Below are 51886 nucleotides of genomic sequence, written 5' to 3'. Positions count from 1 at the left end.
GTCGTCACCGCGCCCGGCCGCGTCGTCGCCGGCCCGGTCGACGGCCGCACCTCGCTCGTCCGTGGCGGCGGCCCGGGGTTCGGCGGCGGCTCGCTCGTCGGCAGCCGCGGGCCCGTCGTAGGTCGTGTCGGTGAGGGCCAGGCAGCCGCCGAGACCGGCGGCGGTGAGCAGGTACGCCGGGACGAGCAGCCCGGTCACGAACAGCACCGACCCGGTGAGCAGCGCCAGCGGCCACAGCACCCGCGCCACGCCCGCCGGTGCCCGGAACAACGCCGCCGCGAGGAACAGCAGCACCGCGAGCGCACCCGGAAGGGCACCGTTGCCGGGGCGGGCGAGGCCGGGGAAATCAGGCGATCCGGTGCCGGCGGCGGCGCTCCAGAGCGCCGGGGCGAGCGCCACCTGCCCGGCCAGCAGCAGCGCCGGCCCACACAGCAACCAGGCTCTCCGGCCCGAGGTCGGCATGCGCCGCCCGGCGTCGCCGTCCGCCACATCCGCCGCCGGGACGGCCGTCCGCGCCGCGTCGCCGCGTACCGGAGCGGCTGTCCGCTCCCGCCGTACCGCCACCGAGGCGGCCAGGAACGCCGGCACCAGCAGGGCACTCAAGCTCCAGGCGAGCACACCGCCGCGCCACACCAGATCCTCGGTGCCGAGCAGGGCGTGCCCGACCGCGTTCCCGGCCAGGCCGAGCGCCAGCCCGGCGACCGGCCGGGGCACGGAAGCGGCGACGGCGGCGAGCCAGACCAGGCCGGCGAGCAGCCCGGCGCAGGCCAGCCAGAGCTGGGCCGGGCCGCCGGGTTGCGCGGTGAGCGCCAGCCGGGCCACCGCCAGCACACCCGCGGCGACGAGTCCGACCGGGCCGGCACCGATGCGGCGTACGAGCGTGGGCGCGGCGAGGGCGAGCAGGAACCAGCCGAGCGCGAACGCGCCGAGCAGTTCGGCCGGCGTCTCGGCGGCCTGGCCGAACAGGGTGATGATCGACGGCAGCCAGACCCGCAGCACGTCCAGCAGAATCGCGATACCCAGCGCGAGCGCCAGGGTGGAGAGGTGACGGTGCCGCACGGGCGCCTCTTCTCGTGACCGACGGGGTTTTCGGCACGGCGATTCTGCGGGGCGCGGCGGTGGGCGGTCAACGCGTACCCATGCGAAAGGGCGCCCACCGCGAACGGTGGGCGCCCTTTCGTGGGCCGTCCGGTCAGCGCCGGGTGGCGGCCTTCTTGGCCGGCGCCTTCTTCGCGGGCGCCTTCTTCGCCGCCGTGGTCTTCTTGGCCGTGGCGGACTTCGCCGCGGTCGTCTTCTTGGCGGTGGTGGTCTTCTTCGCCGCGGTGGACTTCGCCGCGGTCGTCTTCTTCGCCGCCGTGGTCTTGGTCGCGGCGGCCTTCTTCGCCGGCGCGGCCTTCTTGGTCGCGGTGGTCTTGGTGGCCTTCGCCGCCGTGGTCTTCTTCGCGGCGCCGGTGGTCTTCGCCGCGGTGGTCTTCTTCGCGGCGCCGGTGGTCTTCTTCGCGGCGGCGGTGTCCTTCGGCACCTTGCCGCTGGCCACCATCTCCTTGAAGCCCGCGCCCGCCCGGAACGTCGGGACGGAGGTCTTCTTGACCTTCACCGCCTCGCCGGTACGCGGATTGCGCGCTGTTCGGGCTCCCCGGACGCGCTTCTCGAACGCTCCGAAACCGGTGATCGCCACCTTCTCGCCCTTGGTGACCGCCGCCTGGACCTCAGCGAGAACCGCGTCGAGCGCGGCCGTCGCCGTCTTCCGGTCCCCCAGGCGAACGGCGAGCGCCTCGATGAGCTCGGCCTTGTTCACGACTTCCTCCCGATTGTGCAACTGACTCGACGCGAGCCATTCTGCGCGCACGGTATGCCCTGTGCTGCCTGGACACAAACATTCGGTGGAAAAAAGCCCTTGTGTCGCAACGGATTCGCCCCCACCGGGTGCACCGGTGGGGGCGAATAGCGCTGGAAGTCAGGCGATCGAGGGCAGGAACGCCGGCCGGGCGGCCTCGTACGCGCTGATCTCAGGCTCGTGCCGGAGGGTGAGTCCAATGTCGTCCAAGCCCTCCATCAGCCGCCAACGGCTGTGGTCGTCCAGCGGGAACGCCCAGGTGGCGTCACCGGCGTGGACCTGACGGGAGGCGAGGTCGACAGTGATCGGCGTGGTCGGCTCGGATTCCACGAGATCCCACAGTTCTTCCACGGCTTTCAATTCCAGCTCGACCGGAAGGAGACCTTCCTTGAGCGCGTTGCCACGGAAGATGTCGCCGAAGCGAGGCGAGATGACAGCCCGGAAGCCCCAGTCCCGCAGCGCCCAGACGGCGTGCTCCCGGGAGGATCCGGTGCCGAACTCGGGGCCGGCGATCAGAATCGACGCACCCGAATGGACGGGATCGTTGAGGACGAATGACGGGTCCTCCCGCCACGCGTTGAACAGACCATCTGCGAATCCGGTCCGGGTCACCCGCTTGAGGTACACGGCGGGGATGATCTGGTCGGTGTCCACGTTGGATCGGCGCAGCGGCACGGCCGTGCCGGTGTGGGTGGTGAACTTGTCCATCTGTCGGCTGCCCTTCTACAGGTCGGCGGGGGCGGCCAGCCGGCCGACCACGGCGGTGGCGGCGGCGACCGGCGGGGACACCAGGTGGGTACGCCCGCCCCGGCCCTGGCGGCCCTCGAAGTTGCGGTTGGAGGTCGAGGCGGAGCGCTCGCCCGGCTTCAGCGTGTCCGGGTTCATGCCCAGACACATGGAGCAGCCGGCGAAGCGCCACTCGGCGCCGGCGTCGGAGAACACCTTGTCCAGCCCCTCGATCTCGGCCGCCTCGCGGACCGCGGCGGAGCCGGGCACCACGAGCATGCGTACGCCGTCGGCGACCCGCCGCCCGCGCAGCACCTCGGCGGCGGCCCGCAGGTCCTCCAGGCGGCCGTTGGTGCAGGAGCCGACGAAGACCACGTCCACGGCGAGGTCGCGCATCGGGGTGCCCGGGGTGAGGTCCATGTACTCCAGCGCGCGACGGGCCGCGACCCGCTCCGGCTCGGTGACGAACTCCTCCGGGTCCGGCACGGTGGCGCCCAGCGGCACGCCCTGCCCGGGGTTGGTGCCCCAGGTCACGAACGGCGTGATCCGGCTCGCGTCCAGCGTGACCTCGGTGTCGAAGGTCGCGCCCTCGTCGGTCGGCAGCGTCCGCCAGTACTCCAGCGCCGCGTCCCAGTCGTCGCCCTGGGGCGCGTTGGGCCGCCCCTTCAGGTACGCGAACGTGGTCTCGTCCGGCGCGATCATGCCGGCCTTGGCGCCCCACTCGATGGACATGTTGGCGATCGTCATCCGCCCCTCCATCGAGAGGTCGCGGATCGCCTCGCCCCGGTACTCGACGATGTGACCGCGCCCGCCGCCGGTGCCGACCTGCGCGATCAGCGCGAGCACCAGGTCCTTGGCGGTGACGCCGGGCGCCAGCTCGCCGACGACGTTCACGGCCATGGTCTTCGGGCGGGCCTGCGGCAGCGTCTGCGTGGCCAGCACGTGCTCGACCTCACTGGTGCCGATGCCGAACGCCAGCGCCCCGAACGCGCCGTGGGTGGCGGTGTGCGAGTCGCCGCACACGATCGTCATGCCGGGCTGGGTGAGGCCGAGCTGCGGGCCGATGACGTGCACGATGCCCTGGTTCTCGTCGCCCAGCGGGTGCAGGCGGACGCCGAACTCGGCGCAGTTGCGGCGCAGCGTCTCGATCTGGGTGCGGGAGGTGGGGTCCGCGATCGTGAGCAGGTCGCCGCGCCGGGAGCGGAAGGCCGGGTCGTCGTACCCGGTCGGGGTGTTGTGGTCCTCGGTCGCAATCGTCAGGTCGGTACGGCGGACCCCGCGCCCGGCCAGACGCAGCCCGTCGAACGCCTGCGGGCTGGTCACCTCGTGCAGCAGGTGCAGGTCGATGAAGAGCAGGTCCGGCTCGCCGTCGGCGGAGCGGACCACGTGTGCGTCCCAGACCTTCTCGGCCAGGGTCCTCGGTTGAGTGACTCCCACCATCTGGACATCCTAAATTCTGGGAGGTAAATTTCGGCTTGTGGGACTCAGTATGAGCGGTGTCGGCGTTCTCGACAAGGCGGTGGTCATCCTGGCCGCCTGTGTCGACGGCGCCAGCCTGGCCGAACTCGTTGAACGCACCAAGCTGCCCCGGGCCACTGCGCACCGGCTGGCACAGGCGCTGGAGATCCACCGGATGCTCGTCCGGGACACCCAGGGGCGCTGGCGCCCGGGTCCACGCCTGGGCGAGCTGGCCAACGCGGCCCCGGACGTGCTCCTGACCGCCGCCGAGCCGCTGCTCGCCGCGCTACGGGACGCCACCGGCGAAAGCGCCCAGCTCTACCTGCGCCGCGCCGACGAGCGGATCTGTGTGGCCGCCGCCGAGCGTGCCAGCGGCCTTCGGGACACCGTCCCGGTCGGCTCGGTGCTGCCGATGACCGCCGGTTCGGCGGCGCAGATCCTGCTCGCCTGGGAGCCGCCGGAGGCGGTCATGCCGCTGCTCCCCCGCTCCAAGTTCACCGGCCGCACGCTGGCCGAGGTGCGGCGGCGCGGATGGGCGCAGAGCGTCGCGGAGCGGGAGGCGGGTGTGGCGAGCGTCTCGGCGCCGATCCGCGACCGCACCGGGCGGGTGATCGCCGCGATCAGCATCTCCGGCCCGATCGAGCGCCTCGGCCGCCGCCCCGGGGAACGCCACGCCATGGCCGTGGTCCGAGCCGGCCAGCGCCTCTCCGGCCTCTGACCCACCCTCCTATCGCGTTGATCATGAAGTTAGCGGCATTTTTGATCTCCCCAACTACCGCTAACTTCATGATCAACGGGGTGAGGGGGGTGAGGGTGGGGGATGCGGAACGGCCCGCCTCGCTTGGCGAGACGGGCCGTTCCTGGGTGTAGCCCCGACCGGATTCGAACCGGCGCTACCGCCTTGAGAGGGCGGCGTCCTGGGCCGCTAGACGACGGGGCCAGGCACTTTTCGTGCTTCACCACCCTGCCGGGCGGTGTGGCAGTAGTCTAGCGGCATCCCGTCCGGCAGCACCGAGGGGGGCCACCCCCTGCGCACGTGGCCAGGACAGCAGAAAGCCCGCCCCGGAAAACGGGACGGGCTGTCGGTGCTGTAGCCCCGACCGGATTCGAACCGGCGCTACCGCCTTGAGAGGGCGGCGTCCTGGGCCGCTAGACGACGGGGCCAGAACCTTCATTGCACTCCGTCAGCGTGAGCTGCCGGAATCCAGCGTCCGAGGGTTCTCGCGAACCCGCGGCTGCGCTGGGGTACCAGGACTCGAACCTAGACTAACTGAACCAGAATCAGTCGGGCTGCCAATTACCCCATACCCCATTGGCCCCTTGCGGCGCCGGGAATGAACTTTACCCTCCCGGTGCCGACAGGCCAAATCCAACCCCTCGAAACCCACCTGACCAGCGGAAACGAGGCATCGGAGCGAATCAGGCGACGGGGACCACCGGGTTGCTCAGCTCCCCGATCCCCTGGATCCGCACGGTGACCGTATCCCCCTCGGTGAGCGGGCTAACCCCCGCCGGCGTGCCGGTCAGGACCACGTCGCCGGGCAGCAACGTCATCACGTGCGAGATGTACGACACCAGGCCGGGAACGTCGAACACCATGTCCTTGGTCCGGCCGAGCTGGCGTACCTCCATCTCCTCCGGGTTGCGGCCCACCTCACACCGGATCTCCAGGTCGCTGACGTCGAGACCGGTGGTGATCCAGGGACCGATCGGGCAGAACGAGTCGAAGCCCTTGGCGCGGGTCCACTGCCCGTCGGAGCGCTGAAGGTCCCGCGCGGTGACGTCGTTGGCGCAGGTGTAGCCGAAGATGGCCCGCTCGGCGGCGGCCCGGTCGGCCCGGCGGGCGCCCGGTGCGCCGATCACCACGGCGAGTTCTGCCTCGTGCTCGACCTGCTTGGAGAAGATCGGCAGCCGGATGGCGTCGCGCGGGCCGATCACCGAGGTGGACGGCTTGAGGAAGAGCAGCGGCTCCTTGGGCACCTCGCTGCCGTGCTCGGCGGCGTGCTCGGCGTAGTTACGGCCGACACAGACCACCTTGCTGGGCAGGATCGGCGACAGCAGCCGGACGTCGGAGAGCGCCCAACGGGCACCGGAGAACTGGATCTGCCCGAACGGGTGGCCCTCGATCTCGGCGATGGTCAGGCCCTGCGGCCCGGCCTCCGGCTCGCCCTCGACGACCCCGAACGACATTCCCTTGGCATGAGCAAAACGAGCGATACGCACCCGGCCAATCTATCCCCGCCCGCGTGCCGCCCGGCGGACACCGGCAGGCGGCACGCCCGGCCGCCGCGCCACGCCCTCGCCGACCGCCGCCGGGCCCCGGACCGGCCAAGTGCCGAGCAGGGTACGCGCGATCGCGCCGGACGGGGCGGGAATGGCGGCTTCGTACCCGCCCGGCGGCCCCCGGCCCATAGCTTCGGGTCCGGAGGTTCGTTGGTATGCCTGCATCGAGACGACACCACAGGGCCCTGGCAGTGTTCGTGAACTGCCTCGGCGTCATCGCCGCCGTACCGGCGCTGTCCCCGGCGACGCCAGGCGCGGCCGCCGCCCCCGCCCGTCCGGCCCCACCACCGGCGGTCATCCCCGGTGCCGCGGCCACCCCGATCCCGACCGGCGTGCCGGCGGTGCCCCCGGCGGTGCCGACCACCGGCCCGGCCCCGGTCCGGCCGTCGATGCCCCCGGTCAGCGTGGCGGTGGGCGCGTCGGGCACCCCGGCGCCGGGCTACCGGATCGAGGTCCGCAACGCCGGCTCGGCGCCCGTCGACACGATGGTCCGGCAGGAGCTGCCGAACGGCTCGCGGGCCACCACGGTGACCGGCGGTGGCCGGGCCAGCCGACCCGCCGGGATGAGCGCCGGTGAGGTGACCTGGCGGCTGCGGCTGCCGGCGAAGAGCACCACAACCCTGCACACCGCGCTGTCGGTCCCCGGTCCGGGCCGCTCGGTGACCGCACCCACCTGCGTCTACGGCACGGACGGCACCCGTCCCTTCGACTGCGCCACGGCGACCTGGGTGGGCGCCGCGACGGCCCCGGCGGCACAGGTCACCGCCGCCCCGGCCTGGCGGCGGCCCCCGGTGCTGCTTGCCGCGTTCACCGCGCTGCTGGTGGTCACCGCAGGTGTGCTGTGGTGGGCGGTGTGGCGCCGCCGCCGACGCACCGCGGCGGGAAGCGCCGCGCCGGGCAGCACGGCCCGCGGCGGGACGGGCGCCCCCGGAGGCGGCGCGACGCCCACCGGTACGCCCGTGGGCGGCGCCATGCACACCGGCACCCCCGGAAGCGGTGTGCCCGGCGCAGGCATGCCGGGCGGAGCCGGACCGGGCCAGGGACCACCCGAACGCGGCACCGTCTATCCGCGTACGGCAGTGCCGTCGCCCGCGAGCCGCCGTCGCCGGCCGCCGGTCTGGCTCGTGGTCGGCGTGGCGGCCGCGGTGCTCGCCGGTGTGGTCGGCGCGGCCGCCTGGTCGGCCACGCAGCGGGTGGCCGCGATGGACACCACCAAGCAGCCGACGAGCGGCGCGTGGGTGGGCAGCAGCGTCACCGGCGCGCTGGGCCAGCCGCTGCGCGAGACCGCGTTCGAGTTCACCGTCTACCGGGTGAGCTGCGGCGCCGGCGTCCTGCCGGCGGCGCCGGGCGGCGGACGCCCCTGCCTGGCCACGGTCGGGGTGCGCAACCTCACCAACGAGGACCAGACCTGGCACGGGCAGTTGCAGCGGGCGTACCTGCCGAGCGGCAACTGGGTGGCAGCCGACGAGGACGCGACCCGCGTGGCGAACCTGGGCCGGGACGTCTTCTCCCAGCCGGTGGCCGCCGGGCGGCGGGTGCTGCTACCCCTGGTGTTCACCATGCGCGGCGACGAGCCGCCGAAGCGGTTGGAGCTGCGCAGCGGCGTCTTCTCCGCGGGCGTGCGGGTGGACGTGGCGTGATCCGGGCACGGGCGGCGGTCGTACCCTGGGGTGTGTGACCGCCGCCCTCGCCCCCGCGCTCGACCTGGCCGACTGGCGGGCGCGCCGGCACGCCCACGAGGCGCGGGTGGACGCCTGGCTGACGCCGCACCTGGCCCGCCGCCGTTCCGGGGTGAAGCACCCGGTGGAGGACTTCCTGTTCACCTACTACTCGCACCGCCCGGCGCAGTTGCGCCGCTGGCACCCGGGTGCGGGCGTGGTGCTGCGCGACGCCGACCCGGCCGGTTTCGGCCCGGACTACACCGCGAGCGCCGCCGGGCTCACGCTCGACACCGATCGGGTACGCGCGCGGCGCGCCGAGTCGATCGCCTGGATCCGTACGCTGCTCGCGGCGACCGCCGGGCGCCCGGCGCAGTTCGGCTGTTTCGGCATGCACGAGTGGGCGATGGTCTACCGGCAGACCCAGGAGCAGGTACGGCACAACGCCTGGCCGTTACGGCTGAGCCCGGCGGCGACGGCGGAGGTGGTCGAGGAGCGCGGCGTGCGGTGCAGCCACTTCGACGCGTTCCGGTTCTTCACCGCGCCGGCCCGGCCGCTCAACGTGCTCCAGCCGACCCGGGAGGGTCAGCACGCGCTGGAGCAGCCGGGCTGCCTGCACGCCAACATGGATCTCTACAAGTGGGCGTACAAGCTGTCGCCGCTGGTGCCGTCGGAGCTGGTGGCGGACTGCTTCGCGCTGGCCCGGGAGATCCGGGAGCTGGACATGCGGGCCAGCCCGTACGACCTGGCCGACCTGGGTTACCCGCCGGTGCGGGTGGAGACGCCGGAGGGCCGGGCCGAGTACGCCGCCGCCCAGCGCGGGTTCGCCGAGCGGGCCGCCGGGTTGCGTACCCGGCTGCTGGCCGCGCTGGACCGGGCCGCGCCGGCCGGCCGACGCTGAGCGCGGGGCCGGCCGGCGCGGGGATCAGTTCGCGGCGCAGGTCAGCGCCGGCGCCGGGTTCGGGACGGCACCGTCGGCCAGGAACCCGAACGTGGTCTGGGCGGCCGGGGCCAGGGCGCCGTTCCAGCTCGCGTTCCGGGCGGTCACCGTGGTTCCGCTCTGCGTCACGTCCGCGCTCCACGCCTGGCTGATCCGCTGGCCGGCGGTGAGCGGGAAGCGCACGGTCCAGCCGGCGATCGACGCGGCGCCGCCGTTGCGGACCGTCACCTCCCCCTGGAAGCCGCCGGGCCACTGACCGGCGAGGCGCCAGGTGGCGGTGCAGCCGCCGGCCGTGGGCGTCGGGCTGGCGGTGGGTGACGGGCTGGTCGTCGGTGACGGGCTGGTCGTGGGCGTCGGGCTGACGGTCGGCGACGGTGTGGGGCTGCCGGTCGGGGACGCGGTCGGGCCGGGCGTGGTCCGGTCCAGCGCGGCGACCAGCGCCGGGTACCACCTGTCGGACATCTTCTGGTCGCCGGCGGCGTTCGGGTGCACGCCGTCGTACGTGTCGGTGGCGGTGCTGAACCCGGTCCACTGGTCGACCACCACGATCGGCGACGCGGCTGTCGTCTTCCCGGCCGCCCAGCCGTCGACGAGCGAGTTGAGCGCCACCGTCCGCTGGCCGCACTCGGGGCAGCTCGCCGGGTTCATCGGGATGATCTTCGCGACCAGCACGGTCATGGCCGGGTTGGCGGCCCGCATCTGGTCCACCAGCTTCGAGTAGGCGGCCAGGATCGTGGCGGGCGCGATGTTGCTCCACACGTCGTTGGTGCCGAAGTGCATGAGCACGACGTCCGGCCGGGTGGCGGCCAGCCAGCCCGGCAGCAGGTTCTGGTTCGCCACGTTCGTCGCGAGGTAGCCGCCGTGCCCTTCGTTGTCGCCGTCGTACGGCACACCGCAGCCCTGCGGCCCGAGCGTACCGACGAAGTCGACGTCGGTGTGGCCGGTGGACTGGAGGCGGTTCCAGAGCACTGCCCGCCAGCAGCCCGGCGACCCGGTGATGGAGTCGCCGAGCGGCATGACGCGGACCGGGGTGGCCGCCGCGGCGGCCGGGGGTGTGGTGGCGGTGAGGGCGAGGCCGAGGGCGAGGGCCGGCAGCAGCGCGGCGAGCGCGGTCAGCGCGGCGCGCAGGGGGTTTCGGGACATGCGGAAGGGACTCCTGTCACGGTGACGTGGTGGTCGGTGACGGCCCTGAAGCTCCCGTACGCATTGAAGCGCTTCGACGCCTCCGGCTCAACCCTCCGGGTGCCCCCGATGGCGGTTCCACTCCGGGGCGAGGATCGACATGACGGTGGCGTCCACCCAGTCGTCGCCGTCGCGCAGCACCTGGCGCAGCGTCCCCTCGGCGACGAAGCCCACCTTCTCGTAGGCGCGCCGGGCACGGGGGTTGAACGCGAACACCTCCAGCCCGATGCGGTGCAGGCCGAGCTGCTCGAAGCCGTACCCGACGATGAGCCGGACCGCCTCGGTGCCGAGGCCGCGGTCGCGGCCGCCGGGGCCGATGAGCGTGCGGAAGTTACAGCTCGCGTTGGCCCGGTCCCACTCGTTGAGGACCACCTCGCCGACGCAGGCGCCACCGGCCCGGTCCACCACCGCGAGGTCGAGCCGGTCGTCCTGCCTGTTGCGGGTGCCGTACCAGGCGCGCAGCCGGGACGGCTCGAACGTCTCGCCGGCCGGGCTGCCGGTCAGCCGGACCGCCTCCGGGTCGGCCAGGATCGTGGCGAGCGCCGGCAGGTCGTCGTCGTGGAACGGGCGCAGCACCACGCGCTCGCCGGTGAGCGTGGGCTTGACGGAGAAGTCGATCACGTGGCGAAATTCTCCGGGCGGCGCGCGTGGCGGCTCAACATATTTTCGGTCAGTCGCCGTCCACCCGGCGGTCGCGTTTGCGCTGGGACTGGCGCTTCTTCTCGGCCAGGCGGCGTTCCTTGGCGCCGCGCGACGGGCGGGTCGGGCGACGTGGCTTCGGCGGCGGCGCGACCGCCTCGCGCAGCAGCGCGGCCATCCGTGCCCGGGCGGCCTCCCGGTTGGCCAGTTGCGCGCGGTGCTCACTGGCGGTCACGGTCAGCACGCCGTCGACCAGGCGGCCGGCGAGCCGGGCCAGCGCCCGTTCCCGCAGCGTCTCCGGCACGCTCGGCGAGCCGCCCAGGTCGAAGCTCAGCTCCACCCGGGAGTCGGTGGTGTTCACTCCCTGCCCGCCCGGGCCGGACGAGCGGGAGAACCGCTCCCGCAGCTCGGCGGCGGGAACCACGAGCCGATCGGTGACCCGCAGTCCGTCGTCCACTCCCCGAGGCTAGCGCCCGGCGCGGTGACTCGGGGTGGGGGTGGCGCTCGGCGTGGGACCGGCCCGTTCCTCGCCGCCGCCGGACGCCGCGTACGCGGCCGCACCGACGAGCAGCAGGGCGATCACCGCGAGCTTGAGGACCACGCCCCGGATCGCGAGCCAGGCGTTGCGCCGCGCGCCGGGGACGCTGGTCCGGATCGTCTGGTAGTCCGTCCAGCCGCGTTTCGCCCGCGCGTAGGAGGCGCCGACACCGGCGCCGATGATCAGGCCCACCACGAGGAGGGCCGCAATGACAGCTTGCTCCACCTCCGCCAGTATCCATACTCAGCGTAATATTTCTATGCCCCAATGATCCCACGCCGGATATCCGACACTTCGCACCGATCTTGCGACGCCTGTGCAGGTCAGCGCCGCGCGGGGCGCCGAAGCAACCCCGCGCGGGTGGCCGCGCCGGCGGCTCAGCCGCCCCGGCCGATGATGGTGTCGGCGGTCTGCTGGACCTGGTCGATCGGGATGGCGAAGCCGATGCCGATGGAGCCGTTGCCGTCGATGGTGGCGATCGCGGTGTTCACGCCGACCACCTCGCCGCGCGCGTTCACCAGCGGCCCGCCGGAGTTGCCCGGGTTGATGGAGGCGTCGGTCTGCACCGCCGTGTGCCGGCCGTTGCCGATCCGTACCTGCCGGTTGAGCGCGCTGACGATGCCCGCGGTGACCGTCCCGGCGAGCCCGAGCGGCGACCCGACCGCGAGCACCGGCTCCCCCACCCTCGTCGAGTTCGCCTTGGCCAGCGGCAACGGCGGCAACCCGGCCGACACGGGCACCTTCAGAACCGCCAGGTCGCTGGCCGGTTCCCGGCCCACCACCTCGGCCGGGAAACGCCGTCCGTCCGAGGTCTCCACAGTGACCGCGCCGGAACCGCCCCGGGCCAGGATGTGGTCGTTGGTGACGATGTGCTGCTCGTTGTCAATGGCGAACCCGGAGCCTGACGCGGACGCGCCGGAGCGGCCCCCGACCATCACCGAGACCACCCCGGGCACCGTCTTGCCTGCGGCGGTGACCAGCTCGGCCGGCACCGGCGCGGCGGACGCCGCTGTCGGTCCCGGCGCGCCCCGGTCGGCCGCCCAGGTGCCGGCCGCCGCGCCGGAGACGGTGGACAGCGCCACCACCGCCGCCACGCTCAGCAGCCGGTGCCGCAGGCTGCGCCGCCCGGCCTCCGGCCCACCCCCGGGTACGTCCCGGTAGCCGCGCCCGTCCGGGTCCAGCTCCGGCGAGACGAACCACGGTCCGCGCGGCTCGCCGAGTCCGGTCTGCACTGCCATGCCTGGCTCCTCACGTGTCGTGCGGTCGTGCGGTCGTGGTGTGCGGGGTCAGGGCAGCCGGGAGAACCACCGCAGCGAGCCGGCGGCGGCGCCCATCGCCAGGACCAGCCCGAGGCCGATGAAGCGGGCCGAGATGTCCTGCCGTTCGGTGCGGTAGCCGACCGAGGTGCCGATGTCCTCGTAGACGTCCTTCAGCTCCGCGGTGGTGGACGCCTCGTGGAAGCCGCCGCCGGTCTGCTCGGCGACCGCCCGCAGCGTCTGGCCGTCCACCGGCACCTGGATCGCCCGGCCGCCCCGGTCCACCGAGCCGCCGGGCGTGCCGAAGGAGATGGTGTGCACCGGCACCTTCGCGGCGACCGCCTGGTCGGCGGCCTCCATCGGGTCCATGCCGGAGGTGTTCGCGCCGTCGGAGAGGATGATGATCCGGGCCGGCGGCGGATCCTTGGCGGCGGTGGCGTCCAGGCTCTTGACCGCGCCGAGCGACGTGCTGATCGCCTCGCCGATGGCGGTGCCCTGCACACCGGTGATGCCCTCGGCGAGCCGCCCGATGCCGTCGTGCAGCGCCTCCCGGTCGGTGCTCGGCGGCACCAGCACCGCCGCGCTGCCGGCGAACGCGACGAGGCCGACGTTGAACTCGTCCGGCAGCCCGTCGACGAACCGCCGGCCCGCCTCCTTGGCCGCGCTCAACCGGTCCGGGTCCACGTCACCGGCGAGCATCGAGGTGGAGACGTCCACCGCGACCATCACGGTGGCCCGTTCCCGGGGCACCCGCACCTCCGCCTCGGGCCGGGCGAACCCGACCACCAGCAGCGCCAGCATGGCGAGGAACAGGCCCGCCGGGACGTGCCGCCGCCAGGCCGGGCGGCGCGGGGCGACCCGGTCCAGCAGGCGCAGGTTGGTGAAGCGCACCGCGTACCTGCTCTGCCGCCGTTGCAGCACCAGGTAGCCGGCGACCAGGGCGACGACGGCGAGCAGCAGCCAGAGGCGGGCGGGTGACTGCCAGGTCATGCGACACCTCCGCGGGCGGCGGCCGGCACCGTGGCCAGCCGGCGCTGCTCGTGCACGTACCGGACGACGTCCGCGCACCAGTCCCGATCGGTGCACAGCGCCAGATGGGTCGCGCCGGCCCGGCGCAGCGTGCGGCGCACCTGGTCGCGCTGCTCGGCGGCGGCGCGCGCGTACCGCTCGCGCAGGCCCGGGTCGCCGGTCCACACCTCGCGGTGCCGGCCGCTCTCCGGGTCGACGAGCGTGACCAGGCCGACGTCGGGCAGTTCCAGCTCGCGCGGGTCGGTCACCTCGACCGCGAGCACCTGGTGCCGCACCGCGAGGCGGCGCAGCGCCGCGGCCCACGGGGGCGGCGCGGCGTCCGGGTCGTCGGGCAGCTCGTCGAGGAAGTCGGAGACGATCACCACGAGCCCGCGCCGGGTGGCGACGCGCTGGAGACCGTCCAGCCCTTCGGCAAGGCCGGGCGTCGCGTCCCGCGGTCCCGCGCCGTCGGAGTCCGGCCCGTCTCCGGTACGCGGGGCGCCGAGCAGCGCGCGGAGCAGCCCGAGCAGATGGGTACGCCCGCTGCGGGCCGGGAACCGGCGCAGCCCGTCCGGCGTGAGCACCTGGGCGCCGAGCCGGTTGCCGACCCCGGCGGTGAGGAAGCCGATCGCGGCCACGGCGGCCACCGCCAGTTCCCGTTTGTCCAGCGTGGACGTCCCGTACTCCATGCTGGGACTGGCGTCGACGAGCAGCCAGGTGGTCAGTTCGCGGTCCGCGTCGACCTCGCGTACGTGCGGAACTGTGGTCCGGGCGGTGACCGCCCAGTCCATCCGGCGTACCTCGTCCTCGCCGGGGCGGTACTCGCGGCCGCCGGCCGCCTCGCTGCCGGGTCCGGGCAGCAGGCCGCGGTACCGGCCGTGCAGCAGGCCGTCGAGCCGTCGGGTCACTGTCAGCTCCAGCCGGCGCAGCCGCTGGTCCGGGGCGAGATCGGCGAGCCCGGGTTCGGCCGCGCCGGTCATGCCGCCGCCAGGTCGTTCATCGTCTCCGTGGGCCCGTTCACCAGCCGGGGTGGCGGTACCGCCTCGATCACGCGGCGCACCACGTCCTCGCCGGAGATCCCGTCGGCGATCGCGTCGAAGGAGAGCACGAGCCGGTGCGCCAGCACGTCCACCGCCAGTTCCCGGATGTCCTCGGGGAGCACGTAGTCCCGGCCGTGGACGAGCGCCTGGGCGCGGGCGGCGGCCACCAGGCCGAGCGTGGCCCGGGGGCTGGCACCGTACGCCAGCAGGGGCGCGACGTCGGGCAGGCCGAAGCGTTCCGGGTCGCGGGTGGCGAGGATGAGGCGGACCACGTACTCGGCGAGCGCGTGGTGGACGAACACGTCGGTGGCGCGGCGCTGGAGTTCGCGCAGCCGGGCCGGGTCGAGCACGGTACACGCGGTGGGGCGTTCGGCGCTCATCCGGTAGAGGATGGCCAGTTCGTCGGCGTCGCTCGGGTAGTCGACCACGACCTTCATCAGGAAGCGGTCGCGCTGCGCCTCGGGGAGCTGGTAGACGCCCTCGGACTCGATCGGGTTCTGGGTGGCCAGGACCAGGAACGGGTCCGGCACCGGCCAGCTCCGGCCGGCGATGGAGACCTGCCGCTCGGCCATCGCCTCGAGCAGCGCCGACTGCACCTTGGCCGGGGCCCGGTTGATCTCGTCGGCGAGCACCAGGTTCGCCATGATCGGCCCCAGCTCCACGTCGAACTGCTCGGTCGAGGCGCGGTAGATGCGGGTGCCGACGATGTCGGAGGGGACCAGGTCGGGGGTGAACTGGATCCGGGAGAACGTGCCGCCGACCACTGTGGCGAGCGTCTGCGCCGCCAGCGTCTTGGCCACTCCCGGTACGCCCTCCAGCAGGCAGTGCCCGTCGGCGATCAGAGCGGTGAGCAGGCGGTCGACGAGCCGATCCTGCCCGACGATCACGCGTCTGACCTCGGCGAGGGTCTGTTCCAGCTCGACGCCGCTCGCGTCGGCGTCGACCGGGCTGAGCACGCTGGCCGGGGTGTCCGAGATGTCCGTCACGGTGCTTGCTTCCCGTGCCGGACCGCCGACAAACGTCGGATTATCGGCCCCTGGGCGGCCGTTCCCTCAACGGACGGGCACCATCTCCCCGATCGGGCGGGAACGGCACGAACCGGCGCGGCACCGGCCGGACCGGCACGGAACACGACACCGGTCCCCGCCGGAGCGGGGACCGGTGCGGGGCCGGACGGGTCAGTTGGCGATGACCAGGTGGAACGGCCGGTCGGCGGCGCCACCGGTGGAGTTGCGGGTCTGCACGAAGACCGCGTTCGGGGTCAGCGTGCGAGGCGCGACCGACACCTCACCGGCGGGCGGCACGTTCGCCGTGTCGTTCGTGCCGATGGTCGCCACGTACGCCTTGGCGGACACGTTGTAGTCCAGCAGCACCTGGTACTGCCCGGCGGACACGCCGGTGCCCGGGGTGAACCGGAACGAGGACACCACGTTGCCGGAGTGCTGCAACAGCGTCCCGTTGGCCGCCACGACGGCCCAGGCGACCTGGCCGGCGGCCGGTGGGGCCAGGGTGGCCCGCATCGCGGTCCGGGCGGCCTGCCGCTCGACGGCGGTCACCGGCGGCTGCGCCGTGGAGTGCCGGACGCCGGGCTGTGGCTTCGCCTCCGGCTGGGCGGCCGCGGCGATCCCGCCACCGGCCAGGCTGAGCGACAGCGCGGCGAGCGCCACCACCGTCGCCTTTCGCTTGAAGAATGTGGCCATGAGTTCTCCCTTTGTGGGCCGTGGTGATACGGCGACTGCGCGCGTCAAATTGCGGATCATCGGGTATCCGCCGGGAGCGCATCGCTCGTGAGCTGGCCTTACTACAGAGAGTCGCGACGTCTCAACCAGGTGGAACCTAGCACCGTAAAATGCAGGTGGTCAATAGTGTTATTGCGTGTCCGACCGATCCTCGAAGTTGCCCCAAAATTGCGAGGAACAATTCGCGAAATTGTTTCGGAGGACGTCGCGTCCGCCCGGCTCCGGGTAGCCTCACCATCATGATCACCCTGCCGCCACTGCCCCGGGCCGGCACCCGGGGCGGCCGCCCGGCCACCGTCGCGTGCTGGCTCGCGGTCGCGCCGGTCGCCGCGTGGGCGCTGGTACGCCTGACCGGACTGGAACGCGGTCCGCTGGTGCTGGCGTTCGCGTTCACGCCGTACGTCGCCGCCGTGGCCCCGGTCGTGGCGGTGGCGGCGCTCGCCCTGCGGCGCCGCGCCCCGGCGGTGGTCGCGGCCCTCGCCGCGGTGGCGCTGATCGTCGCGGTGGCGCCCCGCGCGATTCCCGGCGACCGGCCCGCCGCCGCCGCCGGGCCGACGCTGCGGCTGCTCACCGCCAACCTGCGCCTCGGCTCGGCCGACCCGGCGGCGCTGGTCGGCCTGGTCCGCGATCAGCGGGTGGACGTGCTCACGGTGCAGGAACTCACCCCGGCGCTCGCGGCCGAGCTGGACCGGCTCGGCCTGGCCACGCTGCTGCCGCACCGGTCGCTGAGCCCCGAGGTCGGCTCGACCGGCTCCGGCGTGTACGCCCGGCACCCGCTGCGCGATGCCGGTCACCGGCGCAACCAGGGCTTCTTCTTCACCCAGGCGTACGCGACGGTGACGGTGCCGGGGGCGCCGTCGCTGCGGGTGGAGTCGGCGCACCCGGCCGCGCCGTACGCCCCGGACGTGGTGCCGGACTGGTGGACCGACCAGCGCGCCCAGCCACCGGCCACCCCGGACGGCGGGCTGAGCGTGCTGGCCGGTGACTTCAACGCCACGCTCGACCACGCGGCGCTGCGCCGCCTGATCGCCACCGGCTACACCGACGCGGCGGATGCGGCCGGGGCCGGGTTCGGCGGCACCTGGGGCCCGTACGACGGCGACCCGATCCCGCCGGTCGCCATCGACCACGTGCTCGTGGACCGGCGCATCGCGGTGCACGCCGCCGGCACCCACCCGGTGCCGGGCAGCGACCACCGCGCGCTGCTGGCCGAGCTGCGCCTGCCCGCCGGCTGAGTCAGGCCGCCGTCCCGCCCGGCACCCGGGCCCGGTCCAGGCCGTAGGTGAGCGCGTCGACCAGGGCGTGCCAGCTCGCCTCGACCACGTTCGGGTGCACGCCCACAGTGGTCCAGTCGCGGCCGACGCCGGCCGTCTCCACGAGCACGCGCGTGACCGCGCCGGTGCCGTGGCTGCCCTCCAGGATGCGCACCTTGTAGTCGGCCAGCTCGAACTCGCGCAGCTCCGGGTAGTGGCGGGCCAGACCCACCCGCAGAGCCTCGTCCAGCGCGTTGACCGGGCCGTTGCCCTCGGCGGTGGCGATCACCCGCTCGCCTCGTACGCGAATCTTCACTGTGGCCTCGGAGACCACGGCGCCGTCCTCGCGGTGCTCGACGATCACCCGGTACGACTCCAGCGCGAACGGCCGGACCGGCGCGGCGCCCGGCAGCTCGGAGCGGACCAGCAGCTCGAACGAGGCGTCGGCGGCCTCGAACGACCAGCCGTCGGCCTCCAGTTCCTTCACGCGCCCGGTGACCCGGGACAGGGTGTCCGGATGGCCGGCCAGGTCCAGACCGAGCTCACGGCTCTTGAGCTCGATGCTGGCCCGGCCGGCCATCTCGGTCACCAGGATCCGCATGTCGTTGCCCACCACAGTGGGTTCCACGTGGTTGTAGAGCAACGGGTCGACCTTGATCGCGCTCGCGTGCAGCCCGGCCTTGTGAGCGAAGGCGGCGGCCCCGACGTAGGCCTGGTGGGTGTCGGGGGCGATGTTGGCGATCTCGGCGATGGCGTGCGAGACCCGCACCATCTGTTCCAGGCAGCCCTCCGGTAGGACGGGCATGCCCAGCTTGAGCTGGAGGTTGGCGACGATCGCGAAGATGTCGGCGTTGCCGGGGCGCTCGCCGTACCCGTTGGCGGTGCCCTGCACGTGCCGGACGCCCGCCTCGACCGCGGCGATCGTGTTCGCGACCGCGCAGGCGGTGTCGTTCTGCGCGTGCATGCCGAGCCGTTCCGGCGCGATCCCGGTCCGCGCCACCAGTCCCTCGATCACGGCGGTGACCTGGGAGGGCAGCATGCCGCCGTTGGTGTCGCAGAGCACGAACCGCTCGGCGCCGGCGGCCAGTGCGGTCTCCGCCACGGCGGAGGTGTAGCCCGGGTCGAAGCGGAACCCGTCGTAGCAGTGCTCCCCGTCGACGAAGACGCGCCGGCCCTGCGCCACCAGGTACGAGACGGTGTCGCGGATCATCGCGAGGTTCTCCTCGGCGGTGGTGCGCAGCGCCCGCTCCACGTGCCGCAGGTCCGCCTTGGCGACCAGGGCCACGGCCGGGGTCTGCGCGTCGAGCAGGCCGCGCACCTGCGGGTCGTCCTCGACCGCGAGGCCGGCCTTGCGGGTGGCGCCGAAGGCGACCAGGATCGCGTGCCGCAGCTCCAACTCGGTACGGGCGCGGCGGAAGAACTCGGTGTCCTTGGGCACCGCGCCCGGCCAGCCGCCCTCGATGAAGCCGACTCCGAGGTCGTCCAGCAGGCGGGCCACCGCCAGCTTGTCGACCACCGAGTACGTGAGCCCTTCGCGCTGCGCGCCGTCGCGCAGCGTCGTGTCGTATACCTGGAACGTCATCGGAGTCCTCTTCTCGTGCCCTGGGGAGCAAACAAAAAGACCCCCCGCGGATGCGGGAGGTCTGCGCGCTCGGCGAGGGAAGGGCCGGCGCGCTAGCTGCTAATGATCAGGACGAAGCTGGTCACGACCCGTACTCTGCCACCCCGCCCCCGGTTTTGGGAGGCGTAACCCATATTCCGGGACGACGACCCGCCCGGTGATCGTCTTCACACCCGGGCACGCCCGCCACGAGCGCAAACGGGGCTACGGAAGAATCTTGAACAGATCCAGTTACTGGCCCGGCGGTGCTGCCGGGCCACGCTCAAGGAGGACCCGTGCTCACTGTCGGTGACCACTTCCCCGAGTACGAACTCACCGCCTGCGTGTCGCTCGACGCCGACAAGGCGTTCGAGACGATCAACCACAAGTCCCACGAGGGCCAGTGGCGCGTCGTGTTCTTCTGGCCGAAGGACTTCACCTTCATCTGCCCGACCGAGATCGCCGAGTTCGGCCGCCTCAACGGCGAGTTCGCCGACCGGGACGCCCAGGTGCTCGGCGTCTCCGTCGACAACGAGTTCGTCCACTACGCCTGGCGCAAGGACCACCCGGACCTGCGCGAGCTGCCCTTCCCGATGCTCAGCGACATCAAGCGTGAGCTGACCTCCGCCTGCGGCGTGCTCGGCTCCGACGGTGTCGCGCAGCGGGCCACCTTCATCGTGGACCCGAACAACGAGATCCAGTTCGCCATGGTGACCGCCGGTTCGGTCGGCCGCAACGTCTCCGAGGTGCTGCGGGTGCTCGACGCGCTCCAGACCGACGAGCTGTGCCCGTGCAACTGGAACTCCGGCGGCGCGACGCTCGACGCCAACGCGCTCCTCGCCGGCGCCGGGGCCTGACATGGGCCTGGACGTGATCAAGGCAGGTCTGCCCGAGTACGCCAAGGACATCCGGCTCAACCTCGGCTCCACCATCACCACCTCGACGCTGAAGCCGGAGCAGGCGTGGGGCACCGCCCTGGCCTGCGCGGTGGCGGCCCGCAACCCGGTGGTGCTGCGGGAGATCGCCGCCGAGGCGGCCGGTCACCTCACGCCCGAGGCGGTCCAGGCGGCCAAGGGCGCGGCGGCGGTCATGGCGATGAACAACGTCTACTACCGGGCCAAGCACCTGATCGGCGACGAGCAGTACGCGTCGCTGCCGGCCCGCCTGCGGATGCAGATCATCGCCCGCCCCGGCGTGGAGAAGACCGACTTCGAGCTGTGGTGCCTCGCCGTCTCGGCGATCACCGGCTGCGGCGTCTGCCTGGAGTCGCACGAGAAGACGCTGCGCGCCGCCGGGTTCAGTCGTGAGCAGGTGCACGAGGGGCTGCGGATCGCCGCCGTCGTACACGCCGCCGCGGTGACCCTGGACGCGGAGGCCGCACTGGCCTGATCCACCCTCCGCGCGCCCGACCGGCGCCGCGCGGGCCGACGACCCGAGGGGCCGGCGTCACCAGCGTGGCGCCGGCCTCGGCGTCTGCGGGCCGTCCGCCGGCCCTTCGGCGGTTGGCCCCCGGACAGCGTGGGTAACCCTCCCGACTGATGACGGCGCCGCGACAGCCGCGGCCCTCGGGACGGGAGGCGGCACATGGACGGACTGGACCCGCGCGCCACGCACGGCGGCACCGAGCCGATCCTCGACGACGGCCGGGGCACGGTCGCCGGCGGCGCTCCGGCGGGCGCCTTCGACCCGTGGCGCTACCGCGACGAGGCGGGCGTGGCGAGCGCCGACCTGACCGGCTACAAGGTCGAGGCCACCGACGGCGCCATCGGCAAGATCGACCGGGCGAGCCACGAGGTGGACGACAGCTACCTGGTCGTGGACACCGGGCCGTGGGTCTTCGGCAAGAAGGTGATGCTCCCGGCCGGGACCGTGAACCACGTCGACCACGACGCCCGCACCGTGCACGTCGACCGGGAGAAGGACCAGATCAAGGCCGCCCCGGAGTACGACGAGTCCAGCCACGCCGACCCGGGCTACCGGGACCGGCTGGGCGGCTACTACGGCGAGAACCACTCGGCGCTGCCGCCGGACGTACCGCCGCGCATCTGACACCTCGGCGACGGCCGGCGGGGACGTGCTGACGCCCCGCCGGCCGTTACCGTGTCAGCTGTGGACGCCCCGGAGAGCCCCTTCCCCGCCCTGTTCAACTTCCGCGACGTCGGCGGATACGCCGCTCGCGACGGGCGCACCGTCCGCCGCGGCCGGCTCTACCGCTCCGACTCGCTGCACCGCATCGACGACACCGACCGGACGGCGTTCACCGCGCTCGGCATCCGTACCGTGATCGACCTGCGCCGGCCGTCCGAGGTGGAACGCGACGGGCGGGTGCCCGACTACGACGGCCTGACCTACCGGCACATCCACCCCGAGCACGCCGACTGGGCCGCGAACCGGTTCGACTCCTCCGGCGTCAGCCTGGCCCGCTACCTGGCCGACCGCTACGCCGACCTGGCGCGGACCGGCACGGCCGGGCTCGCCGAGGCGGTCGGGTTGATCGCGGACAGCGCCAACGCCCCGGTGGTGGTGCACTGCGTCGCCGGCAAGGACCGCACCGGCATCGTCTGCGCGCTCACGCTGGCGGTGCTCGGGGTGCCCGACGAGGACGTGGTCGCCGACTACGCCCTCAGCAGCGCCGCGTCGCAGCGCTTCGCCGAGTGGGTACGCGCCACGCTGCCGGACGCGGAGGAACCGCCGCCGCCGTTCCTGGCCTCCCCGGCCGAGGCGATGGAACTGTTCCTCGCCGAGCTGCGCGGCGGCTACGGCTCCGTCGAGGGCTACCTGACCCACGCCGGCGTCACCGAGGCGCAGCTGGAGTCCCTCCGCACCCACCTCCTGGACGAGCCCGCCCAGCGGTGATCAAGGACCGAACTCCTTGATCACCGCGTGCGGGCCGTCAGAGGACCCGGGTCACCCAGCCGTGGGGGTCGGCGGCGCGGCCGCGCTGGATGTCCACCAGCGTCTGGCGCAGGGCCATGGTGGTCCGGCCCGGCTCGCCCCCGCCGATGAGGAACTCGCCGTCCGGGAAGCGCACGCCGCCGATCGGGGTGATCACGGCGGCGGTGCCGCACGCGAACACCTCGCGCAGCCGCCCGCTCGCCGCGTCCGCCTGCCAGTCGGCGAAGCTGACCGGCCCCTCCCGCACCTCGTGCCCGGCCTCGGCGGCCAGCGCGAGGATCGCGTCGCGGGTGATGCCCGGCAGGATCGTGCCGCCCAGCGGCGGGGTGACGATGCTGCCGTCGTCGTAGACGAAGAAGACGTTCATGCCGCCCAGCTCGTCGACGTACCGCCGCTGCACCGCGTCCAGGAACACCACCTGGTCGCACCCGGCCTCGATCGCCTCGGCCTGGGCCGCCAGCGAGGCGGCGTAGTTGCCGCCGCACTTGGCCGCGCCGGTGCCGCCGGGTGCGGCCCGGGTGTAGTCCGGCGAGACCCACACCGTCACCGGCTTCACGCCACCGGCGAAGTACGCGCCGGCCGGCGAGGCGATCACGCAGTAGAGGTACTCGTTCGCCGGCCGGACACCGAGGAAGACCTCGCTGGCGAACATGAACGGACGCAGGTAGAGGCTGGCGTCCTCGTGCTCGGGGATCCACGCCTGGTCGATCTCGACCAGGCTGCGCAGCGACTCCACGAACGTCTGCTCCGGCAGCTCCGGCATCGCCAGCCGGCGGGCGGACGCGTTGAACCGGGCCGCGTTGGCCTCCGGGCGGAACATCGTCACCGCGTCACCGGTGCGGTACGCCTTCAGTCCTTCGAAGATCTCCTGCGCGTAGTGCAGCACCGCCGCGGCCGGGTCCATCGGGATCGGCGCCCGCGCCTCCAGGCGGGCGTCGTACCAGCCCTTGCCCTCGGCGTAGCGGATGGTGACCATGTGATCGGTGAACACCCGGCCGAAGCCCGGGTTCGCCAGCAGGGCGGCCCGGTCGGCGGCGGATACCGGCGCGGGATTCGGACGGATCTCGAAATCGAGCATGTCACCACCGCTCATCGCGCTGACCTCCCTGCGGGTTGACGGCATGCGGGATCGCACGCCGACGTCACTGGTGCCAGAAACTTACCCCGAACGGTCGTTCAGCGGATAGCTCCGCCCCGGCGGATGCGACGCGCCGGACGGTCGGGTGGGCCCGGTGACGGGTCTGGCGGCCCGGTACCGGGCCGCCAGGAAGGTCGGCCCGGTCAGGCTACGGAGAGCGCGGCGAGCCGGTCGCCGACTTCCTCGGTGCGCAGCGGCGCCCCCGGCGTACGCCCGGCCAGCTCGGTGCCGACCGCGGCGGTGACCCGGGCGGCGGCGTCGGGGTGGCCGAGCTGGTCCAGCAGCAGCGCGGCGGACAGCACGGCGGCGACCGGGTCGGCGACGCCCTGGCCGGCGATGTCCGGCGCCGAGCCGTGCACCGGCTCGAACATCGACGGGTAGCGCCCCTCGGGGTTGATGCAGCCGCTGGCCGCCAGCCCGATGCCACCGGTCACGGCGGCGGCGATGTCGGTGAGGATGTCGCCGAAGAGGTTGTCGGTGACCACCACGTCGTACCGCGACGGGTTCGTCACCAGGAACATCGCGGCTGCGTCGATGTGCTGGTATTCCGTGGTCACGTCCGGGTGCTCGGCGGCCACCGCGGCGAAGGCGCGCGCCCAGAGCGACCCGGCGTGGGTGAGCACGTTGGTCTTGTGCACGAGCGTGACCTTGCGCCGCTCCCGGCGGGCGGCGCGGGCGAACGCGTCGCGGATCACCCGCTCGACGCCGTGCCGGGTGTTCAGGCTCTCCTCGGTGGCCACCTCGGCCGGGGTGTCCCGGTGCAGCGCGCCGCCGGCGCCCGCGTACAACCCTTCGGTGCCCTCACGGACCACCACGAGGTCGACCTCGCCGGGCTTGACCGCGGCCAGCGGACCGGCCACACCGGGCCAGAGCCGGGACGGGCGCAGGTTGACGTACTGGTCGAAGGCGAACCGGAGCTTGAGCAGCAGACCGCGCTCCAGCACACCCGGCGGCACGGTCGGGTCGCCCACCGCGCCGAGCAGGATGGCGTCGTGACCGGCCAGCTCGTCGAGGACGGAGTCGGGCAGCACCTCACCGGTACGGTGATAGCGCGCCGCGCCCAGGTCGTACTCGGTGGCCTCGATGCCGGGCACCACCGCGTCGAGGACCTTGCGGGCCTGCGCGACCACCTCGGGTCCGATGCCGTCGCCGGCCACCACCGCGATGTGTGCCACCTGAGGCTCCTCGTCTCGTCGTTAGGCGCAACCGTACGTCGCCGTCCCGGCCCCCGGTACGAATCTTCCAACATCCGGGACGGTGAATCACAGGAGGCTCCCAGCCGACACTCATGGTGCGGTCATCTCCACTGCTTAGGGTCGGGGTCACGGGCCGACGGGGGCCCGGAATCCGGCACCGCCGCGACGCGGCGGCGACCATCGAGGGGGCAGGTGTCATGCGGATCGAGCACCGGCGGACCCACTGGGCGGACGAACAGCCACGTACCCGCTGGGTCGACCAGTCCGCGTTCCGCCCGGCCCGCCTGGACCTGCATCTGGGTGCCACGAACCACCGCGTCGAGCGGTCCGGCGCCGCCGCGTCCGGCCGGATCAGCGTCCGCCACACCGTCACCACCTCGACCGCCGACTACACCATGCTGCTCAACGCGCCGGAGTGGTTCGGCCACCGGGCCGTGAGCGAGGCGCTGCGCGACGCCGTCGCCGAGCTGCGCGCCGTCGACCTCACCTACGGCCCGAACCGGCCGGACAGCCTCGTCTCCCGGCTGCGCCGCGACGAGATCAGCCCCGACTCGTACCCCCCGCTGGCCGACCTGATCGACCTCTGCGCCGCGATGCGTGCGGCCACCGACGGCTGGTTCGACGCCTGGGCCGTGCCCGGCGGCTTCGACCCGGGCGGCCTGCTCGGTGGCTGGGCGGTGGAGCGGGCCGCGGCGCGGTTGCGCGCCGCCGGCATCCACGACTACGCCGTGCTCAGCGGCGCCGACCTGACGGTACGCGGACACGCGGCGCACGGCGGGCCGTGGCGCGTCGCGGTGCACCATCCCACCGAAACCCGCCGGACACCGGTGGTGCTGGAGATGACGACGGGCGCGGTCGGTACCTCCGGCGTCACCGGCCGGCGGGGACACGTCGTCGACCCGCACACCGGCGAGCCGACCGACCGGCTGGTGGCCGCCACCGTGCTCGGCCCGAACCTCGCAGTCGCCGACGCCTACGCCACCGCCCTGTACGCCGCCGGACCGGCGGGGCTGGCCTGGTTCCGCCACGACGCGGACTACCGCCCCCTGTTCGCGCACCACCGGCGCTGACCTGCTGCTCGGCGCGGAGCGCGATCGGCCCCCACGGTCTCGGCAACGACCGTGAGGGCCGGTCAGCGACGAGTGCGCGTGGCTCGCGCAATCGAGGGGTGCGGGCCGAGGGGCCGGGCGCCCGACCGCGCCACCCGAAGACGGGCCGGGGATCGACTCAGCGGAAACCGCACCGGTACGCTAGCGAATCGACGCAACTCGACGCAAGAGTCTCCACAGCGGACGCCGGGTGAACGATGTCGGCAATCAGCGGTGAACGCACGGTGGGGCAGAGGTGACGGGCCGGGCCCGGGATGGCACGCTGTCCGCCGTGAGTTTCGATCTGAGCGTGTGGGCCCTGCCGAACGGGGCGACACCGGAGCAGGTACGGGCGGCCGTGCAGCAGTGCCGCGACGGCTGGCACGGCAAGCAGCACCCCGACCCGCGACTCGTCGCCTTCTACCGGGCGATCACGGCGAGCTACCCGGACCGCCCGGCCCGGCCCGGTACGCCGTGGGAGGTGGCGCCGCTGCACACGGCCGCCGACCACATCGAGATGAACCTGTATCCGGCCTGCCCGGACCAGGTCCTGCTGGACATCGAGCGGCTGGCCGGCGAGCACGACCTGATGCTCTTCGACGCGCAGGACGGCTCGGTCTACCCGCCACCGGCCCGCGTCCGTTCCTGACCCACCGGGACGACGAAGGGCCCGGCCGCATCCGGCCGGGCCCCGATGTGTCCTGTTCGGACTACACGTCGCGCAGGTCGGCCGCGCTGGCCGCGACCGCGCCGATCGAGTCGGCGGCTGAGGTCAGCAGGTCGGCGCCGAGCGCCTGGTCGACGGTGAGCGTCATCAGCGTCTCGCCACCGGCCTCGCGGCGGGCCACCTGCATGGCGGCGATGTTGACGCCGGCCTCGCCGAGCAGCGTGCCGACGGTGCCGACCACGCCGGGCCGGTCGGCGTAGCGCAGGAAGACCAGGATGCCCTCCGCGCCGATCTCCACGTCGAAACCGTCCACCTCGGTCAGCTTGAACACGTCCCGGGTGCCGGTGTGCGCCACGGTGCCGGAGACGCGGACGGTGCGCCCGTCCGGCAGCGCCCCGCGCACGGTCACCAGGTTCGGGTGGTCGACGCTCTCGCCCGGCGTGGCGAGCGTGACCTCGACGCCCCGCTCGGCGGCCAGGTGCGGCGCGTTGACGTAGGTGACCTGCTCCTCCACCACGGAGCTGAACAGGCCCTTGGTCGCGGCGAGCTTGAGCACCGACACGTCGTGGGCGGCGATCTCACCGCGCACCTCGACGGTGACGCTGGCGGCCACCCCGCCGGCCAGGGCGGTGAACGCCCGACCCAGCCGCTCGGCCAGCGGCAGCAGCGGGCGGACGTCCTCGGCGACCACGCCGCCGGCCTGCACGTTCACCGCGTCCGGGACGAACTCGCCCTGGAGCGCGAGCTTGACGCTCTTGGCCACCGCGAGACCGGCCTTGTCCTGCGCCTCGTTGGTGGAGGCGCCCAGGTGCGGGGTGGCCACCACGTTGTCGAAGGCGAACAGCGGCGAGGAGGTGCACGGCTCCTTGGCGTACACGTCGACGCCGGCGCCGGCGACCCTGCCCTCCGCGATCGCGTCGGCGAGCGCCTGCTCGTCGACCAGACCGCCGCGGGCGGCGTTGACGATCCGGACGCCCGGCTTGACGATCGCCAGCTCCTTCTCGCCGATCAGGCCGACCGTCTCCGGCGTCTTCGGCAGGTGGATCGAGATGAAGTCGCTCTCCCGCAGCAGCTCCTCCAGCCCGACCAGGCGGACGCCGAGCTGCGCGGCGCGGGCCGGCTGGATGTACGGGTCGTACGCGATCAGCCGGGTGCCGAACGCGGCGATGCGCTGCGCGAAGAGCACGCCGATGCGGCCGAGGCCGACCACGCCCACGGTCTTGCCCTGGATCTCGACGCCGGTGTACTTGGACCGCTTCCACTCCCCCGCCTTGAGCGCGGCGCTGGCGCTGGCGGTGTTGCGGGCGACCGCGAGCAGCAGCGCGACGGCCTGCTCGGCGGCGGAGACGATGTTCGAGGTGGGCGCGTTGACGACCATGACGCCACGCGCGGTGGCGGCCGGCACCTCGACGTTGTCCAGGCCGACGCCGGCCCGGGCGACCACCTTCAGCCGCGGCGCGGCGGCGATCGCCTCGGCGTCGATCTGGGTGGCGCTGCGTACGATCACCGCGTCGGCCTCGGAGAGGGCGGAGAGCAGAGCGGGGCGGTCGGTGCCGTCCACGTGGCGCACGTCGAAGTCGTGCGCGAGCACCTCAATGGCGGCGGGGGCGAGTTCTTCGGCGATCAGTACGACAGGATTCATCGGTCCTCGTAGACGCTCGGTAATGGTTCGGCCTGGGGCGCCGGGACGCCGCGCTGCGCCCTGCGCCGATCCGTGCCACGGCCGTCGGGTGCGCTCGGGCACCACACCAAGGATGGTAGGGGGCCGCCCGCCCGGCGTGTCCCGGACTGCGGGGTGAGGGCCCTCACACAGGCCCGTCGCACGCCTGTCATCCCCCGTTCACCGGGGGCGGTACGGGACGAGGCGTTACTCACCGTGTCCCAGGACGTGAACGGACTGCGGCCCGCGGCCCGACGCCGGGGAGAGCGTCGGGTCGCGGGCCGCACTTGGGGAGGCTCAGGCGGTCTCGGTGATCGGCCGGTCGACCCAGCTCATCATGGCCCGCAGCTTCTGCCCGGTCTCCTCGATCGGGTGCGCCGCGCCCTCGGCCCGCCACTTGGCGAAGTTCGGCCGGCCGGCCTCGTCCTCGGCCACCCACTCGCGGGCGAACTCGCCGGACTGGATCTCGCCGAGGATCTTGCGCATCTCCTCCTTGACCCGCGAGTCGATGACGCGCGGGCCGCGGGACAGGTCGCCGTACTCGGCGGTGTCGGAGATGCTGTAGCGCATCCGGGCGATGCCGCCCTCGTACATCAGGTCGACGATGAGCTTCAGCTCGTGCAGGCACTCGAAGTAGGCCACCTCGGGCGCGTAGCCGGCCTCGGTGAGCACCTCGAAACCGGTCTGCACCAGCGCCGCCGCGCCACCGCACAGCACCGCCTGCTCGCCGAACAGGTCGGTCTCGGTCTCCTCGGTGAACGTGGTCCGGATCGCGCCGGCCCGGGTGCCGCCGATCGCCTTGGCGTAGGCCAGGGCCAGGCCGAACGCGTTGCCGCTGGGGTCCTGCTCGACCGCGACCAGGCAGGGCACGCCCTTGCCGTCGACGTACTGGCGCCGGACCAGGTGACCGGGGCCCTTCGGGGCGACCATCGCCACGTCCACGTCGGCCGGGGGCTTGATCAGGCCGTACCGGATGTTGAAGCCGTGCCCGAAGAACAGCGCCTTGCCCGCGGTCAGGTTCGGCGCGATGGCCTCGGCGTAGAGACCACGCTGCGCCGTGTCCGGCGCCAGGATCATGATCACGTCGGCCTCGGCCGCCGCCTCGGCGGGCGTGAGCACCCGCAGGCCCTGCTCCTCGGCCTTCGGCCGGCTCTTCGACCCGGCGGGCAGACCGATCACCACGTCGACGCCGGAGTCGCGCAGCGACAGCGCGTGCGCGTGGCCCTGGCTGCCGTACCCGATCACGGCGACCTTGCGGCCCTGGATCAGGCCCAGGTCGGCGTCGTCGTCGTAGAACACCTCAACGCTCATTGACTTCCCTTTCGTACGGCGGTGCCCGTCGGCCCGTCGAAAAACTTGTGGGTACGGATCAGGCGGCGCGCAGGGCCGGGCCGGCGGTGATGGCCCGCGAACCACGCCCGATGGCCACGGTGCCGGACTGGACCATCTCCTTGATGCCGAACGGCTCCAGGTCGCGCAGCAGCGCGTCGAGCTTGTCCGGCGTGCCGGTGGCCTCGATGGTCAGCGTGTCCGGCGCGACGTCGACCACCCGGGCGCGGAACAGGCCGACCGTCTCCAGCACCTGGGCGCGGGCCGCGCGGTCCGCGCGGACCTTGACCAGCAGCAGCTCGCGCGCCACCGACACCTGCGGGTCCAGCTCCACGATCTTGAGTACGTTGACCAGCTTGTTGAGCTGCTTGGTCACCTGCTCCAGCGGCGAGGACTCGGCGTTGACCACGATGGTGATGCGGGAGACGTCCGGGTTCTCGGTCTCGCCCACGGCGAGGCTGTCGATGTTGAACCCGCGCCGGGAGAACAGCCCGGACACCCGGGCGAGGACACCCGGCTTGTTCTCCACCAGCACGGACAGCGTGTGCATAGTCATTAGAGTTCGTCCTCGTCGAACGCGGGGCGCACACCCCTGGCGAACATGATCTCGTCGTTGCTGGTGCCGGCGGCGACCATCGGCCAGACCATCGCGTCCTTGCCGACCACGAAGTCGACGACCACCGGCGCGTCGTTGATCGCCATGGCCGCCTCGATGGTCTTGTCCACGTCGGCGGCGTTCTCGCAGCGCAGTCCGACGCAGCCGAGCGCCTCGGCGAGCTTGACGAAGTCCGGGATGCGGTGCTTGTGCGTGCCCAGCTCGGTGTTGGAGTAGCGCTCCCCGTAGAACAGCGTCTGCCACTGCCGGACCATGCCGAGGTTGCCGTTGTTGATCACGGCGACCTTGATCGGGATACCCTCCAGCGCGCAGGTGGCCAGCTCCTGGTTGGTCATCTGGAAGCAGCCGTCGCCGTCGACCGCCCACACCGTGGTGTCCGGCTTGCCGACCTTGGCGCCCATCGCGGCCGGGACGGCGTAACCCATGGTGCCCAGGCCACCGGAGTTGAGCCAGGTGTGCGGCTTCTCGTACGAGATGAACTGGCTGGCCCACATCTGGTGCTGGCCGACGCCCGCCACGTAGACCGCGTCCGGGCCGGCGATCTCGCCCAGCCGCTTGATCACGTACTGCGGGGAGAGCGTGCCGTCGGCCGGCTCCTCGAAGCCGAGCGGGTAGCGCTCGCGCAGGTCGTCGAGCTGGGCCCACCAGTCGGTCAGGTCCACCGACGGGTGCGCGGCCTGCTCGGCGGTGACGGCCGCGATCAGCTCGTCGATCACGTGCCGCGCGTCACCCACGATCGGGACGTCGGCGTGCCGGTTCTTGCCGATCTCGGCCGGGTCGATGTCGGCGTGCACCACTGTCGCGTCGGGCGCGAACGAGTCGAGCTTGCCGGTCACCCGGTCGTCGAAGCGGGCGCCCAGCGCCACGATCAGGTCGGCCTTCTGCAGGCCGTAGACCGCGGCGACGGTGCCGTGCATGCCGGGCATGCCCAGGTGCTGGCGGTGCGAGTCGGGGAACGCGCCCAGCGCCATCAGCGTGGTGACCACCGGGATGCCGGTCTGCTCGGCCAGCTTGCGCAGCCCCTCGGTGGCGCCGGCCTTGAGCACGCCGCCGCCGACGTAGAGGACCGGACGGCGGGCCGAGGTCATCAGCCGGGCCGCCTCGCGGATCTGCTTGCCGTGCGGGTGCAGCGTGGGCCGGTAGCCGGGCAGGTCGAGCGTGGGCGGCCAGGAGAAGGTGGCCGGCGCCTGGAGCACGTCCTTCGGGATGTCGACCAGCACCGGGCCGGGCCGGCCGGTCGCCGCCAGGTGGAACGCCTCGGCCAGCACGCGCGGGATCTCGTCGGCGGTCTGCACCAGGAAGTTGTGCTTCGTGATGGGCAGCGTGATGCCCTGGATGTCCGCCTCTTGGAAGGCGTCGGTGCCGATCGACGGCCGGGCCACCTGCCCGGTGATCGCCACCATCGGGACCGAGTCCATGTACGCGTCCGCGATCGGGGTCACCAGGTTCGTCGCGCCCGGCCCGGAGGTGGCGATGCAGACGCCGACCCGGCCGGTCGCCTGCGCGTAACCGGTGGCCGCGTGCCCGGCGCCCTGCTCGTGCCGGACCAGGATGTGCCGGACGGTGGAGTCGTAGAGCGGGTCGTAGGCGGGCAGGATCGCGCCGCCCGGAATGCCGAAGACCACGTCGACGCCGAGCGCCTCGAGCGACCGCACGAGCGAACCGGCGCCCGAGACCTGCGCGGTGGCGGGCTCCCGTACGGGCGTCTCGGTGGTGGTGGCCGCCGCGGCGGTACGGCCGGGGCGGGCGGCGGGGTCGGAGTCACCGGCCGCGCCGGTGCCGGAACGGGCACGGCGGGCGGAGTGGGCGAGGGTCTCTGGCGTGGGTCTCGTCATGGCGGTTCAAGCCTTCGGAAGTGAGTGGGTGACGCGCTTCTCAGGATGGGACGGGGAGGTCCCGGCGATGGTCCGACGGCAACAAAAAAGCCCACGTGCAGGATGCACGGGGCCAGCGCACTCTCGGTGGGAGAGTGCGCTCAGGTAAGTACTCGCGGCGACCGGTTCGACGACATGCGGCTAAGCCTGACGCATCTCACGCGATGAGTCAACTGATCCCACATTTTGGTTCACGGACGTGGGCGTGTCGGTCACCGGCAACCCCTCCACACCCGGCGCCACCTGCGAAGATCCCTCCATCGGGGGACGCTGGGCGGGCACCGCGGCGGGCGGATTGTTGCGCAGCCGGGGCAGCAGCGGCGACGGGGCGCGCGCCGGCGCGGGCGGGGGCGCCGGCGGCATCGCGGTGTGCCGGTTGCCGGGCGCCGTCGCCGCCTCCAGCATCGCCTCCAGGTGCTCGGCCGGTACGCCCCAGCCGAACAGCGCGCCCTGGCCGAACCGGCACCCGGCGGCCACCACGGCGGCCAGCTCGGTCGGGTTGGTGACGCCCTCGGCGATCACCTCCAGCCCGAGCTGGTGACCCAGGCGCATGACGATGTCGACCATCGGGGCGAACGCCGGGCCGTCCCGACCGACCGGCCGCACCGGCTCGTGCTCGGCGACCAGACTGTGGTCGATCTTGAGAATGTCGATCGGCAGCCGCCGGAGCTGGCCGAGGGACGAGTAGCCGGCGCCGAAGTCGTCAAGCGCGATCCGGACGCCGGTCAGCCGCAGCGCGGTGAGCCGCCGGATCAGCTCGTCCAGGTCGGTGGCGACCGCGTGCTCGGTCACCTCCAGCACCAGCCGCTGCGGCGGCACGTGGTGCGCGCGCAGCGCGTCGGCGACCTGGACCACGTACTCCGGAGCGTGCAGCTCTCGCGGCGAGACGTTCACCGACACCCAGACGTCGTGCCCGTCGGCCAGCCAGCGGGAGAGCTGGTAGCAGGCCTGGTGCAGCACCCACGCGCCGAGCTTGGCGATCATCCCGCACTCCTCGGCGAGCGGGATGAACTCGTCCGGCCGGACGTTGCCCAGCTCCGGGTGCCGCCAGCGCAGCAGCGCCTCCGCGCCGACCGGCCGCACCGACGGCAGCGAGGCCACCGGCTGGAAGACCAGCCGCAGCTCGTCCCGCTCGATCGCGCCGCGCAGCTCGTGCTCCATCCGGGTACGCCGGCTCAGCAACTGGTCGTACGTGGCGTCGTAGCGCTCGATGCGGTTCTTGCCCCGCTGCTTGGCGTACCGCAGCGCCAGGTCGGCGTAGCGCAGCAGCAGCTCGACGTCCTGTTCACCGTGCCCGGCGGCCACTCCGATGCTCACCGACAGGAAGACCGGCCCGTCCCCCTGCTCGTACGGCCGGCCGAGCACCCCGAGCAGGCGGTCGGCGACCGGACCGGGGTCGGCCGCCCCGTGCATCAGCACCGCGAACTCGTCGCCGCCGAGCCGGGCGGCCAGGTCACCCGGGCGCAGGTTGCCCCGCAGCCGCCGCCCCACCTCGACCAGCACCGCGTCGCCGACGTCGTGCCCGCGCATGTCGTTGACGTTCTTGAAGCCGTCGAGGTCGAGCCCGAGCAGCACGCACGGCACGCCCGCCTCGGCACTGCGGTGCAGGGCACGCAGCAGTCCGCGCCGGTTCGCCAGCCCGGTCAGCGGGTCGGTGTGCGCCAGCTCGCGGAAGTGCGCCTCCCGCTCGGCGAGCCGGACGGCGTAGCCGCGCACGTCGTTGAGGGCCAGGTACTGCCGGGTCACCAGGGCGAACCCCTCGACGGTGCCGGCCACGATGGCGTACCCGTCGAACCCGCCGCCCTGCACCAGGTGGTACATCGCGGATGCCGCCATGGCGAACATCGGCACGAAGGCGTACTCGCCGTCGCGGCGGATGAAGTCGACGTCGAGCTGCGTCAGGTCGGCCCGGCGCCCGGCCACGGCGGTGGCCAGCAGACCGGCGGCGGTCAGCACCGCGCCGGTGACCACCATGCCCGGGCCGGCCTGGCAGAGCCCGGCGGACACGGCCAGCCCGCCGGCCGTCACCGCTATCGCGCCGGCGGCGAGCAGCGTCAGCCACCCGCGCGGCGGCGCGACCCGCAGCACGACGATCATCGTGAGCCCGGTGGTGAGCGCCGCGCTGACGGTGGCCAGCACGATCGGCAGGCAGGCGACCGGGGTGGCGTCGCCGAGCAGCCGGGTCGGCTCGCTGAACGCCACCCAGCCGACGAACCAGAGCGCGCTGCCCATGATCAGGCCGTCGAGCAGCAGCCGGGCGGTGGCGGCCCGGGTCGCGGCGGCGCCGGGCAGCCGCAGGACGGCGGCGCCGAGGCCGAGCGCCGCGAGCGTCGTACCGACGGAGACGAGGACCGCCCACCCGGTCCGCTGGCCCTGCCGGTGCGCCCAGTGGTCGCCGGCTGCCAGCAGTCCGCCGAGACCGACCAGGAGGCTGAACAGGGCGGCACCGGCGGCGACCGCGAGCAGCAGGTGGGCCGGCCGGCGGGGGCCGGTGCGGCGCCGCACCGACGCGGCGAGCAGCACGGCGGCACCGGCCGCGGCGATCCCGCTCAACACCGCGACGGTGACCATCCCCGGGGACGACTGCACGCGTCAACTCTGCCGGATGAGCGCCTCCCGTGGGGCACCGGGTGTGCAACTGTTGGGACACAGGGTGCGGGCCGGAGGATCGCCGCGCGGATGGTGTCAGACTGGTTGTCATGCCTGAGCTGCGGTCGAGGACCTCCACCCACGGTCGGACGATGGCCGGCGCCCGTGCCCTGTGGCGGGCCACCGGGATGACCGACGACGACTTCGGCAAGCCGATCGTCGCCATCGCGAACAGTTTCACCCAGTTCGTACCCGGTCACGTCCACCTCAAGGACCTCGGTGGCCTGGTCGCCGACGCGGTGGCCGAGGCCGGCGGCGTCGGCCGGGAGTTCAACACGATCGCCGTGGACGACGGCATCGCCATGGGCCACGGCGGCATGCTCTACTCCCTGCCCAGCCGGGAGCTGATCGCCGACGCGGTGGAGTACATGGTCAACGCGCACTGCGCGGACGCCCTGGTCTGCATCTCCAACTGCGACAAGATCACCCCGGGCATGCTGCTGGCCGCGCTGCGGCTCAACATCCCGACCGTCTTCGTCTCCGGCGGCCCGATGGAGGCCGGCAAGACGGTGGCGATCGAGGGCGTCGTGCACTCCAAGATCGACCTGATCGACGCCATGATCGCCTCCTCGAACGAGGCGGTCACCGACGACCAGCTCGGCGAGATCGAGCGCTCCGCGTGCCCGACCTGCGGCTCCTGCTCCGGCATGTTCACCGCCAACTCGATGAACTGCCTCACCGAGGCCATCGGCCTGGCGCTGCCCGGCAACGGGTCGACGCTCGCCACCCACGCCGCGCGGCGGTCGCTGTTCGTCGAGGCCGGGCGCACCGTCGTCGAGATCGCCAAGCAGTGGTACGCCAACGACGACGCCTCGGTGCTGCCGCGCTCGATCGCCGGCCGGGAGGCGTTCGAGAACGCGGTCGCCCTCGACGTGGCGATGGGCGGCTCCACGAACACCGTGCTGCACCTGCTCGCCGCCGCCCGCGAGGCGGAGCTGGACTTCGGCGTCGCCGACATCGACGCGATCTCGCGCCGGGTGCCGTGCCTGGCCAAGGTCGCCCCGAACTCGCCGAACTACCACATGGAGGACGTGCACCGGGCCGGCGGCATCCCGGCCATCCTCGGTGAACTGGACCGCGCCGGGCTGCTGCACCGCGACGTGCGCGCGGTGCACTCCCCCAGCCTCGACAAGTGGCTGGCCGACTGGGACGTCCGGAGCGGCTCGGCCACGCGGGAGGCGGTCGAGCTGTTCCACGCCGCGCCGGGCGGGGTGCGCACCACCGAGCCGTTCTCCACCACCAACCGCTGGTCGTCGCTGGACACCGACGCGGCCGGCGGCTGCATCCGGGACCGGGAGAACGCGTACAGCGCGGACGGCGGCCTGGCCATCCTGCACGGCAACCTCGCGCCGGCCGGCTGCGTGGTGAAGACCGCCGGCGTGCCCGAGGAGTGCCTGACGTTCCGCGGCCCGGCCAAGGTCTACGAGTCGCAGGACGACGCGGTGACCGCGATCCTCGCCAAGGAGATCGTCGCCGGGGACGTGGTGGTGATCCGGTACGAGGGCCCGAAGGGCGGTCCCGGCATGCAGGAGATGCTCTACCCCACCTCGTTCCTCAAGGGCCGCGGGCTGGGCCGTTCCTGCGCACTGCTGACCGATGGCCGGTTCTCCGGCGGCACCTCCGGCCTGTCCATCGGGCACGTCTCCCCGGAGGCTGCCTCCGGCGGGCTGATCGCGCTGGTGCGAGACGGCGACGAGATCGTCATCGACATCCCGGGCCGGTCGATCGAGCTGAACGTGCCCGCCGACGAGCTGGAGGCACGCCGGGTGGCCGAGGAGAAGCGGGACCGCCCGTACACCCCGGTCGACCGGCAGCGTCCGGTGTCGGCGGCGCTGCGCGCGTACGCGTCGATGGCGACCTCGGCCAGCGACGGCGCCTACCGCCGCGTCCCGGAGTGAGCAGCGCGGGGCCCTGCTACGGGGCCCCGCGCGTCGCCCGCCGCCGGTAGGGTCCGGCGGCGTGGAGACGACGGTGAGCTACGCGCGACTCGTAAGGCCGGCGATCGACCGGGTCTACGTGGGTGCCCGCTGGGGAGCCCGCGCCCGGATGGAGGCGTTCTACGCCGAGCGGGGCTGCACACTCGGCGCGGAGAACAGCTTCTTCTCCGGTGTGCTGGCCCGGCCGATCCCGGCCGAGGCGCTGGCCGACGGCCTGATCTACACCTCCGGAAGCATGGACGAGGAGCTGGAGCAGGGCATCGTCGTCCGGGACGCCGAGGGCGCCTGGCACCTCACCGACCTCGGCCGCGAGCTGACACTGTTCGCCCAGCGGGCCACCGGCGAGGCCGCCGAGGAACTGTGGACCATGCTGCCCGACGCGCTGCCCGGTCTGAGCGTCGTGCCCCGCCTCGCCGACCTGGTCGGCCGGGTGCTGACGCACGCGCAGGCCACCGGCGGGCCGGCGTTCCGGGCGATGTCCCCGCCGTACGAGCCGGAGGGCGCCTCCCCGGCGCTGCTGCTCGTCACCCGGCTGGGCTCGCTGCGCCACCACCGCGCGGACGCGCACCGGGCCGCGTGGCGGGCCGCCGGGCTGACCGCCGACGAGATCCGCGCGCTGCCGGACGGCCCGGAACGCACGGCGATCGAGGCGGACACCGACCGCCGCGACGAACCGGCGTACGCGGTGCTCACCGAGGCCGAGCGGTGGGAACTGCTGGCCGGTCTCGCCGCCCTGCCCAACTAGCGCTCTCGGCCCTCACAACCGTCGGGTGGAACATCATGGGTGTCAAACGGTGCCGTAGACACCCATGACGTTCCACTCACGGCGCAGCGGCGCGTCAGGACTGGGCCGGGTCCTCCCCGGCCGGGGCGGTGCCGTCTGTCGGCAGGCCGAACTCCGCCGGTGAGTTCTCGTCGGTGCCGTCCAGGTCCGCGTGCGGCTCGTCCGGGGTGACGTCGTCGGGGTCGGCGCCTCCGGCGTGCAGTTCGGAAAGCTCAACCGGATCAGTCATGCCGTGCTGGTACCCGCCCGGCGCCGCCCGAACCGCTCGGCCGCGGGCCGTCGAGCGACGCCGCGACTGTCCGTCAGGGCCGAACATTCTTCAAGTCGTCGAGCAGGCCCGGCCGGGCCGGGGTCCAGCCGGCCGCCCCCACTACGGGCGGATCGGCGGCATCACTCGCCGGAGCTGTCCGAGGAACCAGATCCGCCGGGCGTTCCCTGGGTGTCGAACTCGGGGCTGTCCTGGGAGGAGATGGCGGTGGAGACGAGGCTGGAGGCGACCGGCTGTACGGGGATCACGTCCTCCGGCGTACGCAACCGGGGCGGCGCGGGCATCCACGGCTTGAGGTTCTGGATGATCTGCTCGTAGAAGCCGTCGACGGCGTGCAGCACGGAGTCGATGAAGGCACCACGGCCGCTGCCACGCTTGGTTCCCGCGGCCGTGCTCTGGGCGATGCGGAATGCCCGCAGTTCGCGCGTGGGATCGCTGATGAGCGTCGTCGGCTCGGCGCGGACCTGGCGGAGGAGATCCGTGGCGCCGCCGCCTCGGGCGTGCATGGCGAATGCCTCGATCCGGACTGTGTCCGGGGCGTCCTTCAGTTGACGGACCAGCCAGTTCACCCGCGTGGTCGGTCGGCCAGACCGTGGGGCGTCGACATCGACATGGCAGACGATCTGCCCTGCCCGCAGGTCGGCCGTGACGTGAAGGTGGCCGACCGCACCCGGGATCCGGATGCTGCCGGTCAGGGTGCCGGCACTGGCGAGTTGGTTGGCGAGCGACTGGGTGCGCGCGGCCGGATCGGCGAGGTCGCGGCGGCTCAGCGCGGGAGTCACGTCGGTGCCGAGCTGTCGACCGAGTCGGAGGCATGCGTAACGGATCAGGGCGTCGAAGCGTCCGGCGACCTGCGCTGCCGCACCGTCGCCCGTCCGTAGTGTCCCGGCCGACACCCCATCCCGAACCTGCACCCACGCCGGCCCCATGTCGCTGAACTCAAGAGCGCCCGAGCGCGGGTGTTCGAGGTATCGGATCAGCTCGCCCAGAACCCATGCCTGATCCGGGTCTGCGACGCCGCGGTACTCCTTCTGGATCACCGCCTGGGTGAGGATCTCCGTCCAGGGCAGGTGGTACAGGGCGACCTTGCGTAGTTTTCGCCGATCGACGGTCGTCGGGTGCTGGCCCGGGACGGGGGCTATCTCGTTGGAGATCGTGATGAGGGCGTCGAATCCCTGTTCCCGTGCGATGTCCAGATAGGCCTCCAACTGCTCGGACCGCAGCGGGTTGCTGCCGGTCTTCACCTCCAGGAGTGCGGTCCACTGGCGCTGCCCCCTGGTGACGCGGATGAGACCGTCCGGGAAGAGCTGCTGATTTCCGAGTTTGAAGGGAACCTCGATGAAGGTCTGCACCACTCCGGCCGGTGCGCCGACGGACTGGGTCAGGACACGTCCGAACTCCCGGACCGCGCTCATCACCGCCAGCAGGGCGGATGTCGCCCGGCGTTCCTGCTCGTCCGCGCCGTTGATCCCGGAAGTGGGAATCAGGCGGGCCGCGAGCCAGGTTTCCTCAGACATAAAGTGACTCCTCGTGAATGCGGTGGTACGAGAAGTTACTCGCGAGCCCGGCCGGAAAGCGGCGCGACAATTGGCGCGTACGACCGGAAAGAGCTGACCAGTCGGATGTCGAGCGATCCGTCCCGGTCGAAACCGAATGCCGGACGGATAGGCCATGTCATCAGTTCGGCTTTCGTCGGCTCTCAAGTCCGATACCTGACTGCGAATGGCGCAGCCCTTCCCGGTGCTGCCCCAACGGGGTTCAGGCGCTGGACCGGTGTCGTTCCAGGCCGTCGAAGAGCAGGTCGAGGGTGAACTCGAACTCGGTCTGGCTGTCGCACCACCCGAGCGCCGGATCCGTCGCGTCGTGGGTCTCGGCGGCGACCATCGCGGCCAGGTGCGGCAGTCGTTCGGCCAGCGCCACCATCGCGGCCTCCGCGTCCGCCTCCCCGCCCGCGTCCGGCCGGAACACCTCCTGCGCGAAGCCGAGCGCCAGGCTGCCGAAGGCGTGCAGCGCCCGGTGGGCGATCCGGTACGAGAAGCCGCCGTCGACGAGGGTGGCGAGGATCCCGTCGTAGTAGGCGTACACCCCGGCGGGGACGGTCGGGCGGGAGCTGAGCAGCGCCGGGGCCCACGGGTGCCGCAGCATGACCGTGCGCGCGGCGAGGAAGCGCAGTCGCAGCCGGGTTCGCCAGTCGACGCCGGGCGCGTCCGCCTCGGCCTGCTCGGCGGCTGAGGTGATCTCCGCGGCGACGGCGTCCACGAGGCCGTCGAGCAGCCCGGCCTTGCCGGGCAGGTGGTGGTAGAGCGACATGGCCTCGACGCCGAGTTCGGCGGCGAGCCGGCGCATCGTGAGCGCCACCATCCCCTCGGCGTCGACAAGGGCGATCGCGCTGGCGAGGGCTCGCTCGCGGCTCAGCGGCTCCCGAGGTTTCCTCGCTTCCATCCGGCTCCCCATCTCCCCTTGACCTTACAACGTATGGTTGGCCTTACGACGTAAGGCAAGCTCAGCCACAGCACGTCGATCACCCCCGAGGAGCCGCCATGCACCAGTTGATCCGTACCGCCCGCGTGACCGGGCTGTTCTACCTCGGGCTCGCCGTCACCGGCGCTCTGGGGTTCCTCACCGTCCGCCCCATGATCTTCGACGCCGACGACGCGGGCACGACGCTCGCCAACCTGGTGGCCCACGAGTCGCTGGCCCGCGCCGGCATCGCCCTCGAACTACTGGTCGTCCTCACCCAGACGTTCACCGCCGTCTGGTTCTACCGCCTGTTCCGCACTGTCGACGGCACCGCCGCGGGCAGCATCGCCGCCTTCGGACTCGTCAACGCCGTCGCGATCCTCGGCAGCGCCGCCGTCCTCGCGACAGCCCTGGGGGTGGCGACCGGCGGGCCGGGCGACGCCGACACCGTCCAGCTGCTCTACCTCGTCAGCGGAAACCTGTGGGAGGTGGGCGGCCTCTTCTTCGGCCTCTGGCTGGTGCCGATGGGCTGGTGCGTGCTCCGGTCGGGCTGGCTGCCCCGCGCTCTCGGCTGGATCCTCGTCGCCGGCGGCGTCGGCTACGTGCTCATGACGTTCGTCGCGTACCTCGCCCCCGGCGCCGGCATCGCCGGTGACCTGCTGGTGGTGCCGGCCACCGTGGGCGAGGTGTGGATCCTCGGCTACCTGATCGTCTTCGGCGTGCGCAGGCGGGCACTCGAAGGGACCGCAGCCTAGGCGGGGCTCGCGGCGAGGGCGACACCCCGGGCGTACCGGATGGCGGCCGGGGTGTCCGGGAACACCAGGCCCTCGCGGCGCAGCTCGTCGGCGACGCCGAGCGTGCTGAGCACCTGGTCGTGGCCCGGGGTGATGCCGGAGAGCAGCACGGTGATCCCCCGAGCCCGCAGCCGGACGATGGAGTCGCCGAGCACCTGCGCGCCGGTGGCGTCGATGGTGGAGACGCGGGACATCCGCAGGATCACCACCCGCACGTCGGCCACCTCGGCCAGCTCCAGCAGGAACGTGTGCGCGGCGGCGAAGAAGAGCGGCCCGTCCAGCCGGTACGCGACGATGTGCTCGGCGAGCAGCGCGTGCTCCTCGGCGCTGTGCTCGCCGGTGTCCAGCGGCACCTGTTCCAGCTTGGCGCTGCGGGCCACCGCGCGCAGCGCCAGGACGACAGCCACGGCGAGCCCGACGACCACGGCGGTCACCAGATCCCAGATGACAGTGACGGCGAACGTCAGCACCAGCACCACCGCGTCGGCCCGGGTGGCCCGCATGAGCGCCAGCAGGGAGGCCGCCTCCACCATCCGGACCGTGGTGGCGAGCAGCACCCCGGCCAGTGCGGCCAGCGGGATGCGGCCGACCAGCGGGGCGGCGGCGAGCACGATCGCGGCGAGGGCGACCGCGTGGGTGAGCGCGGCCAACTTCGAGGACGCCCCGGCGCGCACGTTCACCGCCGTACGGGCGATGGCGGCGGTCGCCGGGATGCCGCCGAAGACCGGGGAGGCGAGGTTGGCCAGGCCCTGACCGAACAGTTCCCGGTCCGGGTCGTGCCGCTCGCCGACGGTCATGCCGTCCGCCACCGTGGCGGAGAGCAGGCTCTCCAGGGCGGCGAGCGCGGCCACCGCCAGGGCGCTCGGCAGCAGTACGCCCAGCGCGCCGAGGTCCACGAAGTCCAGCGACGGCGCGGGCAGCCCTTGCGGCAGCTCGCCGATCCGGGCCAGGTCGATCGGAGCCAGCTCGGCGAGGAGCGTCGCGGCGGCCACCCCGACCAGGGAGAACGGCACGGCGGGGCGCCACCGGCCGCCGAGCAGCATCAGCGCCGCCACGCCGAGCGCCACGGCGATCGCGGCGGGCCGGGGGTGCGCGGCGAACCGGGCGACCGCGTCGGCTGCGACCGCCCACACCTTCTCGCCGTGCGTGCCGGTGACGCCGAGCGCGGCCGGCACCTGTTGCAGCGCGATCACCACGGCGATGCCGGCGGTGAAGCCCTCGATGACCGGGGCCGGCAGGTAGCGGACGTACCGGCCGAGGCGGGCCAGGGCGAGCGCGATCAGGATCAGCCCGGCCAGCGCGCCGACCATCAGCACGCCACCGGCGCCGAACTGCTGCACCACCGGCACCAGCACGACAGTCATGGCCCCGGTGGGACCGGAGACCTGGAGGTTCGAGCCGCCGAAAACCGCCGCGACTGCCCCGGCGACGACGGCGGTGACCAGGCCGGCCTGCGCGCCGAGCCCGGAGGTGACGCCGAAGGCGAGCGCCAGCGGCAGCGCCACCACCGCGACGGTGAGTCCGGCGAGCAGGTCGCGCCGGGGCGAGCGGCGCGCGGCCGCCCAGTCGGCCCGGCCGGGCAGCAGCCCGCCGAACAGCCGGCCCGCCCGCCGTACGACGTCACCGGCGCGAGCGGCAGCCGCCGCGCTCACCGGTCCGTCCCCGAGGCCCGCAGTTCGTCCAGCAGGGCGTCCCGGTCGGTGAGGACCGCGCCGAGGATGCGCCGCCCGGCGGCGAGCAGGTCGGCCACGTCGGGGGTGCTGAGCGCGTACATGACCAGGGGGCCGTCCCGGTACGAGGTGACCATGCCGGCGCGGCGCAGCACGGCGAGCTGCTGGGAGAGGTTGGACGCCTCCACGTCGATGGCGGCGAGCAGGTCGCGGACCGGCAACGGCCCGTCCTGGAGCAGCTCGAGCACCCGGATGCGCACCGGGTGCCCGAGGGTGCGGAACAGCTCCGCCTTGGCCTGGTACAGCGGCACCGACATGACCCACCCCTCCGACGACTCTGAAGACTTTAGCACTTGCAGAAATCTTCAAATCGACGGAGATGGAGGTGGCCGCCTCAGCCCAGGTCGTTGACGCAGCGCAGCACCGGGCGGCGGGTGAGCGCGTCGGCGTCGAGCGGGCCGGGCGCGTGCACGGTGAACGTCGCGCTCTCTCCCGGCAGCAGCGTCACCAGCGCCCGGTCCACCTGCGCGGCCGGGTCGAGGCGGTCCGGGAACAGCGTCAGGTCGCGCAGCACGGTCCGCGCGGTCACCCGGACCCGCAGGCCGCCGTCGGCCGGCTCGACGGTCGCGTCCCACTGCGCCGCCGGCCACCGCACGTCGCGGTCCTCGGCGAAGAACCACAGCGCGCGCTCCGCGGCGTCCCCGGCGTCCGCGACCAGCAGTTCGGCACGGCCGTCGTCCGGCCGCGCCAGCTCCGCCGGCAGCGCCAGCACCACCGAGGAGTACGCGGGGACGTCGAGGTCGACCGAGGTCTTCGCCCTCGGCTCCCCGGTGACCGTCAGCCGGGTGACGGTGGCCGGCCCGCTCCACGCGTCGGCGGTGTCGTTCACCGCCACCAGCGCCAGCCCGCCGTCACGCGGCTGCACGGTGAGCAGCCGGTCGGCGTAGGCGCGGCGCAGCGCGTACCACAGGGGTTTGCGGCGCCCGTCGCCGTCGATCGCCGACCAGGACGTGACCGGCCAGCAGTCGTTGAGCTGCCACACGACGGTGCCCGTGCAGACCGGCCGGTGCGAGCGGAAGTGCTCCACGCCGAGCTGGATGGCGCGGGCCTGGTTGAGCTGGGTCAGGTAGTGCCAGTCGTCGAAGTCGGCGGGCGGCGGCAGGTGCGCGTCCAGCCCGCGCCGGAGCTTGCGGTCCCCGTCGGCCGCCTTCTGGTGGTGGGCCATACCCGGCGAGTCGTGCGCGAGCGGGTCGTCGGAGAGGGCCCGGCGCAGCGTCGCGTACGCGGGCGGCGCCTGGTAGCCGAACTCGGCCACGAACCGGGGCACGTAGTCCCGGTAGCGGGTGTAGTCGTCGGTGTTCCACACGTCCCAGATGTGCGTGGTGCCGTGCGCCGGCTCGTTGGGGTGGACGTCCTCGCTGCCGGACCAGGGGCTACCCGGCCAGTACGGGACCGTGGGGTCCAGCTCGCCGACGATCGCGGGGAGCAGTTCCAGGTAGTAGCCGCGTCCCCAGGTGCGCCCGGCCAGGGGTTCCTGCCAGTCCCAGTCGTGCCAGCCCCAGATGTTCTCGTTGTTGCCGGTCCACAGCACCAGCGAGGGGTGCCCGGCCAGCCGCGTCACCTGCTCCCGGGCCTCCGCCTCGACCTCGGTGCGGAACGGCTCCTCCTCCGGGTACGCCGCGCAGGCGAACAGGAAGTCCTGCTGCACCAGCAACCCGATCTCGTCGGCGAGCCGGTAGAAGTCGTCCGACTCGTACCGGCCGCCGCCCCAGACGCGCAGCAGGTTGACGTTCGCGCCGGCCGCCTGGGCGAACCGCTGCGCCAGGCGCTCCCGGGTGACCCGGTTTCCGAACGCGTCGTCGGGGATCCAGTTGACGCCCTTGACGAACACCGGCACGTCGTTGACGTGCAGCGTGAACGGGGTGCCGTGGGCGTCGGGCGTGGTGTCCAGGCGTACCGAGCGGAACCCGATCCGCCGGGACGCGGCGTCCAGCTCCCGGCCGTCGGCGCCGTGCAGGCTCACGTCGAGGTCGTACAGCGGCTGGTCGCCGTACCCGATCGGCCACCACAGCGCGGGATCCGCGACGGTGAGCGTCACGACGGCGGTCCGCTTCCCCGCCGGTACGGCGGCCTCGGCGATGACCCCGGCGACGGCGGCGCGGACGGTCAGCGGCTCGTCGCCGGCCCGCTCGACCTCGGCGCGCAGTTCCACCCGGCCGGTGCCGTCGACCACCGTGACCAGCGGCCGGACCGAGGCGAGCCGGGCGGTGGACCAGGCGTGCAGGCCGATCTCCTGCCAGATGCCGGCGGTGACGAGTGTCGGTCCCCAGTCCCAGCCGAAGTTGCAGGCGGTCTTGCGGATGAAGTGGAACGGCTCCGGGTACGCGTTGGGCCGGTCACCGAGCCGGTCCCGGTGCGCCTCGGCGTACCGGTACGGGGAGTCGAAGCGTACGGCCACTGTGTTGGTGTCCGGGCGCAGCAGCGCGCGGACGCCGAAGCGGTACGAGCGGTGCTGGTTCTCGGTGCGGCCGATCTCGACGCCGTTGAGCGTGATCGTGGCGACCGTGTCCAGCCCGGCGCAGACCAGGTCGACCCGGTTGTCGTCGCCGGGCTGCCGGTCGAACGTGGTCTCGTAGAGCCAGTCGGTGCGGCCGATCCAGGTGAGGCGGTTCTCGTTGTCGTCCAGGTACGGGTCAGGGATGAGGCCCGCCGCGAGCAGATCAGTGTGCACGCATCCGGGCACTGTCGCCGGCACCGCCGCCCCGGCGATCTCCGGCGGCACCGCCGGACCGGCCTCGGCCCGCAGCGTCCACCCCTCGTGCAGCAGCGTTCGACGGCTCACGACTTCACCGCGCCTTCCATGATTCCGCGGACGATCTGACGTCCACCGATGAACAGCATGACCAGCAGGGGGACGGTGGCGATGAACGCGCCCGCGAGCACCCGCCGGTAGATCACGTAGTTGCCGCTGGCCAGGTCGGAGACCGCCACCATCGACGTCGGGTAGTCGGTGCCGCTGAGCGTAATCAGCGGCCACTGGAAGTCGTTCCAGGTGGCCACGAACGTGAGCAGCCCGAGCACCGCCAGGGCCGGGCGGATCGCGGGCAGCACGATCGTGGCGTACACCCGCATGGTCGTGGCGCCGTCGACCCGGGCCGACTCAATCAGCTCGTCCGGGACGGTGTTCACGATGAACTGCCGCATGTAGAACACGCCGAACGCGGTGACCAGGCCGGGCGCGATAACCGCGAGCAGCGTGCCGTTCCAGCCGAGCTTGCCCATCACGATGTACAGCGCGACGATGCCGAGCTGGTTGGGGACGGTGAGCGTGAGCACCACGAACAGCATCAGCGCGCGGCTGCCCCGGAAGCGCAGCTTGGCGAAGGCGAACCCGGCCAGCGAGCAGAAGAACAGCACCGAGGCGGTCACGACCACGGAGACGATGACGCTGTTGACGAGGGAGGCGGCGAAGTAGACGTCCTGGAGGGAGAAGACCTCGTCGACGTTCGTGAGGAACCGGTCGCCCGGTACGACGGCTGGTGGCAGCTTCGCCAGCGCCTCGTCGTCGCTGGTGGCGATGACGAACATCCAGTAGAGCGGGAACGCGGCGAACAGCATGCTCACCGCGAGGAGCAGGTAGGTCCAGAGCCCGGCCGGGGTGTCCTGTGGCGCGCGGGCCACCACACGTCGCGTCGTCACCGGCGCCCTCCGGAGAGTCGGTTGGTCAGCAGGTAGTTGAGGCCGGCCACGATCAGGATGATCAGGAACAGCGCCCAGGACATCGCGGCCGCGTACCCGAGGTTGAGGTCCTTCCAGCCGACCTTGTAGATGAGCTGGGCGATGGTCTGCCACTCGCCGTCCGGCCCGCCGGTGGCGGCCTGCGCGTTCGGGTCGAACAGCATCGGCTCGGTGAACAGCTGCAACCCGCCGATGGTCGACAGGATGACTGTGAACAGGACCACCGGCTGGATCATCGGCACGGTGATCCGCCAGAGCTGCTTCCACGGCCCGGCGCCGTCGATCGCCGCGGCCTCGTAGACGTCACGCGGGATGGACTGCATGGCGGCCAGGTAGAGCAGCGCGTTGTAACCGATCCACTTCCAGTTGACCATGGTGGCGATGGCGATCCAGGCGTGCAGCTTGTCCGCCCGCCAGTCGATCGGATCGTCCGCGCCGCCGATGCCGAGCAGACCCAGCGCCCAGTTGGCCATGCCGAAGTCGCGGGAGAAGAAGACGCTGAACACCATCGTCGAGGCCACGATCGGTGTCACGTACGGCAGCAGCACGCCCACCCGCCACCACGTCTGCGCCCGCAGCTTGCGGTTGAGCAGCGACGCGACCAGCAGCGCGAGCAGCAGTTGCGGGACGGTGGAGAGCAGGAAGATGCCGAACGTGTTGGCCAGGGCGTTCCAGAAGTCCTCGTCGGCGATCAGGCGGCTGAAGTTCTCGGTGCCGGCCCAGTACGGCAGCGTCGGGTCGTCCAGCCGGTAGTTGCGCAGCGACACGACCGCGTTGAACAGCAGCGGGAACAGCCCGAACACCACGAAGAGCAGGAAGAACGGCGCGATCATCAGGTACGGCACGTACCGCATGTCGAAGCGGTACAGCCGGTCGCGCCAGGTCATCCGCCGGTCGGCTGCTCCGGTACGGCCGCGCCTGCGCGCGGGTGGACGGTCGGGCGGCGCGGCACGGGTGCTGGACATCGGTTCGCTCCAGGGCCGGGAGATCGGACGGTGACGGGGCGGACCGGGCCGCCCCGTCACCGCTGACACGTCAGGACTTGGCGGCCTTCTCGGCCTCCTTGACCGCCTCGGACCAGGCGGCGTCGGACTTGAGCGACTTGTTCTCCACCCGCCGGATCACGTTCTCCACCGCCACCCGGGTCGGGCCGTTCCTGCGGCCCAGGTACTGCGGGGTGAGGCCCTGCGCCATCTTGGGGAAGATCTGGCCGACGGGGGCGTCGTTGAAGAACGGGTTCTTGAAGTCGGCGATGGCCGGGTCGGCGTACAGCGCCGGCTGCGACGGCAGGTTGCCGACCTTCTTGAAGATCTCGATCTGCTGTTCCGGCGCGACCAGCCAGGTCAGCAGCTTGTACGCCTCGTCGACGTTCTTGCCCTGCTTGGGCAGGGTCAGGAAGGAGCCGCCCCAGTTGCCGCCGCCACCGGGTACCGCGGCGATGTCCCACTTGCCCTGGGTGCCGGGTGCGGTGTCCTTGATGTGGCCGAGCATCCAGGCCGGGCAGGCGAGCACCGCGAACGCGCCGCTGGTGAAGCCCTTGTCCCAGTCGGCCTGGAAGCTGACCAGGTTGGCCGAGAGCCCGGCGCCGACGGCCTTGACCGTGTAGTCGAACGCCACCTTCGGGCCCTGCTCCATCCGGAGCTGGTCCTGCTCGTCGTAGAACCCGACCGGCTGCTGGCCGAGGATCGGGTTGAACAGGTTGGTGCCGGCGTCGATGAACTTCTTCCTGGTCGTGGCGGTGTACTGCTGGCCGACCTCGATGAACCTGTCCCAGGTGGGCCAGAGTGCGGACACCTGGTCGCGTCCGGTGGGCAGGCCGGCGGCCTTGAACAGGTCGGTGCGGTAGCACATGGCCAGGCCGCCGACGTCGGTGCCGAGGCCGATCTGCGTCTTGCCGTCCGCCGACAGCGACTGCTTCCACTTCCAGGGCAGGTACTTGCTCTCGTACGAGCCGGCGCCCTTGTCGAGCAGGTTGACGAACTTGTCGGACTGGCTGCGGAACTGGACCATGAAGCCCTCGTCGATCGCCGCGATGTCCGGCGCTCCGTTGCCCGCGACCAGCTTCTTCTGCAGGTCCTCGTGCTGGGCGTTGTACTCGCCGGAGTTGAGCTGGATCTTGACGTTCGGGTGCTCGGCCTCGTACCTGGCCTTCAGGTCCTGGAGCCCGAAGTCGCCCCAGAAGTTGATTTTCAGCGTGACCTGACCACCGGCCGAGTCCGAGCCGCCGGTGGTGCTCCTGCCGCTGCAGGCGGCGACCATGACCAGGCTGACGGCACCGACGGCGGCCACGCGCGCCAGGTGCGTCCAGGACCGTCTCATCTCATCCTCCGCGCCGAATGGGAACGCTCCCGAATATCGAGAGACGTTGACTGAACCGGATAAGTGACGCCACCGTACGGTTCCCATTCATGACTGTCAACGGTCGGTTACTGATGTGCCCGCCCGGTAACCTCGCCGCCGCTCACGACCGCGTTCCGGGCCGCTCGCGACGGACGCCGACGGGCCCGCGATCTAAGCTGAACCGCACAAGCGACCGCCGCCGGATGTCGTCCATCGACGCGGCCGGTGACACCCGGGCCCGGCGCGGCGTGCAGTAGCGTCACCAGACGCCGGTGATCCGGCGACCGAGAACGCCCGCGAGGGCCGGACACAGTGGAGGAACGCTCCGGTGAAGCGGCCGACCATCGCCGACGTCGCCCGGCGCGCCGGGGTCTCCAAGGGCGCGGTGTCGTACGCCCTCAACGGGCAGCCCGGCGTCTCCGAGGCGACCCGGCAACGGATCCTCGCCATCGCCGCCGAGATCGGGTTCCGTCCGAGCAGCGCCGCCCGCGCGCTGTCCGGCGCCACCGCCAAGGCCGTCGGGCTGGCGCTGTGCCGCCCCGCGCGGATACTCGGCATCGAGCCGTTCTTCATGGAGCTGATCAGCGGCGTCGAGGCCGAACTGTCGGCCCGCTCGTACGCGCTGACGCTCCAGGTGGTCAGCGACCAGGAGGCCGAGATCGCGGTCTACCGGCGGTGGTGGGCCGAACGCCGGGTGGACGGCGTGCTCGTGTGCGACCTGCGCACCGACGACCGGCGGGTGCCGGCGCTGGAGGAACTGCAACTACCCGCGGTGGTGATCGGCGGGCCCGGACACACCGGCGGCCTGGCGAGCGTCTGGTCCGACGACGCGGCGGCCCTGGTCGAGACCGTGGAGTACCTGGTCGCGCTCGGCCACCGGCGCATCGCCCGGGTCGGCGGGCTGCCCTCGCTGCTGCACACCGAGATCCGCACCGAGGCGTTCACCGGCGTGTGCCGGCGGCTCGGGCTGGACGAGGCCACGACCGTCTGGTCCGACTACACAGGCGAGGAGGGCGCGCGGGCCACCCGCCGGCTGCTCAGCTCCGCCGGCCGCCCCACCGCGGTGATCTACGACAACGACGTGATGGCGATCGCCGGGCTGTCCGTGGCCCAGGAGATGGGCCTGACCGTACCCGGCGACCTGTCCATCGTGGCCTGGGACGACTCACCGCTCTGCCGCCTGGTGCACCCGCCGCTGACCGCACTGGGCCGGGACATCCCGGCGTACGGCGCGCACGCCGCCCGGCAGCTCCTGGCCGTGATCGCGGGCGAACCGGCCGCCGTCGTGCAGGACGAGACGGCGCACCTGACGCCGCGCGGCAGCACCGCCCCACCTCGTACGACGGCCCGCTGAACCGGTTCAGCTCACCGAGCCGTGGACGGGTACTCCTCGAACCACGCCTCGACCCGCTCGGCGGTCGCCGGGCGGGCCAGCGCGAAGCCCTGGCCGTACCGGCAGCCGGCCCGCCGCGCGCCCGCCACCTGCCCCTCCGACTCCAGCCCCTCGACCACCAGCTCCACGCCGAGCCGGTCGGCCAGGTTCGCCACCACGTCGATCAACGGACGCTGCCCGTCCCCGCCCGGGCCGACCAGGTGCGGCCCCACCTTGAGCAGGTCGATCGGCAGCCGGCGGAGCTGCGCGAGCGAGGCGTGCTCGGCCCGGAAGTCGTCGAGCGCGATCCGCACGCCGATCGACCGCAGACCGGCCAGCCGGGCCACCACGGTGGAGGGCTCCGCGCCCACCACCGGCTCGGCCACCTCCACCACCAGCCGTTCCGGCGCCACGTCGTACGCGGCCAGCGCGGTAGCGGTACGCGCCACGAAGTCCGGCGCGGCCAGCTCGCGCGGCGTCACGTTGACCGCCATCCACAGCTCACGGCCGCCCTCCGACCACGCGGCGGCCTGCCGGCAGGCCCGGTCCAGCACCCACCGCCCGATCTCGCCGGTCAGGTCGAGGTCGGCCGCCACCGGCAGCAACTCGGCCGGGAGCACGGTGCCCAGCGCCGGGCTGCGCCAGCGCAGCAACGCCTCCGTACCTACAGGCATCCGGTCGGCGAGCGCCACCACCGGCTGGTAGACCAGGTCCAGCTCGCCGCGCGCCACCGCGCCGGGCAGCTCCCGCTCCAGATCCAGGCGCCGGACCAGTTGCTCCTCCAGGTAGGCGTCGTACCACTCGACCCGGTCCCGGCCGAGCTGCACCGCCCGGCGGCGGGCCAGGTCCGCCTGCCGCAGCACGTCCTCCGGATCGCCGCCGCTGGTCTCGGCCAGCCCGACGCTCACCCCCAGCCGGGCGACGCCGGCGGGCCGGGGATACGGCTCGCCCAGCGCCGCCAGCAGCCGCAGGCCGAGCGCGTACGCGAGCACCGGCCCGGCATCGGTGAGGACCGCGTACTCGGTGTCGCCGAGCCGGGCGACCAGATCGTGTGTCTCGGAGCCCGCCCGCAGCCGGCGCGCGGCCTCGGTGAGCACCGGTCCCTCCGGCACAGCGCCCCCCATTCCGTGCAGGTCGACGACGAGCAGCGCGCCACCACTGCGTTCCGCCATCGCCCGGATCAGATCCGCGCGCGTCAGCGGCATCGGGTCGACTGTCCGACCGTCCGGTCCGAGCCGGCGCCGCAACCACGCCTCACGGGCCGCGAGCCGTTGCACCCGGCGGCGCTGGTCGGCGGCGGCGAGCAGCTCACCCACCATGATCGGCGGAATGACGGTCAGACCCAGGGCCATCGCGCCGGTGCTGAACTGCCCCGCCGTACCCAGGTGGATCCCGGCGGCCAGCGCGGCGATCCCGGCCGGCGCGGTGAGGCGGGGCCAGGCGGCCGGCGCCACCTCCAGGCCCGGCCGTTCGCCGCCCGAGGTACGCCGGGCGCCTGCGGCGGTGAGCAGCGCCCCGGCCACCAGCGGCGCCGCGACGAGCGGCAGCGCCCGGTCCGGCGCACCGTAGGCCAGCAACACCACGAGCAGTGTCAGCCCGCCGAGCGTCAGGGCCGCGCCGGCGTGGCAGCGCGCGGCACCCGGCCGGCGGCGGCGTTCGGCGGCGGCCGCCACCGCGAGCACGGCGAGCACCGCGGCGCCGCCCGCCGCGGCGACCCCGGCGACGGCCGGGACCGGGCCGCCCGGCAGCAGCATCCAGCCCGCGAAGACCAGGCTGACGCCGAGCGCGAGCACGTCGACGGTACGGCGCACCAGCTCCGGGCCGGACAGCCGGGAGCGGCCGGGTAGGCGCAGCAGGGCCGTCACGTGCAGCGCCCCGGTGAGGCACAGCCCGGCGAGCGCGATCGGCAGCCGGTGGGCGGCGTCGCTCAGTGGCAGCACCGCGACGGTGAGCCCGGCGACCAGGACGGCGCTGTCGAGGATGGCGGCGACCCGGCGGGACAGGGCGGCCCGGCGCGCCCGCCGCCCGTTGGCTGCGGGCATGTGGGTCGGTGTGGCGGCTCCGGCCAGCCAGGCTAGCCGGACGCAGGCGAGGGCGAAGCCTCCGGCGACGGCGAGCGCGGCGGCGGCCGGGCCGGGCAGGGCACCGGCGACGCCGGCGAGGAGGAAGACCGCGCCGGTGAGCGACACGGCGACATCGGGCAGGATCGATCGCCGACGGGGAACGGCGGGAGGGGGGACGGTCACGGCGGTCG

General features: G+C 72.9%; 45 protein-coding genes, 3 tRNA genes and 1 pseudogene. 14 read left to right on the top strand and 35 right to left on the bottom strand.

Going from position 1 to position 51886, the window contains the following annotated elements; all coding sequences use genetic code 11:
- The 4 genes and pseudogenes from F8279_RS10585 to leuC form a co-directional block, all read right to left on the bottom strand.
- Window positions 1-1059 (bottom strand): annotated as a pseudogene (locus F8279_RS10585) (endonuclease); the annotation flags it as partial.
- A gap of 133 nt (window positions 1060-1192) precedes the next feature.
- Complete coding sequence (locus tag F8279_RS10580; protein WP_091419419.1) at window positions 1193-1798, bottom strand: HU family DNA-binding protein; 606 nt, start codon at window positions 1796-1798, stop codon at window positions 1193-1195.
- A gap of 159 nt (window positions 1799-1957) precedes the next feature.
- The gene (gene leuD / locus F8279_RS10575) at window positions 1958-2545 is read right to left on the bottom strand and encodes a 3-isopropylmalate dehydratase small subunit (RefSeq protein ID WP_091419416.1); all 588 of its coding nucleotides are present in this window, start codon (window positions 2543-2545) and stop codon (window positions 1958-1960) included.
- Between the two features lie 15 nt (window positions 2546-2560).
- Window positions 2561-4003 carry a 3-isopropylmalate dehydratase large subunit gene (leuC, locus tag F8279_RS10570; RefSeq protein ID WP_091419414.1) on the bottom strand — a complete coding sequence of 481 codons (1443 nt, stop codon included), beginning with the start codon at window positions 4001-4003 and terminating at the stop codon, window positions 2561-2563.
- A 49-nt stretch (window positions 4004-4052) separates the two neighbouring features.
- Between leuC and F8279_RS10565 the strand changes: the two genes are divergently transcribed.
- Window positions 4053-4739, top strand: a complete 687-nt coding sequence (locus tag F8279_RS10565) for an IclR family transcriptional regulator (protein ID WP_013284529.1) — start codon at window positions 4053-4055, stop codon at window positions 4737-4739.
- A 149-nt stretch (window positions 4740-4888) separates the two neighbouring features.
- On the opposite strand, the gene F8279_RS10560 is transcribed toward F8279_RS10565, so the two are convergent.
- The 4 genes from F8279_RS10560 to F8279_RS10545 form a co-directional block, all read right to left on the bottom strand.
- Window positions 4889-4961 (bottom strand) — tRNA-Glu (locus tag F8279_RS10560).
- 151 nt (window positions 4962-5112) lie between these two features.
- Window positions 5113-5185, bottom strand: a tRNA-Glu gene (locus F8279_RS10555).
- Window positions 5186-5261: 76 nt separating this feature from the next.
- Window positions 5262-5333 (bottom strand) — tRNA-Gln (locus tag F8279_RS10550).
- 107 nt (window positions 5334-5440) lie between these two features.
- On the bottom strand, window positions 5441-6244 hold the full coding sequence (locus tag F8279_RS10545; RefSeq protein ID WP_013284528.1) for a fumarylacetoacetate hydrolase family protein: 804 nt from the start codon (window positions 6242-6244) through the stop codon (window positions 5441-5443).
- 215 nt (window positions 6245-6459) lie between these two features.
- On the opposite strand from F8279_RS10545, the gene F8279_RS10540 reads away from it, so the two are divergent.
- Together F8279_RS10540 and F8279_RS10535 are read left to right on the top strand one after the other, a co-directional pair.
- Window positions 6460-7944, top strand: coding sequence for a hypothetical protein (locus tag F8279_RS10540; protein WP_091419412.1), 1485 nt, complete (start codon window positions 6460-6462; stop codon window positions 7942-7944).
- A gap of 34 nt (window positions 7945-7978) precedes the next feature.
- Entirely contained in the window at window positions 7979-8863 is an 885-nt protein-coding gene (locus F8279_RS10535) for a 3-methyladenine DNA glycosylase (protein WP_091419409.1), read from the top strand.
- Window positions 8864-8887: 24 nt separating this feature from the next.
- On the opposite strand, the gene F8279_RS10530 is transcribed toward F8279_RS10535, so the two are convergent.
- From F8279_RS10530 to F8279_RS10490, 9 genes are all read right to left on the bottom strand, one after another.
- Window positions 8888-10045 carry a cellulose binding domain-containing protein gene (locus F8279_RS10530; RefSeq protein WP_091419406.1) on the bottom strand — a complete coding sequence of 386 codons (1158 nt, stop codon included), beginning with the start codon at window positions 10043-10045 and terminating at the stop codon, window positions 8888-8890.
- Window positions 10046-10132: 87 nt separating this feature from the next.
- A complete protein-coding gene (locus F8279_RS10525; RefSeq protein WP_091419402.1) occupies window positions 10133-10705 on the bottom strand; it encodes a GNAT family N-acetyltransferase in 573 nt (190 codons plus the stop codon).
- A 49-nt stretch (window positions 10706-10754) separates the two neighbouring features.
- Window positions 10755-11180: an alternative ribosome rescue aminoacyl-tRNA hydrolase ArfB gene (gene arfB / locus F8279_RS10520; protein WP_091419400.1), complete on the bottom strand. Its 426-nt coding sequence runs from the start codon at window positions 11178-11180 to the stop codon at window positions 10755-10757.
- A 9-nt stretch (window positions 11181-11189) separates the two neighbouring features.
- Window positions 11190-11486 (bottom strand): hypothetical protein, encoded by a 297-nt coding sequence (locus tag F8279_RS10515; protein WP_091419397.1) that lies wholly within the window; start codon window positions 11484-11486, stop codon window positions 11190-11192.
- Between the two features lie 152 nt (window positions 11487-11638).
- On the bottom strand, window positions 11639-12499 hold the full coding sequence (locus F8279_RS10510) for a S1C family serine protease (RefSeq protein ID WP_091419395.1): 861 nt from the start codon (window positions 12497-12499) through the stop codon (window positions 11639-11641).
- 48 nt (window positions 12500-12547) lie between these two features.
- The gene (locus F8279_RS10505) at window positions 12548-13507 is read right to left on the bottom strand and encodes a VWA domain-containing protein (protein ID WP_091419392.1); all 960 of its coding nucleotides are present in this window, start codon (window positions 13505-13507) and stop codon (window positions 12548-12550) included.
- Window positions 13504-14505, bottom strand: coding sequence for a DUF58 domain-containing protein (locus F8279_RS10500; protein WP_151499810.1), 1002 nt, complete (start codon window positions 14503-14505; stop codon window positions 13504-13506). The genes F8279_RS10505 and F8279_RS10500 overlap by 4 nt, the downstream gene beginning before the upstream one ends.
- On the bottom strand, window positions 14502-15551 hold the full coding sequence (locus F8279_RS10495) for a MoxR family ATPase (protein WP_091419387.1): 1050 nt from the start codon (window positions 15549-15551) through the stop codon (window positions 14502-14504). The genes F8279_RS10500 and F8279_RS10495 overlap by 4 nt, the downstream gene beginning before the upstream one ends.
- 192 nt (window positions 15552-15743) lie before the next feature.
- Window positions 15744-16265 carry a hypothetical protein gene (locus F8279_RS10490; RefSeq protein ID WP_091419385.1) on the bottom strand — a complete coding sequence of 174 codons (522 nt, stop codon included), beginning with the start codon at window positions 16263-16265 and terminating at the stop codon, window positions 15744-15746.
- 278 nt (window positions 16266-16543) lie between these two features.
- Between F8279_RS10490 and F8279_RS10485 the strand changes: the two genes are divergently transcribed.
- The gene (locus tag F8279_RS10485; RefSeq protein WP_192580671.1) at window positions 16544-17539 is read left to right on the top strand and encodes an endonuclease/exonuclease/phosphatase family protein; all 996 of its coding nucleotides are present in this window, start codon (window positions 16544-16546) and stop codon (window positions 17537-17539) included.
- Window position 17540: 1 nt separating this feature from the next.
- On the opposite strand, the gene cimA is transcribed toward F8279_RS10485, so the two are convergent.
- A complete protein-coding gene (cimA, locus tag F8279_RS10480; RefSeq protein WP_151499809.1) occupies window positions 17541-19139 on the bottom strand; it encodes a citramalate synthase in 1599 nt (532 codons plus the stop codon).
- 314 nt (window positions 19140-19453) lie between these two features.
- On the opposite strand from cimA, the gene F8279_RS10475 reads away from it, so the two are divergent.
- The 4 genes from F8279_RS10475 to F8279_RS10460 all read left to right on the top strand — a co-directional run bounded on the left by F8279_RS10475 (window position 19454) and on the right by F8279_RS10460 (window position 22013).
- Window positions 19454-20014: a peroxiredoxin gene (locus tag F8279_RS10475; protein WP_091419379.1), complete on the top strand. Its 561-nt coding sequence runs from the start codon at window positions 19454-19456 to the stop codon at window positions 20012-20014.
- Window position 20015: 1 nt separating this feature from the next.
- Entirely contained in the window at window positions 20016-20546 is a 531-nt protein-coding gene (locus F8279_RS10470; RefSeq protein ID WP_091419376.1) for a carboxymuconolactone decarboxylase family protein, read from the top strand.
- A 195-nt stretch (window positions 20547-20741) separates the two neighbouring features.
- On the top strand, window positions 20742-21206 hold the full coding sequence (locus F8279_RS10465) for a hypothetical protein (protein ID WP_091419374.1): 465 nt from the start codon (window positions 20742-20744) through the stop codon (window positions 21204-21206).
- Window positions 21207-21257: 51 nt separating this feature from the next.
- Window positions 21258-22013 carry a tyrosine-protein phosphatase gene (locus F8279_RS10460; RefSeq protein WP_091419372.1) on the top strand — a complete coding sequence of 252 codons (756 nt, stop codon included), beginning with the start codon at window positions 21258-21260 and terminating at the stop codon, window positions 22011-22013.
- Between the two features lie 37 nt (window positions 22014-22050).
- Here the strand turns inward: F8279_RS10460 and F8279_RS10455 are convergent, their stop codons facing one another.
- Window positions 22051-23145, bottom strand: coding sequence for a branched-chain amino acid aminotransferase (locus F8279_RS10455; RefSeq protein WP_091419369.1), 1095 nt, complete (start codon window positions 23143-23145; stop codon window positions 22051-22053).
- A 188-nt stretch (window positions 23146-23333) separates the two neighbouring features.
- Window positions 23334-24365 carry a 3-isopropylmalate dehydrogenase gene (locus tag F8279_RS10450; protein ID WP_151499808.1) on the bottom strand — a complete coding sequence of 344 codons (1032 nt, stop codon included), beginning with the start codon at window positions 24363-24365 and terminating at the stop codon, window positions 23334-23336.
- Window positions 24366-24583: 218 nt separating this feature from the next.
- Between F8279_RS10450 and F8279_RS10445 the strand changes: the two genes are divergently transcribed.
- Entirely contained in the window at window positions 24584-25456 is an 873-nt protein-coding gene (locus tag F8279_RS10445) for an FAD:protein FMN transferase (protein ID WP_091419363.1), read from the top strand.
- 310 nt (window positions 25457-25766) lie between these two features.
- Window positions 25767-26123, top strand: a complete 357-nt coding sequence (locus tag F8279_RS10440) for a hypothetical protein (RefSeq protein ID WP_175438698.1) — start codon at window positions 25767-25769, stop codon at window positions 26121-26123.
- A 61-nt stretch (window positions 26124-26184) separates the two neighbouring features.
- On the opposite strand, the gene serA is transcribed toward F8279_RS10440, so the two are convergent.
- The 5 genes from serA to F8279_RS10415 form a co-directional block, all read right to left on the bottom strand.
- Entirely contained in the window at window positions 26185-27783 is a 1599-nt protein-coding gene (gene serA / locus F8279_RS10435) for a phosphoglycerate dehydrogenase (protein WP_091419358.1), read from the bottom strand.
- A 315-nt stretch (window positions 27784-28098) separates the two neighbouring features.
- Window positions 28099-29112: a ketol-acid reductoisomerase gene (gene ilvC, locus F8279_RS10430; RefSeq protein ID WP_091419355.1), complete on the bottom strand. Its 1014-nt coding sequence runs from the start codon at window positions 29110-29112 to the stop codon at window positions 28099-28101.
- A gap of 58 nt (window positions 29113-29170) precedes the next feature.
- Window positions 29171-29686, bottom strand: coding sequence for an acetolactate synthase small subunit (ilvN, locus tag F8279_RS10425; RefSeq protein WP_013284504.1), 516 nt, complete (start codon window positions 29684-29686; stop codon window positions 29171-29173).
- Entirely contained in the window at window positions 29686-31581 is a 1896-nt protein-coding gene (locus F8279_RS10420) for an acetolactate synthase large subunit (protein WP_091419353.1), read from the bottom strand. Before F8279_RS10420 ends, ilvN begins: the two co-directional genes overlap by 1 nt.
- Window positions 31582-31761: 180 nt before the next feature.
- The gene (locus F8279_RS10415) at window positions 31762-34209 is read right to left on the bottom strand and encodes a bifunctional diguanylate cyclase/phosphodiesterase (RefSeq protein WP_151499807.1); all 2448 of its coding nucleotides are present in this window, start codon (window positions 34207-34209) and stop codon (window positions 31762-31764) included.
- A 110-nt stretch (window positions 34210-34319) separates the two neighbouring features.
- On the opposite strand from F8279_RS10415, the gene ilvD reads away from it, so the two are divergent.
- Together ilvD and F8279_RS10405 are read left to right on the top strand one after the other, a co-directional pair.
- Window positions 34320-36167 carry a dihydroxy-acid dehydratase gene (ilvD, locus tag F8279_RS10410; RefSeq protein ID WP_091419348.1) on the top strand — a complete coding sequence of 616 codons (1848 nt, stop codon included), beginning with the start codon at window positions 34320-34322 and terminating at the stop codon, window positions 36165-36167.
- A 61-nt stretch (window positions 36168-36228) separates the two neighbouring features.
- Window positions 36229-36951, top strand: a complete 723-nt coding sequence (locus F8279_RS10405) for a hypothetical protein (RefSeq protein ID WP_225853218.1) — start codon at window positions 36229-36231, stop codon at window positions 36949-36951.
- A gap of 94 nt (window positions 36952-37045) precedes the next feature.
- Here F8279_RS10405 and F8279_RS30250 read toward each other — a convergent pair whose 3' ends face one another.
- From F8279_RS30250 to F8279_RS10395, 3 genes are all read right to left on the bottom strand, one after another.
- Window positions 37046-37219, bottom strand: coding sequence for a hypothetical protein (locus F8279_RS30250; protein ID WP_175438697.1), 174 nt, complete (start codon window positions 37217-37219; stop codon window positions 37046-37048).
- Window positions 37220-37380: 161 nt separating this feature from the next.
- Window positions 37381-38775, bottom strand: coding sequence for a stress response protein (locus F8279_RS10400; RefSeq protein WP_091419345.1), 1395 nt, complete (start codon window positions 38773-38775; stop codon window positions 37381-37383).
- Between the two features lie 241 nt (window positions 38776-39016).
- Entirely contained in the window at window positions 39017-39712 is a 696-nt protein-coding gene (locus F8279_RS10395; RefSeq protein WP_151499806.1) for a TetR/AcrR family transcriptional regulator C-terminal domain-containing protein, read from the bottom strand.
- An 86-nt stretch (window positions 39713-39798) separates the two neighbouring features.
- Between F8279_RS10395 and F8279_RS10390 the strand changes: the two genes are divergently transcribed.
- Entirely contained in the window at window positions 39799-40473 is a 675-nt protein-coding gene (locus F8279_RS10390; protein WP_151499805.1) for a DUF4386 domain-containing protein, read from the top strand.
- Here F8279_RS10390 and F8279_RS10385 read toward each other — a convergent pair.
- From F8279_RS10385 to F8279_RS10360, 6 genes are all read right to left on the bottom strand, one after another.
- The gene (locus tag F8279_RS10385; protein WP_192580672.1) at window positions 40470-42110 is read right to left on the bottom strand and encodes a SulP family inorganic anion transporter; all 1641 of its coding nucleotides are present in this window, start codon (window positions 42108-42110) and stop codon (window positions 40470-40472) included. The two genes, F8279_RS10390 and F8279_RS10385, sit on opposite strands and share 4 nt — an antisense overlap.
- A gap of 50 nt (window positions 42111-42160) precedes the next feature.
- Window positions 42161-42499, bottom strand: a complete 339-nt coding sequence (locus F8279_RS10380; protein WP_091419334.1) for a helix-turn-helix transcriptional regulator — start codon at window positions 42497-42499, stop codon at window positions 42161-42163.
- Window positions 42500-42576: 77 nt separating this feature from the next.
- Complete coding sequence (locus F8279_RS10375) at window positions 42577-45024, bottom strand: glycoside hydrolase family 2 protein (protein WP_151499803.1); 2448 nt, start codon at window positions 45022-45024, stop codon at window positions 42577-42579.
- Window positions 45021-45881 carry a carbohydrate ABC transporter permease gene (locus tag F8279_RS10370; RefSeq protein WP_091419328.1) on the bottom strand — a complete coding sequence of 287 codons (861 nt, stop codon included), beginning with the start codon at window positions 45879-45881 and terminating at the stop codon, window positions 45021-45023. The genes F8279_RS10375 and F8279_RS10370 overlap by 4 nt, the downstream gene beginning before the upstream one ends.
- Window positions 45878-46885: a carbohydrate ABC transporter permease gene (locus tag F8279_RS10365; protein ID WP_151499802.1), complete on the bottom strand. Its 1008-nt coding sequence runs from the start codon at window positions 46883-46885 to the stop codon at window positions 45878-45880. The genes F8279_RS10370 and F8279_RS10365 overlap by 4 nt, the downstream gene beginning before the upstream one ends.
- 70 nt (window positions 46886-46955) lie before the next feature.
- Window positions 46956-48239, bottom strand: a complete 1284-nt coding sequence (locus tag F8279_RS10360) for an ABC transporter substrate-binding protein (RefSeq protein ID WP_151499801.1) — start codon at window positions 48237-48239, stop codon at window positions 46956-46958.
- A 349-nt stretch (window positions 48240-48588) separates the two neighbouring features.
- On the opposite strand from F8279_RS10360, the gene F8279_RS10355 reads away from it, so the two are divergent.
- Window positions 48589-49614, top strand: coding sequence for a LacI family DNA-binding transcriptional regulator (locus F8279_RS10355; RefSeq protein ID WP_091419321.1), 1026 nt, complete (start codon window positions 48589-48591; stop codon window positions 49612-49614).
- Window positions 49615-49625: 11 nt separating this feature from the next.
- On the opposite strand, the gene F8279_RS10350 is transcribed toward F8279_RS10355, so the two are convergent.
- On the bottom strand, window positions 49626-51878 hold the full coding sequence (locus tag F8279_RS10350) for a bifunctional diguanylate cyclase/phosphodiesterase (protein WP_225853219.1): 2253 nt from the start codon (window positions 51876-51878) through the stop codon (window positions 49626-49628).
- Window positions 51879-51886: the final 8 nt, after the last annotated feature.

The organism is Micromonospora sp. AMSO1212t, from assembly GCF_008868145.1.
Classification (GTDB): Bacteria; Actinomycetota; Actinomycetes; order Mycobacteriales; family Micromonosporaceae; genus Micromonospora; species Micromonospora tulbaghiae.
Note: the sequence above shows the minus strand (reverse complement) of the source record. Positions and strands in the feature narration are given on the sequence as shown.

Excerpts from the sequence above, each read along its gene's own strand:
- F8279_RS10530 (WP_091419406.1), bottom strand. The coding sequence starts at position 10,045 with ATGTCCCGAAACCCCCTGCGCGCCGCGCTGACCGCGCTCGCCGCGCTG.
- F8279_RS30250 (WP_175438697.1), bottom strand. The coding sequence starts at position 37,219 with ATGACTGATCCGGTTGAGCTTTCCGAACTGCACGCCGGAGGCGCCGAC.
- F8279_RS10395 (WP_151499806.1), bottom strand. The coding sequence starts at position 39,712 with ATGGGGAGCCGGATGGAAGCGAGGAAACCTCGGGAGCCGCTGAGCCGC.
- F8279_RS10365 (WP_151499802.1), bottom strand. The coding sequence starts at position 46,885 with ATGTCCAGCACCCGTGCCGCGCCGCCCGACCGTCCACCCGCGCGCAGG.
- F8279_RS10505 (WP_091419392.1), bottom strand. The coding sequence starts at position 13,507 with ATGACCTGGCAGTCACCCGCCCGCCTCTGGCTGCTGCTCGCCGTCGTC.
- F8279_RS10400 (WP_091419345.1), bottom strand. The coding sequence starts at position 38,775 with ATGTCTGAGGAAACCTGGCTCGCGGCCCGCCTGATTCCCACTTCCGGG.
- F8279_RS10510 (WP_091419395.1), bottom strand. The coding sequence starts at position 12,499 with ATGGCAGTGCAGACCGGACTCGGCGAGCCGCGCGGACCGTGGTTCGTC.
- F8279_RS10445 (WP_091419363.1), top strand. The coding sequence starts at position 24,584 with ATGCGGATCGAGCACCGGCGGACCCACTGGGCGGACGAACAGCCACGT.
- F8279_RS10380 (WP_091419334.1), bottom strand. The coding sequence starts at position 42,499 with ATGTCGGTGCCGCTGTACCAGGCCAAGGCGGAGCTGTTCCGCACCCTC.
- F8279_RS10540 (WP_091419412.1), top strand. The coding sequence starts at position 6,460 with ATGCCTGCATCGAGACGACACCACAGGGCCCTGGCAGTGTTCGTGAAC.
- F8279_RS10360 (WP_151499801.1), bottom strand. The coding sequence starts at position 48,239 with ATGAGACGGTCCTGGACGCACCTGGCGCGCGTGGCCGCCGTCGGTGCC.
- leuD (WP_091419416.1), bottom strand. The coding sequence starts at position 2,545 with ATGGACAAGTTCACCACCCACACCGGCACGGCCGTGCCGCTGCGCCGA.
- leuC (WP_091419414.1), bottom strand. The coding sequence starts at position 4,003 with ATGGTGGGAGTCACTCAACCGAGGACCCTGGCCGAGAAGGTCTGGGAC.
- F8279_RS10390 (WP_151499805.1), top strand. The coding sequence starts at position 39,799 with ATGCACCAGTTGATCCGTACCGCCCGCGTGACCGGGCTGTTCTACCTC.
- ilvD (WP_091419348.1), top strand. The coding sequence starts at position 34,320 with ATGCCTGAGCTGCGGTCGAGGACCTCCACCCACGGTCGGACGATGGCC.
- ilvN (WP_013284504.1), bottom strand. The coding sequence starts at position 29,686 with ATGACTATGCACACGCTGTCCGTGCTGGTGGAGAACAAGCCGGGTGTC.
- ilvC (WP_091419355.1), bottom strand. The coding sequence starts at position 29,112 with ATGAGCGTTGAGGTGTTCTACGACGACGACGCCGACCTGGGCCTGATC.
- F8279_RS10500 (WP_151499810.1), bottom strand. The coding sequence starts at position 14,505 with ATGACCGGCGCGGCCGAACCCGGGCTCGCCGATCTCGCCCCGGACCAG.
- F8279_RS10455 (WP_091419369.1), bottom strand. The coding sequence starts at position 23,145 with ATGAGCGGTGGTGACATGCTCGATTTCGAGATCCGTCCGAATCCCGCG.
- F8279_RS10420 (WP_091419353.1), bottom strand. The coding sequence starts at position 31,581 with ATGACGAGACCCACGCCAGAGACCCTCGCCCACTCCGCCCGCCGTGCC.
- F8279_RS10565 (WP_013284529.1), top strand. The coding sequence starts at position 4,053 with ATGAGCGGTGTCGGCGTTCTCGACAAGGCGGTGGTCATCCTGGCCGCC.
- F8279_RS10490 (WP_091419385.1), bottom strand. The coding sequence starts at position 16,265 with ATGGCCACATTCTTCAAGCGAAAGGCGACGGTGGTGGCGCTCGCCGCG.
- F8279_RS10465 (WP_091419374.1), top strand. The coding sequence starts at position 20,742 with ATGGACGGACTGGACCCGCGCGCCACGCACGGCGGCACCGAGCCGATC.
- F8279_RS10485 (WP_192580671.1), top strand. The coding sequence starts at position 16,544 with ATGATCACCCTGCCGCCACTGCCCCGGGCCGGCACCCGGGGCGGCCGC.
- F8279_RS10470 (WP_091419376.1), top strand. The coding sequence starts at position 20,016 with ATGGGCCTGGACGTGATCAAGGCAGGTCTGCCCGAGTACGCCAAGGAC.
- serA (WP_091419358.1), bottom strand. The coding sequence starts at position 27,783 with ATGAATCCTGTCGTACTGATCGCCGAAGAACTCGCCCCCGCCGCCATT.
- cimA (WP_151499809.1), bottom strand. The coding sequence starts at position 19,139 with ATGACGTTCCAGGTATACGACACGACGCTGCGCGACGGCGCGCAGCGC.